We start from the raw sequence: 55785 nt of genomic DNA, 5'->3' as shown, positions 1-55785 counted from the left end.
AACATAGCTGGTGGCCAGAAAAGGAATGGAGTCAACGCCATAGGCAGCCGCCTCGTTGGCTGCGCCCGACAGGATGAATTCGCCCAAAGCGACCTGGCCCGACTGCACGGTGCGCTTGATTTCATTGGCCTTGAACAGCGATGCGTTGGGGTGCACCGTGATCTTGAGCTTGCCGCCCGTGGCCTTGTCCACGTCCTGCACGAACTGCTGCAGGTTCTGCACCTGGAAGGTGTTCAATGCATAGCCTGACGGGAGATCCCATTTGGTCTGGGCTTGCGAAAGTCCAGCGACAGCGAGGGCGCACATACCGAAAGCGATTTTCTTCATGGGGAACTCCTTGGGCCTTAAAAGCTGGCCAGTTGATGGTTGAAAAGGTCGGTCACCAGCATGCAGCCCGGCGCGTGGGTGATGCAGAACGCCGGTTGGGCATTGAGGATGGCGGACTGCGGCGTAACGCCACAGGCCCAGAACACGGGAATCTCATCGGGCAGCAGCGCCACGGCGTCGCCGTAGTCGGGCTTGGCAATGTCGGCAATGCCGATGAGCGCGGGGTCGCCGATGTGCACCGGCGCGCCGTGCACGTTGGGAAAGCGCGAGGTGACCTGCACGGCACGAATCACATCCGCCGCAGGCATGGGCCGCATGGACACCACCATCGCGCCGCCAAAGGGCCCGGCGGGTTCGGTGGCGATGTTGGTGCGGTACATGGCCACGTTCTTGCCTTCGTTGATGTGGCGCAGGCTGATACCGGCTTCTTGCAGCGCCGACTCGAACGAGAACGAACAGCCAAGCACAAAGGTCACAAGGTCGGGGCGCCAGAGGTCGGTGATGTCGGTCACTTCTTGCGCCAGCTCACCATGGCGCCAGACGCGGTACTGCGGCACGTCGCTGCGGATGTCGATGCCCTCGCCCAGCGATGGCAGCATGACCTGGCCGGGCTCGCTCACGGCCAGCACCGGGCAGGGCTTGGGGTTGCGCTGGCAAAAGCGCAGAAAATCACCCGCCTGCACCTCCGGCAGGATCACCAGGTTGCCCTGCACCCGGCCATGCGCCAGGCCGCTGGTGTGCGATGCCCAGGCGCCTTGCCGGATGATGCTGCGCACATGGCCGGGGTGGTTGATGCCCTCGGCGCCAAACACTGCCAGCGCTTTTTCTTGAACTGAATCCACCGTGTTTCCTTGCATTGAGAAATGTCAATTGCATGACGTTGGGCGGATTGTGTTGGGCTGCGCTGCCTGCTGGCAAATTCAAAAATTTTCTCTTAGCTCATCGATTTTTTCGATGCACACCATTGGGGCAAGGAGAACCAAGTTGGTGCCAAGGGTTAACCCTTGCAGACGATTCAAGGGTTAACCCGGGCATGGTGGATGGCGCGCAAAAAACGCTGCGCAATGGCGTTTCTTGCCCTTGCGGGCAGTTCGACCCAGCTTTGATCAGCGCCCGCAGGATGAAGGGTGGAACGCTGAACGTGCGGCGTTGCATGCACTGCGCCGGTGCATGCATGCGCCAGGGATCGCTCAGGCTTGGGCTTTGCGCGCCTTGGATGGCGGCTGTTGGGTGTCGATAAAACTGAGCGCTGAACGCACGACGGCCTCCATCGCCGGTGACGAGGGGTCTTCGCGGTAGCTCACGTGGATGGGCAGAGGCTTCAGCGGGGTATCGCAGGCCAGCGCACGCAGGTCCGGGAACGCCAGCAGCCGCTGCACCGCCAGCCGGGGCAGCGTCGCCACGCCAAAGCCGCCCTGCACCAGCTGGACCATGGCCGAGATGGACGAGATGGTGTGCACGCAACGTGGCTCGACCTGGGCCTGGCGCAGCGTGTCGAGCAAAAACACATGGGGCTGAGAGCCGCGCTGAAAGGTCAGGATGTCGGCACCCGCGAAATCCTGGAGCGCATAGCGGCGTTTGCGGTGCGTCTTGCTATTGCCCACAAACACCATCTCCATCGGCGTGACGGCCTGGCTGCGAATGCCGTCGGCTGCGGCAGGCAACGCGGCAAACACGGCGTCCAGCGTGCCCCGGCGGATCTGGTCGAGCAACACGGGCGTGGTCTCCACCGTCAGTTCCAGCTCCAGCAGCGGGTTGTCCTTGCGCAGTTGCTCCACCCACGGAATGAGCCACGAGTGCAGCACCGATTCGATGGCGCCGAGACGGATCGACACCTCCAGCGGCCCGCCCGAGCCCATCTCGGCCTTGAGCTGGCGCTGCAGCTCCAGCATGCGCTTGGCGTAGACCAGAAAACGGGCCCCGGCCACCGTGAGCTTGAAGTGCTTGTCGCGCCGGTCGAGCAGCAGCACGCCCAGCTCTTCTTCGAGTGCCGCAATGCGACTTGACATGGCCGACTGCGTGAGGAACAGCTTCTCGGCCGCACGTGTCACGCTCTTGAGGGAGGCCACCCAGTAGAAGGCTTCGACAAATCGCAGGTTCATGGTGGAGGCTCCCAAGCGCATTCCAGCAAACGCAGAATGCTCCTATTTTGATAGCTTAAAACGCTTGACCATAGCGCGGAAGCGGCCATTTTTATTCAAATCGACCCCACAAAAAGCGGCAGATCGGCCTTCTTGAGCGTGCGCAGCACAAAGCTGGATCGGCTGTGGCGTATGCCCTTGATCTTGTAGAGCTTCTCGCGCAGCAGGCGTTCGTAGTCACGCGTGTCCTTGACCACGATGCGCAGCAGGTAGTTTGAAGTGCTTGTCGCGCCGGTCGAGCAGCAGCACGCCCAGCTCTTCTTCGAGTGCCGCAATGCGACTTGACATGGCCGACTGCGTGAGGAACAGCTTCTCGGCCGCACGTGTCACGCTCTTGAGGGAGGCTACCCAGTAGAAGGCTTCGACAAATCGCAGGTTCATGGTGGAGGCTCCCAAGCGCATTTCAGCAAACGCCGAATGCTCCTATTTTGATAGCACAAAGCGCTTGACCATAGCGCGGAAGCGGCCATTTTTATTCAAATCGACCCCACAAAAAGCGGCAGATCGGCCTTCTTGAGCGTGCGCAGCACAAAGCTGGATCGGCTGTGGCGTATGCCCTTGATCTTGTAGAGCTTCTCGCGCAGCAGGCGTTCGTAGTCACGCGTGTCCTTGACCACGATGCGCAGCAGGTAGTCGTAGTCGCCCGACACCAGGTGTGCCTCGATCACCTCAGGAATGCTGGCCAGGGTCTCGCCAAATTTTTCGAGCGTGTTGTCCGAATGGCTGTCGAGCGTGACCTGCACCAGCACCGTGTCGGCCAGGTCGAGCGACTGCGGGTTGATGCGCACCGTGTAGCCCTGGATGACACCCGCCTCTTCCATCTTCTTGATGCGCCCCCAGCAGGGCGACGGGCTCAGGCCCACGGTCTGGCCGATCTCTTGCAAGCTGGCGCGCGCGTTGCCCTGCAGCACGGCGAGAATTTTTCTATCGAGGCGATCCATCGGCCGGATTATTCACAAAATTCTTCCATTGCAGCAAATTTTTCTGCAAACAAGGCCAATCGAAGCGAATTCAGCAAATTCATCTCTGCCACGCGGCGCATACTTCTTTCATCAAGGCGCTCTTACCGGAGCGCACAAACTGACAAGGCCCCGGCTGGTTACCGCCAGCACGGGGCCCTTGGCATTCCGGGCCCCATCACGAGCACCCGGCGGCGGCCATACAGACCGCATGTACAGGTCTGCCAGCCCAGCACTCGGAGTGTCGCCAATGCAACTGCAAACGCCCTGCAGCCCAGTTAATAAGCACGCTTACCAGCACAAACCCGGATGCCTGCGGCCATGCTGCACCGCCATAATTTCAGCGAGGTCGGGGGCGGCTCCGCAAGGGCCCCAGCGCAACCCACCCCTGCCCCACCATCAACAGGAGACACCATGCAATTGACCAGACTCGTCGTCGGCCTGAGCCTCGCGCTCGGCTTTGTGGCCACCGCTGCCGCGCAGACCACCATGCGCATCAGCATCTCGACGGCCCAGAATTCTCACCAGGGGATTGCCATCGACACGTTTGCCAAGGAAGTCGAAAAGCGCACCAGTGGCCGCTACAAGGTGCAGACCTTCTACAACGGCGCCCTGGGTGGCGAGCGCGAGTCGATCGAAGCCGTGCAGCTGGGCACGCAGGAGCTGGCGTTCAGCTCCACAGGCCCCATCCCCAACTTTGTGCCAGAGACCAAGATCCTGGACGTGCCCTTCCTGTTCCGCGACAAGGCCCACGCCCGCGCCGTGCTGGACGGCCCCATCGGCCAGGAGATGCTGACCAAGTTCGACAGCAAGGGCTTCAAGGCCCTGGCCTGGGCCGAAAACGGCTTCCGCCATATGACCAACAGCAAGCGTTCGGTGAACACGCCCGATGACCTCAAGGGCCTGAAGATGCGCACGATGGAGAACCCCGTGCACATCGCCGCGTACAAGGGCTTTGGCATCATCACCACGCCCATGGCCTTCCCCGAAGTGTTCACGGCCCTGCAACAAGGTACTGTGGACGGCCAGGAGAACCCGCTGCCCGTGATCATCTCGGCCAAGTTCGACCAGGTGCAAAAGCACCTGACACTGACCGGCCACGTGTATTCGCCTGCCATCTTCGTGATGAACAAGGGCGCTTTCGAGAAACTGTCGGCCGCGGACAAACAGGCCTTCATCGACGCCGCCAAGGAAGGCACCAAGGCCAATCGGGCCCGCGTGGACGAAGACGATGCCAAGGGTGTGGCCGACCTGCGCGCCAAGGGCATGACGGTGGTGGACAACCCCGACAAGTCCAAGTTTGTGGCCGCACTGGCCCCCGTGAATGCCGAATTCGAAAAACAGTTCGGCAAGGCCACGCTCGACAAGATCCGCGATTTCAAGTGATGCCCACGCTACTATCGTTGTAGTAGCAACCAACGCCCGTAGCGCAAGCGCTATCGGGCGTTTTTATTCTCGCCCCGGGTTTATTGCCTGATTGCTTACCGTGTTGTTCCCCCTGTTGATTCAACAACTGCCCATGGCTGGAACCGCCCCATGAAAAATGCTTTTCTCACCTTTGAACGATGGACCACGTTCATCGCCATGCTGGGGGCCTGCGCCATGCTGGCCCTGTCTGCCTCGCTGGGCATGTTCCAGATCCTCATGCGCTTTGTGCTGGAGCAGCCCGCCGAATGGACGGAAGTGCTGATCCGCTTCAGCCTGATCTGGATGGTGTTCCTCGCCATCCCCGCCGCCTTCCGCCAGGGGGCGATGGTGAGCGTGGATGTGCTGTACCGCTGGAGCCCTCCCGCCCTGCGGCGGGTGCTGGACTGGGTGGTCGCGCTGGCAGCCCTGGCGCTGATCGGCATCGTCATCTGGTACGGCTGGGACTACGCCCAGCGCGGTGGTGTGCAGAGCATGGCAGGGCTGGAATCCGTATCGATGTTCTGGGCCTACCTGGCCATGCCCATCGGCGGCCTGTTCTGCACTGTCGGCATCATCGGCAATCTCATCGACCCCCTGCGCATGGAACTGGAGACCGCCCAATGAGCATGGTCATGATTTCAACGATGGTGATTTGCTTTGCACTCACCATTTCGGTGGCCGTGTCCATCGGCCTCGCTTCCATCCTGGGCATCCAGGCATCCAACGCCAACATGCTGATCTCGGTGAAGGAGATGTTCGCCTCGATCAACAAGTTTCCGCTGGCGGCCATCCCCTTCTTCATCCTCGCGGGCAACCTGATGGAGACCGGTGGCATCTCGCGCCGCCTGGTGGAGTTTGCCAAGAGCATCGTGGGCGGCGTGCAGGGCGGCCTGCCCATGACCTGCGTGCTCACCTGCATGATCTTCGCGGCCGTTTCGGGCTCGTCGGTAGCCACCACGTTTGCGATTGGTGCCATCCTGATCCCCGCGCTCATCAAGCATGGCTACCCCACCAGCTATGCGGCGGCGCTGCAGGCCACCAGTGCCGAGCTGGGCGTGATCATTCCGCCCTCGATTCCGATGATCCTGTACGGCGTGAGCGCCGAAGTGTCCATTGGCGAGCTGTTCATCGCGGGCTTTGGCCCGGGCCTGCTGATCAGCGCCGCGCTGATGCTCTTCGTATGGGCGTACTGCAAGTACAAGGGCTGGGGCAAGAACGACGGCGATGGCCGCATGCCCTTTGGCAAGGCCACGCTGCAGGCAGGCTGGGCGCTGCTCATGCCTGTGATCATCCTGGGCGGCATCTACGGCGGCGTTTTCACCCCCACCGAAGCATCGGCCGTGGCCGTGTTCTATGCGCTCATCGTCGGCATGGTGATCTACCGCGAGATCCGCATCAAGGACCTGTTCGCCATCCTGCGCAAGTCGGCCATCTCGTCGGCGGTGATCATGTTCATCATCGCCAACGCCGGGCTGTTTGCGTTCCTCATCACACGTGCCGGGGTGCCCGATGCCATCGGCCGCTGGCTCGAAGCCGTGCTGCAGTCCCCTGCCCTGTTCCTGCTGGGCGTGAATGCGGCGCTGTTCGTGATCGGCATGTTCATCGAGACCAGCGCCGCCATCATCGTGCTGGCGCCCATCCTGGCGCCCGTGGCCATGCACTTTGGCATCGACCCGGTGCATTTCGGGCTGATCATGGTGGTGAACCTGGCGCTGGGCATGATCACACCGCCCTTTGGTGTGAACCTGTTTGCGGCCTGCACGGTGGCCAAGATCTCGCTGGACCGGATCATCAAACACCTGCTGCCTTTTGTGTGCGTGATCCTGGTGTGCCTGCTGGTCATTACCTATGTGCCATCGATTTCTCTGGCCTTGCGTGACCTGGTCTATGCCAAGTAGGCGTTAGAATCCCGCCCGTCAGGAGAGAGTGCTCCGCCCGCCAAACAGGGCGTGCAGCACCGCCGAAGGCGCAGGCAGCAGCCGAACGCTCAGGCAAAAGGACTGACAACCGCCCGCAGTGATGCGGGCGTTCCCTTGCTGGAGAGAGATGGCCCACCGCACCGCGTGATGAGGCCATCCACCGAAGGAGCAAACCGCATGGCCAGCCAGGGCGCTGCGGTGAATCTCTCAGGTAAAGCGGACAGCAGGGCAAATCCCGTGGCCACCCGTGTGGCTGCGGCCCCCATTTGCCCCGGAGTTCCGCCATGTCAGCCCCTGCCACGTCTACCCTGCTCACCACGCCCCTGAACGCCCTGCACATCGAGCTGGGCGCCCGCATGGTGCCTTTTGCGGGCTATTCCATGCCCGTGCAGTACCCCGCAGGCCTGATGGCCGAGCATGTGCACACCCGCACCGCAGCGGGCTTGTTCGACGTATCGCACATGGGCCAGCTCAAACTCATCGGCGCCGATGCAGCTGCGGCGTTTGAAACCCTGATGCCCGTGGACGTGATCGACCTGCCCGTAGGCAAGCAGCGCTACGGGTTGCTGCTCACCGACGAGGGCACGGTCATTGACGACCTGATGTTCTTCAACCAGGGCGAGGTGAATGGAGAGTCCACGCTGTTCGTGATCGTGAATGGCGCCTGCAAGGTGGGCGACATTGCCCATATCCAGGCCCGCATCGGCCAGCGCTGCAAAGTGGTGCCCATGCCCGACCACGCCCTGCTCGCACTGCAGGGCCCGCAGGCCGTCACCGCCCTCGCCCGCCTCGCGCCCGGCGTGGGAAAACTGGTGTTCATGACCGGCGGCGCATTCAGCATTGCAGGCTGCGACTGCTTTGTGACCCGCAGCGGCTACACCGGTGAAGACGGTTTTGAAATCTCGGTGCCCGCTGCGCAGGCCGACACCCTGGCCCGCGCCCTGCTTGCCCAGCCCGAGGTCAAACCCATCGGCCTGGGTGCCCGCAACTCGCTGCGTCTCGAAGCGGGCCTGTGCCTGTACGGCAACGACATCGACACCACCACCACGCCGCCTGAAGCCGCACTGAACTGGGCCATCCAGAAGGTGCGCCGCACCGGTGGCGCCCGCGCGGGCGGCTTCCCGGGCGCCGACAAAGTCTTGGCGCAGATCGACAACCCCGCCACCCTGCTACGCAAGCGCGTAGGCCTGGTGGCGCTGGAACGTGTGCCCGTACGCGAGCACACCGAGCTGCAAAGCACGGACGGCCAGAAGATCGGCGAAGTCACCAGTGGCCTGCTGGGCCCCACGGTGAACGAGCCCGTGGCCATGGGCTATGTGGCGCCCGCATTTGCCGCCATCGGCACGCGTGTGAACGCTATCGTGCGCGGCAAGGCCGTGCCCATGGAAGTGCGCGCCATGCCTTTCACGCCCGCCAACTACTTTCGCGGCTGAAGAAATGACATACCCCCTGAGTCGCCTACGGCGCCTTCCCCCTGGAAGGGGGACGCCCCCAGCGCGGCGGGGCGGCCCTTGCGCGGGGGCGCTGGCATGCGCCACGCACGTCGCACACGCCAAGGCATAAACCACGGCCCTTTGCCGCTTACATTGCTGATTCCTTTATTTACCCGTTGCTTGAGGAGCTTCCCCATGACCGTCAAATTTTCCAAAGAACACGAATGGATCAACACCGCCGACACCGCTGCTGCCGTGGTGGGCATCACCGTGCACGCACAAGATGCGCTGGGCGACGTGGTGTTTGTGGACCTGCCCGAGGTGGGTGCGAGCTTCAGCCAGGGTGACGTGGCGGGCGTGGTCGAGTCCGTGAAGGCTGCTGCCGACGTGTACATGCCCGTGACCGGCGAGATCGTGGAAGTGAACGAAGCCCTGCGCGCCGACCCGTCGCTGGCCAACAGCGACCCGCTGGGCGCGGGCTGGTTCTTCAAGGTCAAGCTGGCCGATGTGGCCCAGCTCGACGCCCTGATGGACGAGACGGCCTACACGGCCTTTGCAGCCAACGCCTGATGGGCGCTTGGCCCATTCGTCTCCGGTTTCAAAACCATAGCTGCCTGCGTTTGATTCCATTGGATTTCAAAGAAAAATCCTTTGAAATGTCCGACTGACAAGCGCCAGCAGCTTCTTTTTTCATAGCACCCCGAACGCCCGCCATGACTGCCGCCCTGCCCACCTCCTTGCCGTTGTCCGCGCTGGAAAACGCCGCCGAATTCCTGCCCCGCCACATCGGCATCGACGCAGCGGATGAAGCCCACATGTTGTCCGTGATCGGCGAGGCCTCGCGCCGCGCGCTCATTGACTCCATCGTGCCGCGCTCCATCGCACGCAGCCGCGCCATGGATCTGCCAGCGGCCACCACCGAGGCCGCAGCGCTGGCCGAACTCAAGGCCATTGCGGGCAAAAACAAGGTGCTTAAGAGTTTCATTGGCCAGGGCTACTACGGCACGCACACGCCGGGCGTCATCCTGCGTAACATCCTCGAAAACCCCGCCTGGTACACCGCCTACACGCCTTACCAAGCTGAAATTTCGCAGGGCCGCATGGAGGCTCTGGTCAACTTCCAGACCATGGTGTGCGACCTGACCGGCATGCCGATTGCCAACGCGTCGATGCTCGATGAAGCCACGGCAGCCGCCGAGGCGATGACCCTGGCCAAGCGCTCGGTCAAGAGCAAGAGTAACGTGATTGTGGTGGCCGGCGACGCGCACCCCCAGACCATTGAAGTGATCCAGACCCGCGCCAAGCCCCTGGGCCTGGAAGTGCGCCTGGCCAACTCGGCCGAGGAATGGGACAGCCTGCTGGCGGGCGACTACTTTGCCGTGCTGGCCCAGTACCCTGCCACCAGCGGCCGCATTGACGACCTGCGTGCCGATGTGGAAAAAGCCCATGCCAAGCAGGCCGCCTTCATCGTGGCCGCCGACCTGCTGGCCCTGACCCTGATCACACCGCCCGGCGAACAAGGCGCCGACATCGTGGTGGGCACCACCCAGCGTTTTGGCATGCCCATGGGTGCTGGCGGCCCCCACGCCGCATTCATGGCCTGCCGCGACGAGTTCAAGCGCAACCTGCCCGGCCGCCTGGTGGGCGTGAGCGTGGACGTGCACGGCAAGCCAGCCTATCGCCTCGCACTGCAAACCCGCGAACAGCACATCCGCCGCGAAAAAGCCACCTCCAACATCTGCACGGCCCAGGTGCTGCCCGCCGTGATCGCCAGCATGTACGCCGTGTACCACGGCCCCGAGGGCCTGCAGCGCATTGCCCAGCGCGTGGCCAGCTACACCGCCATTCTGGCCCGGGGCCTCGTGCAACTGGGCGCGCCGGTGCGTGAACAAGCCACGTTCGACACGTTGGTGCTGAAAACCGATGGCGCTACAAAATCAATAGCTGCAAAGGCAATACAGTCAGGCGCAAACCTGCGAATTTGCTTTGAAAACTACCTGTGTATCTCGCTGGACGAGACCACCACGCGCGCCGACATCGAGTTGCTGTGGAAGATCTTTGCGAAGGACGGCCAGGCTTTGCCCACCTTCGACGCTTTCGAGAACGGCATCGAACCGCTGATCCCCGCCGCGCTGCGCCGCACCAGCCGCTACCTCACGCACCCGGTGTTCAACACCCACCACTCTGAGACCGGCATGCTGCGCTACATCCGCCAGCTGTCGGACAAGGACCTGGCGCTCGACCGCAGCATGATCCCGCTGGGCAGCTGCACCATGAAGCTCAACGCCACCAGCGAGATGATCCCCATCACCTGGCCCGAGTTTGCCAACATGCACCCGTTTGCCCCGGCTGACCAGCAGCAGGGCTACAAGGCGCTGGACGAACAGCTGCGCGCCTGGCTGTGCGAGGCCACGGGCTATGCCGGCATCAGCCTGCAACCCAACGCCGGCAGCCAGGGCGAATACGCAGGCCTGTTGGCCATCAAGGGCTACCACGAGTCGCGTGGCGAAGGCCACCGCAACATCTGCCTGATCCCTAGCAGCGCCCATGGCACCAATCCCGCCAGCGCCCAGATGGTGGGCATGCAGGTGGTGGTGACGGCCTGCGACGCCAACGGCAATGTGGACCTGGCCGACCTGCAGGCCAAGTGCGAGCAGCACAGCGGCAACATCGCCTGCGTGATGATCACCTACCCCAGCACGCACGGCGTGTTCGAGACCCAGGTGAAGGAGCTGTGCGCCCTGGTGCACAGCCACGGCGGCCGCGTATACGTGGACGGCGCCAACATGAACGCCCTGGTGGGCGTGGCCGCGCCTGGTGAATTTGGCGGCGACGTGAGCCACCTGAACCTGCACAAGACCTTCTGCATTCCCCACGGCGGTGGCGGCCCTGGCGTCGGTCCCGTGTGTGTTGTCGAAGACCTCGTGCCCTTCCTTCCTGGCCTGCCCGGTCAGGGCGATCAGCCGCGCAACCCTGCCACTGGCAAGGTCGGCCCGGTGAGCGCCGCCCCCCTGGGCAACGCCGCCGTTTTGCCCATCAGCTGGATGTACATCCGCATGATGGGCGCAGACGGCCTGCAGGCCGCCACCGAGACGGCCATCCTGAGCGCCAACTACATCAGCGCGCGCCTCAAGGACCACTACCCCACGCTGTACGCCAGCGCCAACGGCCATGTGGCGCACGAGTGCATCCTGGACCTGCGCGGCCTGAAGGACACCAGCGGCGTGATGGCCGAGGATGTCGCCAAGCGCCTCATCGACTACGGTTTCCACGCGCCCACACTGAGCTTCCCGGTCCCCAACACGCTGATGGTGGAGCCCACCGAGAGCGAAACGCTGTTCGAGATCGACCGATTCATCGACGCGATGATCGCCATCCGCGAAGAGATCCGCCAGATCGAAGCGGGCAAGCTGCCCCAGGACAACAACCCGCTCAAGAACGCACCGCACACGGCCGAGAACCTGCTGAGCGGCGAATGGGCCCGCCCCTACACCCGCGAAGCGGCCGCCTACCCCGTGGCGGCCCTGCGCCAGGCCAAGTACTGGTCGCCCGTGGGCCGTGTGGACAACGTGTGGGGCGACCGCAATCTGAGCTGCAGCTGCATCCCGGTGTCGGACTACGCCTGAGTGGGCGGAGCGCGCTGTGACCGCCTCGCCCAGCGCCTGCAACGTTTGCGAACCGCCCGCGCTGGAGGCGCTCGTCCAGACGGAGCCCGCTCTGGCTGCACTGTGGCAAGCGCTGCCCCGCCGCCAGTTCGGCGCTGGCGCGCTGCTGCAGCGTGCCGGTGAAACCAGCACACGCTGCTGGCATGTGCGCAGCGGCGTGGTGCGGCTGTTCTACCTGAACGAACAGGGTACCGAGCGCAACCGCTCGTTCCACGGCAAGGGCAAATGGGTGGCGGGCAGCCTGCCGCCGCTTGCGCTGCCCAGCCCCTACGCCATTGAGGCACTGGCGCCCGTGGAGGCGGTGGAGCTGGACTATTCCACCTTGCAAGACTGGATGGGAGTCTTTCCGCAGATTGGCCCCCCGCTGCAAGAAGCCCTGGGCTACGTTTTCCAGTCGCACGCCCGGCGCGAGGCCGAACTGCTCAGCCATCCGCCAGAGGCACGCTACCAGGCGTTCCTGGCCTCGCACGCAGAGTTGGCCAGCCAGCTGCCCCAGCACCATGTGGCCAGCTACCTGGGCATCTCGCCGGTGTCGCTCTCCCGCATCCGAGCCAGGCTGGGCATGGTAGACGCAGCGCGCGGCGGCTGAAACCGACGTTTACCGCACCAGCGGCCACGCACTGACCGTGCGGTCCCGCCCCGGCATCACCACCTGGGGCACGCTTTCCTTGTCCATTACCGCGTTGGCGGCCACCAGACCGTTCCAGTGCAGCAGATGCGCGGTTACGGCATATACCTCGTCATCGGTCAGGCTCTTGGGAGCATGCATCGGCATGCCCCGGCGGACGTAGTCGAACACCGTGGTGGCATACGGCCACATTGCCCCCACCGACAGCACCTGCAAGGGGTACTGGCGCACACGCAAAGGCCGCAACAGGTCGTTCCAGGCGATGAAGCCATCCGATCCCACAAGGCGGGAAGCCGGACCTTCCATGCCCTGCGCGCCGTGGCACGCCGCGCAGTGCCGCGCATACAGCTGCGCGCCTTGCGCTACGCTGCCTCGGCCCGGCGGCAAATTGCGGCCATCAGGAAAGATGGTGATGGCGTAGCGCTCAACCTCTTCGGAAGACAGTGGCTGCGCCAGGCCGATGACAGCTGGCGGCGCTGCAGGTGCCATGCCGGGCGCGGGCTGCGTCTGCGCCTGGCTGGCGACCTCGGCGTACAGCAGCAGTACGACCGCTGCGAACATCCATCCGCCCCGCCGCAAGGCTGCCATCCTCGCGAACGAGCGGTGGTGAAACAGGCGCTCACGCATACAGGTTCTCCACGCGCCCATCGGCCTGCACGCGCCAAGCCTGCACCGCGTTGTAGTGGTTGAAGGAATGCAAGGCGTAGCGCCGCTTCCACTCGCCGCGCAGCGGCTGCGTGCGGCCATGCTCATCGGTGGCCCGGCTCAACAGGTCCGCGCGGCGTCCATTCCACTTCCAGGGCAGCGTGAAGCGCGTGAACGCGCGGTCCAGCACCGGCCCATGCAACTGCGCAGCCGTCCAGCTGCGGCCGCCGTCCACCGACACATCCACCCGGGCAATGCGGCCGTAGCCAGACCAGGCCAGCCCTGCGATTTCATAGAAGCCCTGGGTTTCGGGCATCGTCTGCTGGCCCGAGGGGTGGGTGATGACGGATTTCACGTCCATGTGGAAGGCAAAGCGTTCGATGCGACCGTCGGCCAGCACCTGGGTGTACAGGCCCGATTCATCCTTGGTGTAGGCAGGCGCGTCGGTCACCTCCAGCCGGTGCAGCCATTTGATGTTGACGTTGCCTTCCCAGCCGGGCATGAACAGGCGCATGGGGTAGCCCTGCGAGGGCCGCAGCCGCTCGCCGTTCTGGTACAGCGCCACCATGCCATGCTCCAGAAGCGCTTTGAGCGGCAGGCTTCGGCTGTGCGACCCACCATCTGCCCCTTCGGCCACCACCCAGCGGGCGCTGTCCTTCAGCCCTGCCTCGTTCAGCAGGTACGCCAGCGGCACCCCCGTCCATTCCGAACACGACACTTCGCCTGCGAGTTCGCCCAGGGTCTGGTCCAACGCTGTGGGCGACAGCGCATTGGCTGCCGAGTTGCCCGCGCACTCCAGAAAATGCACGCGGCTGACCATCGGGTAGCGCAACAGCCGGGCCAGGTCAATGCGCAAAGGCTTGTCAACCAGACCATGCAGCCGCAGTTCGTGCCGGCCAGGATCGATGTCGGGCACCCCGTTGTGGTGCACGGCAAAGTGCAACCCGCTCGGGGTGATGATGCCGCGTTGGTGCTGCAGTGGCGTGCGCCACCCCGCAAAACCCGAGACGTGCGACACCGAGCGCTGCACGGCCGCCTCGTAGGCCGATGGCTGCCCATAAGGCACATCGGCGCCGCCAGGCCGCGCCATGCTCTGCGGCAGCCGCGCGGCCAGGGGTTCTTGCGCGGATGGCGCTGGCTGCGCTTGCGCCATGCCACCGCCAACTGCCAAAGCGCCCAAAAAAGCCCTGCGTGCCCACAGTCCGCCAGGGCCGTCATGTGATTGCATCCGTCTATCTCCGCGAGTGGAAACGGCACCCATCGGCCGCGGAGCCAGTGTGGTGACGTGTGGCGCCGCGCGCATTAACGCTTGTTAACGCGGCCTCCTGCGTCCGAACACCCTTACACTGGCGCGCCACTGGCCCCAGGTCCCTGGTGCCAGCCGCCCCCTTTGTTGAATTCCAAGGAACCCCGTGCGCATCTCCCCTGCCCTCCTCATCGTTGGCCTGCTGGCCGCTCCGTTTACCGCTGCCCATGCGCAGGCCTCGGGCCCCGTCACCACCGCCAGCGGCCTGGTCTATGAATCCCTCAAGGAAGGCACGGGCGACTCGCCCAAGGCCACCGACACCGTGAAAGTGCACTACAAGGGCATGTTCCTGGACGGCAAGGAGTTCGACAGCTCCTACAAGCGTGGCGAACCCACCTCGTTCCCACTCAATGGCGTGATCCCTTGCTGGACCGAGGGTGTGCAGCGCATGAAGCCGGGCGGCAAGGCCAAGCTGACCTGCCCGCCCGCCATTGCCTACGGATCACGGGGTGCGGGTGGCGTGATCCCGCCCAACGCCACGCTGAACTTCGAAGTCGAGCTGATTTCCGTCGGCCGCTGAGCCCATGCTGCTGAAGGTCGGTGACCTCGCACGGCGCACCGGCCTCACGGTGCGCACGCTGCACCACTACGACGAGATTGGCCTGCTCACCCCTTCGGGTCGCTCGGAGGCGGGTTACCGGCTCTACAGCCAGTCCGATGTGCAGCGGCTGCATGGCATCCAGACCATGCGCCAGATGGGCCTGGCGCTCAGCGACATCAGCAACCTGCTGGCGGGCGACGGCGTGGCGCCCGAACGCATCATCGGCCAGCAGATCCGCGCGCTGGACCAGCAGATTGCGCAGGCCAGCGAGCTGCGCGCCCGCCTGACCATGTTGCGCGACGGCCTCATGGCGGGCGCCGAGCCCAACATGGGCAACTGGCTGGAGGCGCTCGCGCTGATGACCACTTACGGCAAGTACTTCAGCTCGGCCGAACTCAAACAGATCTTCACGAACTGGAGCCTGATCGAGGCCGACTGGCTGGTGGTCAAAGACCTGGTGCGCGAAGCCATGGACCGGAAACTGCCACCCGACGCCCCCGAAGTCCAGGCACTGGCGTACCGCTGGATGGCGCTCATGCTGCACTGGATGGGCGGCGACATCGACCTGCTGGAGCGCTGGGGCCATATGTTCCGCACCGAGCCCAGCACCCAAGGCCGCAACCATGCGCCACCGGGCGAGATGATCGAGTACGTCGAAGTCGCCATCAAGCTGCGCATGGCATTGCTGGAGAAATACCTGACCCGTGACGACCTGCGGGCGCTGGGCCACGTGCCTCATACCCACTGGGCCGCGCTGGAGGCCGATGCACAGCAGCTCCTGGCCCGTGGGCTTCCTTCACGCCACCCGGACGCCATCGCCGCTGCGCTGCGCTGGAATGCGCTGTTTGACCAACTGACCGGCCAGCGCCCCGGGCTGCGCGAGAAACTGCTGACAGCCTCGGCCAACGAGCCGCTGCTTCAGGCGGGCGCGCCGCTGAGCGCCCCCGTGCGGGCCTATCTGCATGCGGCGCTGGCCCATGCAGCCTCCGCCTCTCAGCCCGTGTCACCGCAGCACTGAAAAAACTGCTTGACCCTCACGCTACGTGAGGGACCATAGTTGGTCTGCATGAACGGACCAACCCATGACTCTCCCTGAGCCCCCGGCAACTGCCTCCACGCGCCTGTACGCACTGGACAACCTGCGCGCCGCCATGATGTGGCTGGGCATCGTGCTGCATGTGGCAGTGATCCACATGAGCGGGCCGCCCTTGCTGCCCTGGCGCGACAACCAGACCACACCGGCGGCCGATCTGCTGGTGGCCTTCATCCACGCCTTTCGCATGCCGGTTTTCTTCATCCTGGCTGGCTTCTTTGTGGCGCTGCTGATGGAGCAACGCGGGCCCCGCGCCCTGGTGCGGCACCGGCTGCGCCGCCTGGCACTGCCGTTTGCCGTGTTCTGGCCCCCCCTGTATCTACTGTGCGCCGTGCTTGCGCTGGCGTTCCTGCACCGCATGGCCTACGGCACCTGGGGGCTGGACCCCACGCTCAGGCCCCGCATGCCGGGGGTGCCCGACGGGCCCACCACCCTGCACCTGTGGTTTCTGTGGATGCTGCTGTGGATGAGCCTGCTGACCCCGCTGGTGCAGACCCTGCTGAAGCGCACCGCCCCCAACGCCGGGGCAACGCTGGGGCAGTGGTTTGCCGCTCTCGGGCGCAAGCCCTGGGGCATCGCCCTGCTGGCTGCCGCCTTGGCCGCCGTGGGTGCGCAGTATGGCGATGGGCTGGTGCACCCCACAGGCTCTTTTCTGCCGCCCTGGACCGAATGGCTGCACAACGGCCTGTTTTTCGGCTTCGGGCTGGCGCTGCACCAGCACCGGCAGGCCCTGCTGACGCATTACATGCGGCGCTGGCAGTGGTACGCCGTCGCGGGATTGGTGCTTTTCCTGGCCTCGGGCATGGCACTGCGGCAGGCGCCCGTCGGCACCCACGAACTGCCCCTAGCGCTGCGCCTGGCCTTCGCCTTTGCCTACAACGCCACGGCCTGGTGCTGGAGTTTTGCGCTGATTGGCCTGTTTGCTGCGCACCTGCGCCACCCGAGCCCCGCACTCGGCTACCTGGCCGACAGCTCGTACTGGGTGTACCTGGTGCACATGCCCCTGACCATTGGCTTTGGCGCGCTGATGTTCGGACTGCACTGGCCAGCCGGGGTCAAGATCGCTCTCAACATCGCGGCCACCACCGTGCTCTGCCTGGCCAGCTACCACCTGCTGGTGCGCTTTGGCGCCCTCGGCACTCTTCTCAACGGCAAGCGCCACGCCCGCGTGCGCCAGCCACAAAGTCCCACTCCCCATGCCTCCTGAAACCGACGCCCGCGCAGCGCTGCTGCGCAACCCCAACTTCCGCTGGATGACCGGCGGCGCCCTGCTCTCCATGCTGGGCGATCAATTCACGCTGATCGCCCTGCCCTGGCTGGTGCTGCAGATGACTGGCGACACCCTGGTGCTGGGCACAGTGCTGGCCCTCGTCAGCGTGCCGCGTGCGCTGTTCATCCTCATCGGCGGCGCGCTGGTAGACCGGCATTCGCCCAAGCAGGTGCTGATGATCACCAAATACATCAACCTGGTGCTGCTGGCCGTGCTGGCGGGGCTGGTGTTTGCAGGCACGCTCACGCTGTGGATGGTGTATGCGCTGTCACTGGGCATTGGCCTGGCCACGGCCTTCAGCATCCCGGCGGGCACGGCCATGATGCCGCATGTGGTGGCGCGCCATCAGCTGCAGGCCGCCAACGGCATCAGCCTGAGCCTGCGGCAGCTGACCATGTTCCTCGGTCCCTTGCTGGCGGGGCTGTTGATCGCGCTGTTTGGCACGGGAGAGGCCACCGGTGGGGCAACCGAAACCCCTGCTGCCCGCGCCAACGCTTTTGGCATTGGCCTGGCCTTCGCGCTTGACGCGCTGAGTTTTGCGGTATCGGCCTGGACGCTGTCCAAAGTCCAAACCCACGCGGGCAGCGCAGCCCCCGCAGCAGCGCCCCAGGCGGTGCTGGCGTCGGTGGCCCAGGGCCTGGCACATTTCTGGCGCGACGGCGAGTTGCGCACCTGTTTTCTCTACTGGAGCGCAGTCGCACTGTTCATCATGGGGCCCATCCACATCGCGATCCCCGTGCTGGCCAGCAGCACGCCCGCGCTGGGCGCCGCCGCCTTCGGCATCATCGTGGGTGCCCATGGCGCGGGCACGCTGCTAGGCATGGTGGTGTCGGGCATGCTGCCCCGGCTGCGCATCGGCAGCCTGGGCATGACCATCCTGGCGTTCGACGCGGTCATCGGTGCACTGTTCGTGCCCATGGGCCTGATCACCGCCGTGTGGCAGGGCGCGCTGCTGATGCTGGTGATTGGCCTGCTGGGCGGTTTCATGCAGGTGAGCGTGTTCACCTGGATCCAGCAGCGCGTACCCCCGGCCCTGCTGGGCCGGGCGATGAGCCTGTTCATGTTCATCTTCATGGGCCTGGCGCCCATCTCTGCGGCGGTGACGGGCTGGGTGATGAAAAGCATCACGCTGCCCCAGCTGTTTGCGGCCAGCGGCGGCACGCTGGTGGTGCTGGCTGCGCTGGCCTGGGTGCTGACACCCATGCGCCGCGTCACAGATACGGCCCCCGCCACGCGCTGAAACCCTGCGCGCAAGAAAAAGGCCGGGCAACTGCCCGGCCTTTGCACAGGGTCTGACGGCCTCAGACTTCCGTGACGAACTGCTCGCGGGGGCGGCGCACCTTCTTCAGGCTCACCAGCCAGTCGCCTTCGTCGGCGCGGTAGCCCAGGGGCAGAATCGCCACGCTGCGCAGGCCACGGGCGCGCAGGTCCAGGATTTCGTCCAGCGCATTGGGATCAAAACCCTCCATGGGGGTGGAATCCACTTCTTCAAACGCCGCAGCGATCAACGCGGCGCTCATGCCGATGTAGGCCTGGCGTGCGGCGTGCTGGAAGTTCACCTCGGCATCGCGCTGGGGGTAGCTGGACAGCAGCATCTGGCGGTAGTTCTCCCAGCCTTCGTTCTTGAAGCCACGCTGGTCGTTGGTCAGGTCGAACATCATGTTGATGCGGTCGGCTGTGTAGTTGTCCCACGCAGCAAACACCAGCAGGTGCGAGCCGTCAGTGATCTGGGCCTGGTTCCAGGCGATGGGCTGGATCTTGGCGCGCACGGCGGGGTCGGTCACCACAATGATCTCGAACGGCTGCAGGCCGCTGGACGTGGGGGCCAGGCGGGCGGCCTCCAGGATGCGCTCGACCTTCTCCTGCGGCACGGCCTTGGCGGGGTTCATCTTCTTGGCGGCGTAGCGCCATTGCAGTTTGTTCAGCAGGGGTTGGGCAGCGGTGGTGTCAACGGGATTCATGGCAAGGATTCCTGATATCGGCAAAAGGGTTGGGCAAAGAAAAAGCGGATGGTTGAACTGTAGAGACCCGGCTTTCTTTGAGTAAGCCCCGCTGCGGAAAAGGATTGTTCGCAATCGGTCAACAATCGCGCCCCAAATCAATCGCATTCGTACCAGCACCCAGAGCCCGCAGCCTGCGGGCGTACACTCGCAGCCATGCGTTCTGGCCCACAGCATGGCGCGGTGTGCACCCACCCTCCCCGCCCCACTTCCTGCCTAATTCCCCGTCCCATTCCCTGGCCGCGCCCGCCCCATGACTGAACCCGATCTGTCCTTTCTGGACCCCGCAGGTCGGCGGCCCGCCCCGGCCGAAAAGCACCCGCTCTCGCCCGCCGCCCCGGCCGAGGGCCTGGTGGCCGAACTGCGCGCCTACCAGGCCGAGCTGGAGAACCAGAACAAGGTCCTGCGCTACAGCCAGGCCGTGGCCGAGAGTGCCTACGAGCGCTTCGAGACCCTGTTTGCCAGCGTGCCCCTGGCCCTCATGGTGGTGGACGAACACGACATGGTGGTGCAGGCCAACTCGATGGCGCACCGCTCCTTCCAGCCCACGGAGCGCGACCGGCCGCTGACCGCGCTGATGCCTTTTGTGTGCCCGCAAGACGCCGCCCGCGTGCGCGAGGCTTTTGCCCAGGCGCAGGACCTGGGGCACAGCGAGGCCAAGGAGGTGGTGTTCCTCATCAACGACACCAGCCGCATCACGGGCGACCTGCACATCGCGCACATCGAGGCACCCCAGGCCAGCGGCGCACCGTTGTCCCAATTTTTGTGCGCGGTGATCGACCAGGGCCCGCTGCTGGCCGAGCGCCGGGCGCTTCAGCACAGCGCGCTCACACTGCAGCAGCGCAACGAACAACTGCACGCCAGCGAGAAGCGGCTCGAAGCCGTCATCAATTCGGCGCTGGACGCCATCATCTGCGTGGACCAGCACCAACGCATCACCGTGTTCAACCCCACAGCGGCCGCGCTGTTCCAGTGCAGTGCCAGCGACGCGCTGGGCAGCACGCTCGACCGCTTCTTGCCCGACGCAGCGCAGGCCCTGGCGTTTGCGCAGCTCACCACGCAGGCGCTTCTGGGCGAGATGACGGCCCTCACCGCCAGCGGCAAGGAACTGGCCGTGGAAGTGAGCGTGTCGTTCGAGCGCCATGCAGAAAGCGTGGGCGGGGGCGAGACCACCACCGTGTTCGCGCGCGACCTCACCGGCCGCAAGAAGGCCGAGGCGCACCGCAACGAGCTGGAGGCCCAGTTGCGTGAGTCGCACAAGATGCAGGCCGTGGGCACCATGGCCGGGGGCATTGCGCACGACTTCAACAACATCCTGGGCGCGATCCTGGGCAATGTGGAGCTGGCCAAGGCCGACTGCACAGCCGGTTCGCCGGTGCTGGAAAGCCTGCTGGAGATCGACAAGGCAGGCCGCCGCGCACGCGACCTGGTGCGCCAGATCCTGACCTTCAGCCGCAACGAGCCCCCGCAACGCTCGGCTGTTTCGTTGGCCGAAGTGGTGCACGACACCGAGCGCCTGCTGCGCGTGACCATGCCCCCCGCCATCGAGCTGCACATGCAGCTGCAGGCAGGGCTGCCCCCCGTGCTGGCCGACGCCACCCAAGTTGAGCAGGCCCTGCTGAACCTTTGCACCAACGCCGTCCACGCGATCCAGGGCCAGGGGGGAGAGCGCGGCAGCATCCATGTGGAGGCCGCCACGGTGCAGCCCGACCAACGCCTCTCCGAGCGGCTGGGCCTGGCGCCCATCGACTACGTGGCCCTGACGGTGCGCGACAGCGGCCCCGGCATGGATGCGGCCACGTTGGAGCGCATCTTCGAGCCCTTCTTCACCACCAAGCCTGTGGGCCAGGGCACGGGCCTGGGCCTGGCCGTGGTGCATGGCGTGATGCGCACACACGAAGGTGGTGTGGACGTGCAAAGCACGCCCGGCCAGGGCAGCCGGTTCACACTGTACTTTCCAGTCGCCACCGGCCAGGCAGCGCCCCCTCCGGCGCCAGCCCCCGCAGCACCGGCTGCGCCCGCCACGCCGTCGGCCGCCGAGGCCGCTGCCCCTACACCGCGCCAGAAGCCCCATGTGATGTACGTGGACGACGACCAGGCCCTGGTCTTTCTGGTGCAGCGCCTGCTGCGTCGGCGGGGCTACGAGGTGAGTGGCTTCACCGACCCCCACGAGGCCACGGCAGCGCTGCGCGCTGCGCCCCAGCGCTACGACCTGCTGGTGACCGACTACAACATGCCCGGCTTCTGCGGCGTGGATCTGGTGCGCGAGGCGCGCCTCATCCGCCCTGGCCTGCCCGTGGCCCTGGCCTCCGGCTATGTCACGGCCGAGATCGAACAGGCCGCGCTGGCCGAAGGCGCACAGGCACTAATCCACAAGCCCAATGATGTGGAAGAGCTTTGCGCCACCGTTGAGCGCCTGGTGGGGGGCGACAACCATGCCGCAAGCTGAAGCCCTTGCGCGGGCTGCATTCTTGGCGCCCACGGTATCGGTAGAGGCCAACCACGTCGAGCGCGTTGCAAACCCTCAAGACCTATGCGCCCCGGTGGCACTGCATGAGGACGCCGATGTGCTGGTGCTGTACAAGCCGCCTGGCCTGCTGTGCGTGCCGGGGCGCGGCATCGACAAACAGGACTGCCTGAGCGCACGCGCCCAGTCGCACTGGCCGGGCGCACTCATCGTGCACCGACTGGACCAGGCCACTTCGGGTCTGGTGCTGATGGCTCGGCATGCCGATGCACAACGGCGCTTGAGCCTGGCATTTGAGCAGCGGCAGGTTCACAAACGCTACGTCGCGATAGTTCAAGGCCTGGTGGACGCCCCGGCTGGCGCCTGGGCAGACATCCACCTGCCCATCGCCGCCGACTGGGAGCGGCGCCCCTTGCGCGTGATCGATGCATTGCACGGCAAGCCCAGCCATACCCGCTGGCGCACGCTGTCACATGACTTGACCGCCGGAACCACCCGTGTCGAGCTTGAACCCGTGACGGGTCGCACGCACCAGCTGCGCGTACACATGGCCGCCATGGGCCACCCGATCCTGGGAGACGCGTTGTATGCGGATGCCGTCACCCAGGCCCAGGCGCCACGCCTGTTGTTGCATGCCGCAGAACTGGCTTTGGCGCACCCCGCTACCGGGCAGCCCATGCGGTGGGAGCTGGTGGCTGACTTTTGAAGCTTTTTTGCCGCCCACCGCCTGATGGGGCCCACATTTAGCTATGTTTTTGATAGCAAACCAACTCGGTGAACAGGCAGCAGCGCCGCGACCGATTGGCTCAACTGCTCCTGCCAGGGCAACGCGTCCACCACCGTTGACAGCAGCTCAAGGTTCTTGTGCCACCCGGTGTCATTGCCCGCGGAGTACACCAGCATCACGTTGCTGCGGGGCTGGCCCAGCCGTGCCCAGACAAACGGCCGCGGTGCTGTCCAAAGGCGAAAATGCCAATCCCAGCCGATGGAAACCACAGGGCACGAAGCACTCACCCATTCCGTGTAGCCACTAATGGTTGTCTCGCACCCACACACCGCCGTGCGCGGCACCACCAAGTCCAGGTCCACCGCCGACATCAAGTGATGGATTGGCAGCGAAAGTAACTCGTCAATCGACAGTCGCAGCAGGCCATCCGGCGAAACCTGCACGGCGTTCACAATAGCCCTCCACAGATCGCCTCAATTGCGGCGCATCCAAAGCTGGCGCAGTTGCAAGGGCCTGCAGCACCCCAGCGGATCAGCATCAGCCCAGCAACCCCAGCATGGCGGCGCGCACGGTTGCGGCCGTCTTGTTGGTGGTTTGCAGTTTGATCACGGCATTCTTGACGTGGAAGTTCACGGTGTTTTCCGAAACGTCCAACAACGCAGAGATGTCGGCAGAGGTCTTGCCGTCGGCAGTCCATTTGAGCACCTCGATTTCTCTGGCCGTCAGATGCGGATGCATCTCTTCGGCCTGGCGTGTTGTGAAAATACGCGACAGGATAAGGTGCGTAATGTGCGCGAGCCAGCGCATCTTCATCTCGTTGAGCGCAATCTCATCGGACCCCAGAACCTCGGAAGAGCGCGCCAACGTCAGCATACCGCGCACCCCCCCCCCGTCAATGCACGATTGCGCCCATCCAAAACGCAGACCAACCGAGCGCGCTTCGTCCCAGAAATCCTGCGCCGATGCAAATACTTCGTCCGACCAGACCAACGGAGTCTGCTTGCGGCACCCATGTTGCACCGTAGGGTCCACCTGCACATAGCTTTGTCGCACATATCGCTCCTGCCACGACTGCGGATAGTTGTTCAGAAAAATGGTCTTGGGATTGGATAAAGGCATGGGCACCCGCAAGCCATAGGCGCAGTACTCAAACCCCAGGGCGTGCGCAGCAAGCTCGATTTTGCAAAAAACCTCTTGCTCAGACTGCGCGCGGTCCATCACCCCCAAAAGATCTTCTTGCCAGCTTGTCATAGGACTCCAATATCGAGCACCACCCCACAGAGACTGACCATCTGCAACCGAACTACGTGCCACTAACCGCAGCTACGTTTTTGCACATTCTGGCGACATTGAAATCCTTTGGCGAGTTGATTTTGACAAGGGACCCACCCGGCAACACCTACCAGAGTTGGTAGTTACAAAGAATTTCAGGTGACCTTCTAATTAATAAAACTCCTGAGGAATATCAGATGCGCATCACCTCTGGCTGCTCCGCCGACCTGCATCCACCACTAATGACCCGCATGGCCCGGTACCGGCACCGTGTTTTTGTGGAAAAACTGGGCTGGCAACTGGACTGCCGCGACGCCATGGAATTGGATCAGTTCGACCGAGACGACACCGTCTATGTCATAGCCCAGAACGAAGGCGGCGAAGTCGTTGGTACTGCCCGCCTGCTGCCCACTACCCGCCCCTACCTTCTTGCCGAGGTTTTCCCGCAACTACTCAACGGCGCCCCGGCCCCCGAAGCGCCGGAGGTATGGGAACTGTCGCGGTTTGCATCCATGGATCTATCGGGCCCCACGGGTTCCGCCCTCGACCAGTTCTCCTCGCCCATCACCACCGGTCTGCTGCAGGCAGCCAGTCGGTGCGCCATGGCGCGCGGGGCTCAGCGCATGGTCACAGTGTCGCCTTTGGGGGTGGAACGCCTTCTTCGCCGCACGGGTTTCGAGTCCCATCGCCTAGGCCCTCCAACCGTTGTCCAGGGTTATCCGCTTTTTGCGTGCTCCATCCGGTGCAAGTGACAGCGCCGACACGCTCGCTCCCCTCAGCCCTTACTTGAACCGACCATGCAGCTCCCCACTTCGCTCCAGCCGTCCCGGGCCCCTGCGACTGCAGCACCAAGCCTGACGCCCCATGGCCTGCGGATGGTCATCCCGCACACTGGCCGGGTGACCGGCCCCTTGCGCGAGCAACTACTGCAACAGCGCCCCGTCACCGTCTGGCTCACAGGCCTGAGCGGCGCCGGTAAATCCACCCTGGCCTACGCGCTCGAGGAGCAACTACACGAGCTCGGATTCGCCAGCTTCGTTCTGGATGGAGACAACCTGAGGCATCGGCTCAACCGCGACCTGGGCTTCAGCGCTGCCGAGCGAACTGAAAACATCCGACGCGTGGCCGAAGTTGCAGCCCTCATGAACGACGCCGGGCTGATGGTGTTTACCGCCCTCATCTCACCCCAGCGCAGCGACCGCGCCATGGCCCGTGCGCTCATTGGGGAACACCGCTTTCTGGAGGTGCATGTGAGCACGCCTCTGGACGTGTGCGAAGGACGCGACCCCAAGGGCTTGTACACCATGGCGCGCGCGGGGCGCATACCGCATTTCACAGGGGTTTCCGCCCCTTACGAGCCCCCCGAATCGCCCGACTACTGCATCGACACCGCCCTTCTGGACTTACCCGACGCCTGTGCACAAATGCTCGCGCTTCTTCGCCAACGCGGGTACATCCGCTAGGGCAGCCCTTACACGGTTATCTCCATGTCTACCGATCACGCCTCAGCCTCCGCCTTGGCGCCTGCCCCCACGAGCCGTGGACTAAACAGCTATGACCTCTTCAATGGCGACGCCGACGGTCTGTGCGCACTGCACCAACTGCGCCTGATTGAGCCCCATGACAGCTTCCTCATTAGTGGCGCAAAGCGAGACATTGCGCTGTTCGATCAGCTGCCCACCGGTCGACCTCTACAGGTGACAGCGCTCGACATCTCATGGGACCGCAATGCCAAGGGCGTGCGCCAAGTACTCAATGACGGCGGCCAAGTGACCTATTTCGACCACCACAGCGCACAAACCCTTTTTCGCCACCCGCAGCTCAACGCCCACATTGACACTGGCCGGGACGTTTGTACCAGCATCCTGGTAGACCGCCACCTGGGCAGTGTTTTGCTCCAGTGGGCCATCGTGGCGGCCTACGGCGACAATCTGGACGCCGTGGCCGATCACATGGCACGCGAGCATGGCTGCACTGCCGCCACACGCGGGGCGCTGGCACAGCTAGGCTATCTGCTCAACTACAACGCCTATGGCGAAAGCCGCGAAGACCTGCATTTTTGCCCTGTGCAACTGTACCGGTCGATGCACCGCTTCGAAAGCCCGCTCGACTTCATGGCAAAGGCCTACGAATTCCGCCGCCTGCAGGAAGGCCACGCGAGCGACCAGCAGGCGGTGAAAAACCTGACACCTTACACCGCCAATGACAGGGCGACGGTCTACGTACTGCCGGATCGCGCATGGGCCCGGCGCCTTTGCGGCACCCTGGCCAACCAGCTGGTAGCGCGCAACAACGGTCGCTCGGTCGCTGTGCTAACACCCCGTTCAGACGGCGACTACCTCGTCAGCCTGCGCATCGGCAGCGCCAGCGCCAGCCGCGCCGACATCTTCTGTAGTCGCTACCCGGCCGGTGGGGGGCGCCATGGTGCGGGTGGCATCGACCGCCTGCCCGACCAGGACATAGATCGCTTCATCAATGAGTTCTTCGCACACCTGGAGGCAGACACACCATGAACCAATCACACCGCACCACACGCCCGCTTCCGCTGCTGATGATTCCGCTGCGACGCTGCGGTAGCCATGCGCTGCGCCTGCGACTAAACGCCAGCCCGCAGTTTCACTCCCCCTATCCGCTGCACATCGTGGACTTCATGCCTTTAGTGCCCCTGTATGGCGATTTGCGCAACGACAGCGCTTACCAGCAGATGGTCAAAGACGTTGTGGGGCTGCAGCAGGCCAGCATGGTGCCATGGCCGGGGATCCACTTCGACGCCGAGGATATCTTCCAATCTCTGCGGGACGAACCCCGCAGCGTGCACCGCATCGTGTGGGAAATGCTGCTGCGTAGCGCGGAGAAGCACGGGGCCAGCGTAGCCATGGACAAGGCGCTCGACAGCGTTCACTACGCCAACGAGCTAATGGCCCTGTTCCCACATATGCGCTTTCTGAACGTTGTGCGCGACCCCAGGGCGCAGGTGGCCTCAATGAATCGGGCGATTATTCACGACTTCGACACCACACTCAACGCCTTGGCCTGGGTCAAGGCTCACACCACAGGCCGCGCGCTGGCACTGCGCCACCCAGACCGCGTGCTCACCATCCGCTATGAAAACTTCCTGAGCGAGCAGGAAACCACGCTGCGGCGCATCTGTCACTTCATCGGCATCGAGTTCATGCCGGAGATGCTGGACATCGAGGCATCGCAGGAGGCGCAAGAGCTGTCTCGGATGTCCGCACTGTGGGAATCCAACTGCTTCGCCCCGTTGCCAGCGAACAAAGACAAGTTCAAGACCCAGCTACAGCTCCACGAAATTGAGACCATCGAAAGCCTGGCGCTGGAACTCATGCACTACTACGGCTATGAATGCATGACCGAGGCCCAAGCCCCCCAACCAACACCCGCAGTGCTGGCGCAATGTCACCAGAATTCGGAAAAACTACGCAGCGAGGCCTGGGAGCAGCTGCTGCGCAGCGCGCCGCGCGACTACGCGGCCCGCCGCGTGCGGGCCGACTACCTGGCCGGTGTGCGCCAACGCCTACAAAGCACTAGTACCCCAGAAACCAGTGCTGCAGCACTGTCCTGAACGGCGCGGAAAACCTACCTAGTCTTAGAGTTTCCAGCCCTCAACACGTCTTTAAACACCTTCCCCACTGCACCCTTCAAGGAGCCGTCATGCGCATCAAGGACCTGAAATTGGGTATTCGACTCGGAGTGGCGTTCGGGCTGCTGCTTTTCATCACCATTGTCATTGCTACGCTCGGCGTCATGAGCGTTGTCGAACTGGAACGCAGCAACGAGCACATCGCTACTTCGGAGCTCAAACGCCAGGGCATCATGCATCAGTGGCAGACCGATATTCAGATGAATTGGTTGCGCACCGAGGCCTTCCTTAAGTCCAGCGACGCCCAGTACGCGGGGAAGCTGAAGAAAGACATGGCTGCCGTGGTCGAGCTGCAAAGCAAGCGCATGCAAGAGGTGCAAGGCTACCTGCTACCCGGCAAGGAAATACAGCTTTACGACCGGGCCATCGCAGCGCGCGATGCCTACCGTGTCAAGCGCACCGAACTAGTCAAGGCCAAAGAGGCCGGACAGGACGTAGCCGAGCAGGCCAATACAGTATTGGAACCCGTCTTTCAGGACTATTCTGCCGTACTGAAGGAGCTGACCCTCACTCTGGACGAAGGTGTGGCCAGAACCCTGAAGGAAACAATGCAGAAGGCCGATGCCAACATCGCATGGGTCGGCGGAAGCACCGCGCTGGCCATACTTCTAGGAATCTTTTTGGCATGGTCGACCACCCGCTCCATTACCGCTCCCGTGCAGCAGGCAGTCCGGGCTACCTCCGCCATCGCGGCAGGTGACCTGGCGACCCCTATCCCCGAGGGTGCCAAGGACGAGCCTGGCCAGTTGCTCACCGAGTTGGCGCACATGCGCTCCAAGCTCGCCGACATTGTGGCCAACGTACGGCAAAGCGCTGAAAATGTTTCTACCGCCAGTGCGGAAATATCGCAAGGCAATCACGACCTTTCTGCTCGAACTGAGCGCCAAGCCAGTGCTCTGCAACAGACCGCAGCCTCCATGGAAGAACTCGGCTCGACCGTGAAGCAGAACTCCGACAGTGCCCAACAAGCCAACAAACTCGCCCGCAATGCCAATGACGTCGCAGTGCAGGGGGGCGAAGTGGTGGCTCGGGTGGTGGAGACCATGAAGGGCATTAACGACAGCAGCAAAAAAATCGCCGATATCATCAGCGTGATCGATGGCATTGCCTTCCAGACGAATATTCTCGCGCTTAACGCGGCGGTAGAAGCCGCGCGCGCAGGCGAACAGGGACGAGGCTTTGCAGTAGTGGCCAGCGAAGTGCGGGGGCTTGCAGGCCGTTCGGCGGAGGCCGCCAAGGAGATCAAGGAACTCATTTCTGCCAGCGTGAGCCGCGTGGACCAAGGAACGGCCCTGGTCGACAAGGCGGGGCAAACAATGACAGATATCGTTCAGTCCATCCGGAACGTCACAGACATCATGAGCAAGATCAGCGCGGCCAGCTCAGAGCAGAGTGATGGTGTGGGCCAGGTAGGTGAAGCGGTCATGCAGATGGACCAGGCCACGCAACAGAATGCAGCCCTAGTGGAAGAAATGGCCGCTGCCGCTAGCAGCATGAAAAGCCAAGCCCTGGATCTTGTCCAACTGGTTTCAGTGTTTCAGTTGGACGCTGCTGGCAATTTAGTCACCACCGCCAGCCAGGGAGCAGCGCCAGTAGCCAACGCCCCTGTTGCGCGGGTCGGTGGGCTTCGGGCTATCGCCGCAGCCTGAGGTGCGAGGCGCTGCAGGATAGCCGAGATCACTTGAGATCCCAGCCCCTGACCAGTATTTTTTTCATACCGAAGATACCGTATGCAAAAAATTTGATGGGGGATGGAAAAGCACGAATCTAGGTCGGTCTCGCCATCGCCCACTGCACTGCCAGCACGCAGCCCAGCACCGTGGCCATGCCCAGTAGCGACACCCCTCGCATGGACTGCCCCAGCAGCGCCCAGCCCAGCACCACGGCCGTGAGCGGGCTCAGCAGCCCCAGCGATGCTACGGCCACCGTGGGCAGGCGCTCGATGCCCCGGAACCACAGCACATAGGCCACAAGCGCCCCCGCCAGGCACAGGTACACATACCCACCGGCCTGCGTGGCCGTGAGCGCGGGCAAAGGCGGGTCGGCCCACCAGGCAACCGGCGCCAGCATGAGCCCGCCCAGCAGCAGCTGCCAGCCGGTAAAGGCCAGCACCGGCAGGCCAGACTGCCAGCGGCGCGAGAGAAACGTGCCCATCGCCATGCACACCGTGCCCGCCAGCGCCGCCGCTACGCCCCACGCGTCCCAGACGGTTCCGGGGGCCAGCAGCAGCAGGGCCATGCCAGCCACCGCCAGCACGCCCGCCCCCAACGCCACGACCGGCGGACGGCGCTGGTCCACCGACCAGGCCAGGCCCATCACCACCAGCGGGCCAATGGCCCCGACCACGGCCGCCAGCCCGCCCGGCAAGCGGTAGGCCGCCACAAACAGCAGCGCCTGGAAGACGCCAATGTTGAGCGCAGCCAGCAGCGCCATGCGCCCCCAGCCGCCGGGCACCGGCCAGCGCCGCGCCCACAGCACCAGCAGCAGCCCGGCGGGCAGCGCCCGCAGCAGTGCAGCGGTGAAAGGCCGCCCGGGCGGCAACAGCTCGGTGGTGACGATGTAGGTGGAGCCCCAGATGGCAGGCGCGAGCGCGGTGATGCACACATCCAGCCAGCGGGAGGAGGGCGACGAGGTCGAGGTTGAATTCATGCTTTTTATCTTCAATTCAAGATAAACCACTGTAGCATAAAATCTCGATATCAAGATAAATAACACCCATGCCTGACCTTCGCCCCGCAGACGCCGTGGATGCCATCCTGGCCCAATGGCTCACCGAACGCCCCGATCTGGATGTGTCCCCCATGGGCCCGATTGGCCGCCTCAAACGCTGCGCCGCGTTGGTGGACCGGCGGCTCGAAGCCGCCTTCGCGCCCTTCGGCCTGTCGTTCTGGGAGTTCGACATGCTGGCCACGCTGCGCCGCTCGGGTGCCCCCTACTGCCTGGCGCCCACCACGCTGTTCTCCACGCTCATGGTCACCTCGGGCACCATGACGCACCGCATGAACCGGCTTGAAGCCAGTGGCTGGATCACCCGCCTGGCCAACCCTGCCGATGCCCGCAGCCTGCTGGTGCAGCTCACCCCGGCGGGCCTGGCGCTGATCGACCGCGCCGTGGAGGCCCATGTGACCAACGAACACGCGCTGCTGGCCCCGCTGCGCGCGGCCGACCTCGCCGCCCTGGACCGCAAGCTGGCCCAGTTGCTCGCGGTGCTGGAGTCGCCCGAGGGTCAATGAGCGCCTGAATGCGGCCCTGCGCTGCGTACTGCGCAGTAACATGGCGGGATGCCTCATACCCACCTCACCATCCTCACCGGCGCCTCGCGCGGCATGGGCCTGGCCATGGCCCAGCAGTTGCTCAAAAGCGGCAACACCCTGATCTGTATTGCCCGCAGCACCAACCCCGACCTGGCCGCCGAGGCCAAGGCCACAGGCGCCACGCTTGAGCAGTGGCAGCAAGACCTGTCGCAAGGCGAGCAGGCTGCGCACCAGTTGCAGGCCTGGCTGCAAGCCCAGGGCCCGCAGGCGTTTGCCAGCGCCACGCTCATCAACAACGCGGGCGTGATCCCGCGCATTGCGCCGCTGTCCGCCAGCGCCAACCCGCATGATCTGGCCGACTTGGCCCATGCGCTGCGTGTGGGGCTAGAGGCCCCCATGCAGCTCACCGCCGCCTTCCTGGGCGCAACGGACGGCTGGACGGTGCCGCGCAAGGTGCTCAACATCTCCTCGGGCCTGGGCCGCCGGGCCATGGCGTCACAAGCCGCCTACTGCGCGGCCAAGGCGGGCATGGACCATTTCACACGCTGCGTGGCACTGGATGAGGCCCTCAAGCCGCATGGCGCCAAGGTATGCTCGCTGGCGCCCGGTGTGATCGACACCGACATGCAGGTCCAGCTGCGCGGCGCCGACCCGGCCGCCTTCCCGGATCGCCAGAATTTCGCCAACCTCAAGACGGGTGGCCAGCTCACATCGCCTGCCGACGCCGCCACCCGCGTGCTCGCCTGGCTGGAGCGCGCAGACTTCGGCACCAACCCGGTGGCCGATGTGCGCGAGGCGTGAGCCCATTACTCCTGTTTTCATAGCTGAAAAAGCATGATGGACGCGCGCAAGCGGCCATTTTTATTCATATTCTTCTCTACAAGGACCTCCCCATGACCCGTGAAGTCGTCGTCGTCAGCGCTGTGCGCACCGCCATTGGCACCTTTGGTGGCAGCCTCAAGGACATCGCCCCCACCGACCTGGGCGCGCTGGTCGTCAAGGAATCGCTGGCGCGCGCCAGCGTGGAAGGCAAGGATGTGGGCCATGTGGTGTTCGGCCACGTGGTGAACACCGAGCCCAAGGACATGTACCTGTCGCGCGTGGCAGCCATCAACGGCGGCTGCGGCGAGGGCACGCCCGCATTCAACGTGAACCGCCTGTGCGGCTCGGGCCTGCAGGCCATCGTGTCGGCGGCGCAGGCCATCCAGCTGGGCGACACCGACGTGACCATTGGCGCGGGCGCCGAGGTGATGAGCCGCGCGCCCTTTGCCAGCCTGAACATGCGCTGGGGCGCCCGCATGGGCGACACCAAGATGGTGGACATGATGATCGGCGCGCTGCACGACCCCTTCCACACCATCCACATGGGTGTGACGGCCGAGAACATCGCCGCCAAGTGGGGCATCACGCGCGAAGACCAGGACAAGCTGGCCGTCGAGAGCCACAACCGCGCCGAACGCGCCACGCAGGCAGGCCTGTTCAAGGACCAGATCGTGCCCGTCACCCTCAAGAGCAAAAAGGGCGATGTGCAATACGCCACCGATGAGCACTTCCGCCCCGGCGCCACACTGGAGGACATGGCCAAGCTCAAGCCCGTGTTCGTGAAGGAAAACGGCACGGTCACGGCCGGCAATGCCTCGGGCATCAACGACGCGGCCGCCGCCGTGGTGCTGATGGAAGCCGGTGCCGCCAAGGCCCGTGGTGCCAAGCCCCTGGCCCGCCTGGTGGCCTACGCCCACGCGGGTGTGGACCCCAAGTACATGGGCATCGGCCCCGTGCCCGCCACGCAGCTGGCGCTGAAGAAGGCGGGCCTCACCGTGGCCGACCTGGACGTGATCGAAGCCAACGAGGCCTTCGCCGCCCAGGCCTGTGCAGTGACCAAGGACCTGGGCCTGGACCCGGCCAAGGTCAACCCCAACGGCTCGGGCATCTCGCTGGGCCACCCCATCGGCGCCACGGGTGCGCTGATCACCGTGAAGGCCATCCACGAACTGCAGCGCGTGCAAGGCCGCTACGCACTGGTGACCATGTGCATCGGCGGCGGCCAGGGCATTGCGGCGATTTTTGAGCGCATGTAACCGCATGAACTGCCAGCGGGTGCGCAGGCCGCCATCGCCAGCGGCGATGCTGCCACCCGCTATTGGCAAGGCGGGTGCCGCAGATGATCAGCGATCATTGGCGCCCGCTGACCCAGATCAGCCGGGTTCCCCCGTCCCCAAGGGGCGACCCGCACACCCCTGAACCGACGGAGACATTGCTCACCATGATTCGCACCCTGCTTTCCTTCACCGCCCTCGCCTTTGCCCTGGGCACCACGGCCCACGCCCAGACGCCCGCACCGGCTGCGGCCTACCCCACCAAACCCATCCGCCTGATCGTGCCCTTCCCGCCCGGCGGCGGCACCGACATCCTCTCGCGCATGGTGGCCACCAAGCTCACCGACAGCGCCAAGTGGACCGTGGTGGCTGACAACAAGGCGGGCGCGGGCGGCACCATCGGCATCGGCGAAGCCGTGAAGGCCGCACCCACCGGCTACGACATCGTGATGGGCCAGAAGGACAACCTAGTGATCGGCCCCTGGCTGTACAAGAACCTGCCCTGGGACCCGACCAAAGACCTGACGCCCGTGGCCCATGTGGCCTGGACGCCCGTGGTCATCGCCACCAGCGTCAACTCCAAGTACAAGACCCTGGCCGATGTGGTGGCCGCCGCCAAGGCTGCGCCTGGCACCATCACCTATGGCTCGCCCGGCAACGGCACCTCCATCCACCTGGCAGGCCACCTGTTCGAGCAGGCGGCGGGCGCCAAGCTCAGCCACATTCCCTACAAGGGCTCCAACCCCGCGCTGATGGACGCACTGGCGGGCAATGTGGACCTGCTGGTGTCGTCGCTGCCTTCGGCGATGGGCCAGATCAAGGCGGGCAAGCTGCGCCCGCTGGCCGTGACCTCGGCCAAGCGCAGCTCCTCGCTGCCCGATGTGCCCACGGTGGCCGAGTCCGGCTTCAAGGACTTTGACGTGAGCACCTGGTACGGCGTGTTCGCCCCCGCAGGCACGCCTGCCCCTGTGGTGGCCACGCTGAACGCCGAGATCAACAAGCTGCTGGCCACGGCCGACATGAAGGCCGCCATCCAGGCCCAGGGTGCCGAACCCGAGGCCATGACATCGGCCCAGCTGGGTGCCCTCCTGAAGAAGGAATACACGCAGTGGAAGGGCATCGTGGAAGCCTCTGGAGCGAAGATAGAGTGACCCCCTGAGGCGCTTCGCGCCTTCCCCCTGAAGGGGGACGCACCCAGTGGCCTGGCAAAGCCAGTTCCACGGGTGCACTGGCCTGGAGGCGTGCCAGTTTTCATCGCTGCGGCGATGCCTGGCGCCATCAAGAACCGCAGCAAAAACGGCTCCCTTGGGAGCCGTTTTTCATGGGCGATGCTGCTGTGCAGCGATCAGTCGCGCACGACCAGCACGGGGATGTGCACCACACCCAGCACGCGCTGCGTGACGCTGCCCAGCACCAGCTTTTCGAGGCCGCGGCGGCCGTGCGAGCCCATCACGATGAGGTCGGCGCCCGAAGCTTCGAGTGCGCGCAGGATGCCGTCATGCACGGCATGGCCCTCGCCCACCAGGGCGTTGGCCTGCACGCCTGCTTCGGCCATGGCCTTTTTGGTCGCATCGAGCGCGGCATTGGCTTCGGCCGTGGCCGCGTTGATGTACTGCGCCTGGCCGTAGGCAAAGTCGGCACCCACGCCTGTAAAGGGATAGGGATCGACGACATATACCGCCGTCACGGCGCTGCCAAAGGTCTTGGCCAGGGCTGCGGCCTTGGACACGGCCAGCATCGAGGTCTTGGAGCCATCGACGGGAACCAGAATGTGCTTGAACATGGTGCTACTCCTTGAATGAAGGGGGGGACCAGGCTTGTGGCCTGACCATGGACGACAGTGTGAACCGCCACCATACCCTGCATCTTGATTCGCATCAAATCGGGCGCACTCGCCCCCATTTTCAGGCGGCCGGGCCTTGCCCCACCACATCGGCCCCCTGGAAGTTGCCGCGCCGGCAGGTCACCACCAGCGTGTCGCGGTGGCCACCCGCAGCCAGGGGTTGAATGGGGGTGGATTCGTGGATCATGCGCGCATCATCCAACAGCAGCAGCGACCAGGGCTCGGTGAGCGTGAAGCGCTGGCCGCTGGGGCCCGTGGCCTCGAACACGCGGGTCTCGCCGCCTTTCACGCCTTCGCGGCCTACCAGGAACACTGCCACCAGGTCCACGCCGTCGCGGTGCGCGCCCTCGGGCGTGGGGCGGCCAATGCCGTCGGTGGTGTCGATGCGGAACTGGTGCGCTTCCACGAACCAGGGTGCGGGGGCGTCCGGCCCGGCAAACACGGCGTCCGACACGCCCGCCAGCGCTGCCAGCAATTGCTGCCACACGGGACGTGCCACGGTGGCGGGCTCCATGGGTGCAAACCAGCGCTCCATGCCGCCATGCAGCGCGTTGTATTCCACCGGCTGCCAGTGCGCGCGGTGGGGCGCCTGCTGCACCTGCCCGCCCTGCACCACAAAACAGGCATGGCGGCGGCGGCGGTAGCGGCCACCGTCTTTCAGAAACTCATCGGGTGGCAGCGCGGCCCAGTCGCTGTTGAGGGCCATCAGCGCGGGCAGATCGCAACCGATCCACTCGGCCACGGCTGCCGGGGACAACACGGCAAAACCGCCCTGGCGCAGTTGGCTGGCGACTTCGGAAGGGGGGGCGAACGGAGGGGAAAAGGTGACTTGGGCCATAGGAGCCCGAGCTTAACCGCTGGCGCAAGCCCGCGATCTGCGGTGGCGCAAGGAGAGGACGGGAGCGGGCGGAGCACCCGCCGCGCGCAACCGCTCCGGCCCATCCATCCGGCTGCTCAGGCCGCTCAGTCCCGGTGGCCGTGGCCCTTGCCACGGCCTTCGCCCCGCTCACCCCGGTCATCGCCCCGCCCATGGCCTCGACCGTGGTCACGGTCATGTTTGCCGCCGCCGTGGCGGTGGTCGTCGTCCCAGCGGCGGTCATCGCGCCCCGGGTGATGGTGGTGCTTGGGGCCCTTGCGCGGCGGGGGCTCCTGCACAAAGTACACGGGCTGGTTGCAGGCGTTGTAGCGGGCGCAGTGTTTGCCCCAGTTCTTGGCGTGGCCCGGGGGCACATACAGGTAGATCGGTGCGCGGGGCACCACCACGGCCGGGCGGTGGATGATGACGGGCTCGGCATAGATCAGGGGCGGTGGCGGCGCGTTGCCGATGTTGATGCGGCCATACACGCCCGGTGCCAGCTCGCCGCCCACAGTGGCGTTGATGTAGGTCTGGGCCTGCGCCCCGCCTGCGGCCGCCAGCAGCAGCGCGGCAGCAGCGCCACCAACCAGGCGGCGAAGGGTGGTGAAACTCGTGGAGATAGTTGTATTGGTCATGGGGAACTCCGTAAAGCAGGCCCTGCCGGGTGCACGCACTGCGCGCAAACCACCCAGTGTGCGGGGGCAGGGTGGCCGCGCTGATCGCGCAGCCTGCCATACCTTACCTCTTGGAGGGCCGCCGGAATGTCAGCCAATGGCGACAAATCCAGTCGAGCAGCAGTTTCTTAAGAAAACAGGCCTTTACCGCCCGTCCAGCAAGCGCAAATAGCTATCAAATAGATAGCTACACCACCACATCAAACGCCGACAGGTGGTTGGCCAGGTGCATGGCATGCGCCTGTTCGTACTGGGCCTTGTCGAGGGCGCCATAAGCGAAGTGGGGCAGCAAGGGGCCAGTGTGGGTAGCAAAGTCCTGCGCTGCCTTGCGCAGCCGTGCCAGGGCGGCCTGGGCCTCGGCCGCTGCGTCCAGCGCGGGGGCGCCGGGGATGGGTTCGGCCAGGTTGTGGCTCATGCGCCCGCGATGGGCAAACAGCGTGAAGGCCGCAGCGCCCAGCGTGTTCTGAAACAGGGCCGACTTGGGTGCCGGAAAGCCCTGCAGCGAATACTCGATGCTCTGCGCGCAGTGCACCAGCGTCTGCGACCAGTTCCAGGCCGTGGCGGGGGCCAGCGGGCCCACGGCAGCGCTGGCCAGGCGTTCCACCTCCTGCATGGCATCGGCCACGGTGGCAAAAACCAGTTGCCGGTCGTTCGCAGGCCGGTACAGCAGGTAGCCGCCCCCCGCCACCGCCCCCACGGTGGCCAGGCCTGCCCCCACACGCAGGAAGGCCCTGCAGGGCGGGGCCATCGGGCCGGTGGGAACGCGGCTACTTCGGGAGGGAATGGCTGCCATGGCGTGTGCTTGTCAATGACGTGGGGTGACCTCAGGGCCTGCAATTTCGCGGCAGGCCTATGGCGGGCACCTACAACGTACGCACCCCTGAAGGTCGGACAGCCGACATTGGGCTGCTGGACGACGCGCAAGCGTTTCTGTGCGCTGGCAGCTCAAGCTTGCGACAGATCCTGCAGCCGCTCCACTCAGGCCGCTGTCGCCACCACTGCAGGCGCGGTGGTGGCCGCTGCAGGGCCCGACAACTCCACCCGGTTGCAGCCGCGTTGTTTGGTCAGGTACATGGCCTCGTCGGCCCGCTGCAGCGCGGCGCCCGCCGAATCGCCTGGGCCACACAGGGCAATGCCGATGCTCACCGTGAGAGGGATGGACTACACACCCGCTGTGGCGGGGTGGGATTCGACCAGCAGCCGCAGGCGTTCGGCGACGGCGCGTGCGCCCTCTGCCCCGGCATTGGGCAAAAGATGGCGAACTCTTCGCCGCCCAGCCGGCCCATCACGTCCTCCTTGCGCAGGCAGCGCAGGGCCAGGGCCACAAATGGCGCAGCACATCGTCGCCCGCACGGTGGTCCCAGGTGTCGTTGATGGTCTTGAAGTGGTCCAGGTCCAGGTCCAGCACCAGCACGGGCACCGGCATGTGGGTGCGCTGGGCACTGCTCACGGCTTTGTCCAGCAGCGTAAGAAACGCGCGGCGGTTGAAGACGCTGGTGAGCGGGTCTACCTCGGCCAGGTGCCGCAGCTCGCTGGTGATGAATTCGTTGGCCAGCATCAGCGCGCCAAACCCCAGCAGCACAGCGGCCATGGTGGCCTCCAGCACCACAAACTGCGACACCTGCACCAGCACAAAAGTGCCTGATAACCCGGCTTGCGGCGCAGCTTCCAGCATGAACAAGGCGGGCCGCAGCAGCAGGAACAGGCCATGCAGGCCCAACACGCACGCCAGCAGGTAGCAGGCCGGCACGCGGTGCATGCCACCCGCGGCCAGCGTGCGCGCCGTGAGCAAATAGCAGACGCCCGCGCCCAACCCCACCAGCACAAAACGCATGCCCAGGTGCGGGTACACCACCGTGAACACCACCGACAAGGCCACCAGCGCCCCGATACCCAACACCGCATACAGGTGCGAAAACGGCCGCCGCCCCATGTAAGTGCGCCCGGCCAGCAGGCACAGATAGGCCCCCAGCGCCACAAACCCCTGCGAGATGACAACCCCCAGCACCTCGGGCAGCCAGCTGCGCGCCAGCAGGCTGACGGTAAAAATCGAGCTGCACAAAAAGGACAACATCCACAGGCGCAGGCCCGGGATGTTCTTGTTGAAATGCCACACGGCGTAGAGCACGGCGGTGACAAGCGCGGTCAAAAGCGCCGCAAGGATGGTGAGTGTGGGGCTGTGCACGGGAGGATGGGCGGGCGGGTGTCCCAAATGTTAACCGCGCCACCGTCGCGCCCTGCCCTGGGCCGATGCACCAGGCAAGGTTGCTTGACCTGGGTTAAGGCCCAGGTCAAGACCCTCGATCAAGAACCTTGGGGGCTGGCTACCCCACCACATTGCACTCGCGGCGCAGCAGCGCCAGCGCGTCGTGCATCTGGTAGTCCATGTCGCTGAGCAAGGTTTTCTCGGCGTCCTGCACAAAGCTGGCCCACAGCGCCAGGTAGTCCTGCTGGTGCACCCCGGGCGCATGGGCGCGGATGAAGTCGGCCGCCAGCGCAGGCTGCAGGCCGGACTTGCGCGCCTTGCGCACCAGGCTGGCGGCGGTTTTCTCGGTCAGCAAGGTTTTCTTGGGCACACCGGCCGCCAGGCACAGGAACAGCGTGAGCAGCGAATGTTCGTCGTCGTTGCCGTCGGTGGTCTTGAGCCAGGTCTTGCTGGCGGGCTGTGGGGGTTCGGCGTCGTCTTCCAGCGCGTCCAGGCTGTGGTGCAGGGCCTCCACCTCGGCCAGCGGGTCGTCCAGCAGGAAGTAGCGCGCACGAAATGCCGCCATGGGCCGCAGCAGGGTGCGCAGCGGCGTGGTGGACTGCAGCAGCTTGGGCAAGTCGGCCAGCACGGCGCTGCAGTGCGCCGCCACGGCATCGTGCAGCGGCTGGGGCAGCCCGGGCGGCAGGCGCAGTGCCGTGGGCACGGGCAGCTTTTTCTTGCGCAGGCCCGTCACCAGCTTTTCAAACGCCGGTGCACTGGGCCATTCACCCGCCGCCATGGCCTGTGGGGCCAGGGCCTGCATCAGCAGGCCTGTGCGGATGACGGCCTCGGCGTCGGCCCCGGCGGACTCCAGCTCGTCGGTGTCCAGGTCGTACTGCGCCGCCAGCCACTCGGCGGCGGCGATGGCCTGGGCAATCTGGCTGCGCCGGGCCAGCTCGGCACGGTAGTCGGCATGGCTGCGCAGCGACCAGGCAGCCAGCAGCGGCGTTTCGGCATCGGCATACCCGGCCATGCCGAAGTTGCTGCTCTCGGGCATGGCGATCAGGCGCTTGAGCATGTCCGAGCCGCCCTTGGAGCGCGACAAGAAGGAGTTGTCGCGCAACGAGACAGCCGCCTTGGCCAGGTCGCCGTCCGTGCTCTCCAGCAGGTACAGGCTGATGAGGTTGACCATGCGGTCGCGCGCTTTTTCCAGCTCGGGTCGCAAGAACTCGCTGCCAAAGTAGCGCGCAATCTGCACCATGCCCTTGGGCGCATCGGTGTTGATGGCCGCGAGCCGGTCCGCACCGAGGATGCCATGCTGCACGCCGTACACCAGCGCCTTTTCAAAGAAAGGGCGCGCATCGTGCAGTTGCAGTGCCGAGCTTTGGGACATCATCAGATCGCGGATTCTTCGTCAGACGCGCGCGCCGCCGGCGTGGCCTTGCCCCGGTCGGTCTCGCTGGTCTCGAACTTGCCGTCGTCTTCCTCGGCGGGGGCGTCGTCGCCCTCTTCCAGGCCCAGGTCAAAGGCGCGGGCCTTGGCGCGCAGCACCAGCAGCATCTCGATGAACAGGTCGCGACACTCATAGCGCAGCAGCCAGGCCATCTGCATCCAGTCGCGGTCGGCCACTTCGTCCTGGTCCACACGCGGCTGCACGTAGCCCGATGCCAGCAGCTCGTCGTCGCTCAGCGTGAGGCCGTAATCTTCGGTCGCGTCAAAAGTGCCGGTGCGGGCAAAGGCCTCCACGCGGCTCCACTTCTCGGCAAAGTAGTTGGCCAGGGCCTCGGCGCCACCTTCCAGGTCACCAATGGCGGTGAGGAACTCCACCGGGTCGGCATCGTCGCGGAAGACCACGGCGTTGACCATGTTGCGCAAATGCGTGTGGGTGAGGTCCTTGTACTGCTTCTCCAGCACCATGGCGCGCGCAAACTGCTCGGGCGTGACCAGCATGTTGACCACGGACGCCTTGGAGTCGTCGTACTCGCGCATCACGGCCAGGATGTCCTTGGGCGCGAGCTGGTCCAGCACCACCATCAGCGCGCCGTCGCCGTCGGTGTCGGCCAGCTCGGCCAGGGCCGATTCGGCACCCACGATGTCACCGGCCGCAATCAGGCTGGTGGTCTTGGTGATCAGGGCCAGGTGGTTGTGGTCACTCATGCATATTCCTTCTTGATTTTCCACATCGCCAGGCAACACGCGCAGTCCGATGAAACTGGCGTGGCCCAAGCCAGTGCACCCGTGGAGCTGGCTTTGCCAGGCCACCGGGTGCGTCCCCCTCCCGAAGGAGAGGGGGAAGGCGCTGAAGGCGACTCAGGGGGTGGTTCATTCTTTCCGCTCAAAGCCCACATCGGCCAGCCAGTTGGCACTGGACTCTTCGCGCGTGCGGCTGTTTTGCGGGTCCATCGCGTCGTCGGCGCTCAACGCGTTGTAGTCGTCATCGTGCTCGGCGGCGTCTTCACCGTCGTCCTCGGCATCGCTGTCGCCGTGCACCGCCGATGCAGGCGCCATGCGTGCGTGCTGCTGCAGGTATTCGAGCCCGGCGGCCACCGCCAGAAAACGCGCGCCCTGGGGTTCACGCAGCACGGTCTGCGCCAGGCTTTGCGCCCAGGGCTCCAGCGCCACGGCGTGGGTCAGGCTGTGCCAGTCGGGCAAGGCATCCACGGGTGAGCCCAGCAGTTGCTCGACAGCGGCAGGTTTGGTGAAGCGAAAGCCCCGGTGAAACACCACGGCCACCATCTCGGGGGCCAGCTCCATCATCTGCACCAGAAAGGCAATTTCGTTGCGCTTCTCTGCCAGGCGCTTGCGCAGCACATCGTTGCCTTCGGAGTCGGAGACCAGGTCATCCAGCTCGGCCTGGTAGGCGGAGCGCAGGTCATGAAAGTAGGGAGAAAGTTTCACAGAGGCGATCAGGAAGAAGAAAGAATGCGCGCCGAATAGGCCTGCCAGATCTCTTGCGCGGTCTGCAGCGGGTCGTCCAGCAGGTTGCGGCGGCGGTTGTCGTCGTAGGCCTGGCGTGCTTCGTCGTCGGAAAGCACCTCGTAGGCCTTTTGCACCTGGGCAAAACGCTGGGCGGCGTCGGGCGCGTCGTTGCGGTCGGGGTGGTAGAACGAAGCCTTCTGCCGAAAGGCCTTCTTGATGTCGGCCAGCGACGCATTGGCCGCCAGCCCGAGGGCGGCGTAGTGGTCTGCAGTCATTGAGAAGTGGGTGGTGTGAAAGCCGGTGGCGCAGGCCGCAGGGGCCTGCGGCCGGGCATCAACCGTGTATCAGCCGCCCAGGCTCACAAACACGTTCTGCACGTCATCGTTGCCGTCGATGGCCGCCAGGAAGGCTTCGACCTCTTCCAGCTGCTCGGCCGTGAGGTTGGCAGGGTTGACGGGGTTCTTAGGCTTGTAGCCAAGCTTGACCGACAGCACGTTGAAGCCATGGGCAGGCAACGCACGACTCACCAGGTCCAGTTCAGCCGGGTCGGTCCAAAAGGTGGTGGTGCCCTCTTCATCGCCTGGCTCGCAGTCTTGCGCGCCCGCTTCAATGGCGGCCTCTTCAGGGTCAGCGCCTGCCACGGCAGGCTCGGCTTCGATCATGCCGACGTGGTCGAAATCCCATGCCACCGAGCCCGAGGTGCCCAACTGGCCCTTGCGGAACAGCACGCGCATCTCAGGCGCCGTGCGTTTCACGTTGTCGGTCAGGCATTCGACCATCACGGCCACTTGGTGCGGTGCATAACCTTCGTAGATCACGCGCTCGTAGTTCACGGCATCGGCCCCGGTGCCCGAGCCCTTCTTGATGGCGCGCTCCAGCGTGTCCTTGGGCATCGAGGCCTTGCGGGCCTGCTCGACGACCAGGCGTAGGCGCGAGTTGCTGGCCGGGTCGGCACCGCCGCGTGCGGCCACGGTGATTTCCTTGACCAGCTTGCCAAACAGCTTGCCCTTGGCATCGGCAACCAGTGCCTTGCCCTTTGCTTTCCACTGCGCGCCCATGGGGGTTACCTTTGTGTGTGGGTTGGGGGGTGTTTGCCGTGGGTCGTCCCGCGCGGCAAAACCCTATAGTTTACCCGCTGCCCTGCCATCACCCCGTGCGGACAACCCTGGCGCTGTCGTGGCGGCGCAAAACGGGTTGCAACCCGCCCATCCCCCGCCGACCAGCGTGTAACCTCGGCAGCATCCCGCCCCAGCACCTCCATTCATCCCATGCTCAACACCCTGTGGCTCGGCTTCTTCCTGACGGCGGCGGTGGCCGCGCTGGCCCAGTGGCTGGTGGGAGGCAACGCCGAGATTTTTTCGGCCATGGTGCAGGCCCTGTTCCAGATGGCCAAGCTGTCGGTCGAGGTGATGGTGCTGCTGTTTGGCACGCTCACGCTGTGGCTGGGGTTCTTGCGCATCGCCGAGAAGGCGGGCCTTGTGGACGCCCTGGCGCGCTGGCTGGCGCCGCTGTTTGCCAAGCTCATGCCCGAGGTGCCGCGCGGCCACCCCTCGCTGGGGCTGATCACACTGAACTTTGCCGCCAACGCCCTGGGGCTGGACAACGCGGCCACGCCCATGGGGCTGAAGGCCATGAAGTCGCTGCAGGAGCTGAACCCGCAGCCTGACACTGCCACCAACGCGCAGATCCTGTTTCTGGTGCTCAACGCGTCCTCGCTCACGCTGCTGCCGGTCACCATCTTCATGTACCGCATGCAGCAGGGCGCGCCCGACCCGACGCTGGTCTTCCTCCCCATCCTGCTCGCCACCTCGGCATCCACCCTGGTGGGGCTGCTGAGCGTGGCCGTGGTGCAGCGCCTGCCACTGTGGAGCCCCGTGGTGCTGGCCTATCTGCTGCCCGTGGCGCTGGTGCTGGGCGGCTTCATGGCGCTGCTCACCACGCTCAGCGCCGCTGCCCTGGCCTCGCTGTCGTCGCTGCTGGGCAACCTCACGCTGTTTGCGCTGGTGGTGCTGTTTGTGGCCCTGGGCGCGTGGCGCAAGGTGCCGGTGTACGAAGCCTTCATCGACGGCGCGCGCGAAGGCTTTGACGTGGCCAAGGGCCTGCTGCCCTACCTGGTGGCCATGCTCTGCGCAGTGGGCGTGTTCCGCGCCTCGGGGGCGCTGGGCTATGTGCTGGATGGCATCCGCTGGTGCGTGACCGCGCTGGGCGCCGACGCCCGGTTTGTGGACGCGCTGCCCACCGCCCTGGTCAAACCGTTTTCAGGCAGCGCTGCACGCGCCATGCTGATCGAGACCATGCAGACCCAGGGCGTGGACAGCTTTGCCGCCCTGGCCGCCGCTGTCATCCAGGGCAGCACCGAAACCACCTTTTATGTGCTGGCCGTGTACTTCGGGGCCGTGGGCATTCAGCGTGCGCGGCACGCCGTGGGCTGCGCACTGCTGGCCGAGCTGGCGGGCGTGGTGGCCGCCATTGCCGTGTGCTACCAGTTCTTCGGATAAAAAATGGATTAAATCAGGCCCTTCCGCCCGTCCATCAAGCCAAAGTAGCTATAAATTTCGAAGCAAAATCCTGCCTTGGCTTGTTTGCGGGGGCGCACCAGCCACTCCTCAGGCTTGCCCCCACTGCCCGGCAACGACGCCCGAAGAGTTTTGTGAGCCGCTCTCAGTGGTTTCCACCATGCGGACCACCGAGGCGCTATCTATGCTCTGCCCACGGGCCTGCAAGCGGCGCCACGACAGCGATCCAGCACATCGTCCCTTGCGTCAGGACTCCCGGAAAGCGCCTTTCCAACACATTCCATGACCTTGCCGAACCACCCCACAGCGCCCCAAGAAGCCGAAGAGCGCCGACACGCCGAGGCCCTGCTCCAGCTGTGCAAACGCCTGGAGCGCGCCTGGACCTTGCCCGACGTACTGGAAGCCGTCAAACCCATGGGCGAAAGCGTTTTCGACTATCGCCATATCTGGCTGACCCTGGTCGACGATGCCTCGGGAATGCTGGATTTCCTCACCCACACCACCAGCGGCGTAGAGAGCGCCCTGAGCCGCCAGATACTGACCATGAAAATCCCCGTGAAGGGGGATGCACTGCTCGAAGAAATCATGCGAGCCACCCACGTTGTGGTGGTGGAAGACGCGCGAACCGACCCCCGCACCAACAAGGCCGTGGTGGCGAAACTACACAACCGCACCATCGTCAACGTTCCGCTGATCATGGCCGACCAGCGCCTGGGCGCACTGGGCATGGGCACCTATGGCGACGAAGAAGGCGTGCGGCCGCCCAAACCCTGGCAGATCGCATTGATGCAGGCCACCGCCGGGCACCTGGCCGTGGCACTGGACCGGGTGCGCTTCATGACCGCGCGGCGCGAGGCCGAAGAAGCGCTGGTGCACCAGAAAGAGCGCCTGCAGGTGACCCTGCAATCGATCAGTGATGCCGTGGTCACCACCGATCCTGCGGGGTTGGTGCTATACCTCAACCCCGCCGCCCAGGCGCTGACAGGCTGGCCACTGGCCGCCGCTTGCGGGCGCAGACACCAGGATGTGCTGGGCCTGGGCGCCGAGCCCGGCAACGACGCAGCCCCCGACCTGGTGGGCCTGGCGCTGGCACAGGGCAGCACCCAGTTTCATTCCAAGCTGCGGTCCACGCCGCAGGCGGGCACCCCGTTGCTCATGGACCTGTCGGCCTCTCCCCTGCTGCGCCCCGGCGGAGATGCCGACGGCGTAGTGCTGGTGTTTCGTGACGTGACCGAAGCCAGCCGGCTGAGCCGCGAAATGGAGTTCCAGGCCCTGCACGACACGCTCACCAGCCTGGGCAACCGCCGTGCATTCGAGAACCTGCTCACCCAGGCCTTTGCTGCCACGCGCAACGCCACAACCGCCCGCCACTGCGTGTGCTACCTCGACCTCGACAACTTCAAGGTGATCAACGACACCTGCGGCCATGCCGCAGGCGACGAGCTGCTGCGGCAGGTGGCGCGCCTGTTTCTGGCCCACCTGCAGCCCCAGGACCTGCTGTGCCGCCTGGGCGGCGACGAGTTCGGCATCCTGCTGTGGCAGCAGGATCTGCAGCAGGCCTTGCAGGTGGCAGAGCGCATGCAGCAGGAACTGGCCGCGTTCCGCTTTGTGTGGCGCGACCATGTGTTCAGCGTGAGCGTCAGCATCGGGGCGGTGATGCTCGACGCCTCTACGGAAAGTGTGGGGGCCCTGCTGCAGGCGGCCGACAGCGCCTGCTACGTGGCCAAGGACGGAGGCCGCAACCGCATCCATGTCTATGCCGAGAACGACCCGGCACTGGCACAACGCTATGGCGTGATGGAATGGGTCAGCCGCATCGAGGACGCACTGCAGCACGACCGGTTCGAGCTGTTCGGCCAGCCCATCATCCGCCTGGGCGCGGCCCCTGACAGCCAGCGCCGTGGCCTGCATTGCGAGATCCTGCTGCGCATGCGCACGGCCGATGGCCGCCTGGTTTCGCCCGGAGAGTTCATGCCCGCCGTGGAGCGCTACCAGCTGGCCGCCCGCGTGGACCGCTGGGTCATCAAAAAGGCCCTGGCATGGATGGCCGAACACCAGGAGGGGGTGGAGCTGTGCAGCATCAACCTCTCGGGCCAGTCGGTGGGCGACGCCGCCTTCCTGGGCCAGGTGCTGCAGGCCATGGACCAGACCCCGGTGCGCTGCGACCGCCTGTGTTTCGAGATCACCGAAACCGCCGCCATGGGCGACCTGGCAGCGGCCAACCGCTTCTTCCAGGCCCTGCGTGCGCGGGGCTGCCAGTTCGCGCTCGACGACTTTGGCAGCGGACTGTCGTCGTACGCCTACCTGCGCGAGCTGGCGGTGGACACGCTCAAGATCGACGGCCAGTTTGTGAAGAACATGGCCGACGACCCCGTGAGCTTTGCCATGGTGAAGTCCATCCACGAGATCGGCTGCCTGATGGGCAAGAAAACCGTGGCGGAGTTTGCCGAAAGCCAGGCCATCGTGGACCTGCTGACCGGCCTGGGTGTGCACTTTGCCCAGGGATACGCCCTGGGCCGCCCCGCCCCCATCGACGAATTGCTGCTGGAAACCGTGGCGCACTGAGCGCCTGCCATCGGACTCCTTCCACCGGCTTCCTTGCACCACCTCCCTGCCACCGGCCTCCTGGTGCCGGGCACGGCGCAGCAGCACCCATGCGCTCAGGGGCTGAAAATATCAAGCCAAAACAGGCCCTTGCGCGCGACCATCATGCCCTGAAAGCTATCAAATACATAGCAATTAACTCAACCCAGCGCTGTATCCAGCAGCATCATCACCACAAACCCCACCATCAGCCCGCCGGTGGCCCAGGCCTCGTGGCCCTTGCGGTGCGACTCGGGGATGATCTCGTGGCTGATCACAAACAGCATGGCCCCGGCCGCAAAACCCAGCCCCCAGGGCAACAGGCTGGCCGAGGCGCTGACAACAGCCGCCCCCAGCACGGCGCCCAGGGGCTCGACCAGGCCCGAGGCCATGCCCAGCCCCACCGCCAACGCGCGCCGGTAGCCCGCCGCCAGCAGCGCCATGGCCACCACCAGGCCCTCGGGCACGTCCTGGATGGCGATGCCGGTGGCCAGCGCGTTGGCCCGCAAAGGGTCGCCGCCCGCATGCGCCACACCAATGGCCAGCCCCTCGGGCAGGTTGTGCAGCGCAATCGCAAACACAAACAGCCAGGTGCGCTGCAGCGTGCGCGACGCCGGGGCGCCCTCCACGCCCTTGATGAAATGCTCGTGCGGCAGCAGGCGCTCCATCCATAGCAGCACCAGCGCCCCCAGCAAAATGGCCCCGCCCACCGTGGCGCCCGCACCCCAGGCGCCCGCCCCCGCCCCGCGCGCCGCGTGGAGGCCCGGGATGATCAGCGAGAACGCGCAGGCCGCCAGCATCACGCCCGCGCCAAAGCCAAACAGCGTGTCCTGCGCGCGCTCGGACAGCCGCTGGGACAACAGCACCGGCAGCGTGCCCAAAGCGGTGGCCAGCGCGGCCACCAAGCCGCCCCACCAAGCCGCCTCCACCGTGGGCTGGCTGGCAATCCACTGCCACGCCTGGGCAGCGGCGGCCACCATGCCCAGCAACACAATGCCCAGGCCCAGCCACTGCCGCCAGCGCAGTGCCACGGCGCGCCCTGCGGGCGGGGTCACACCTTCAGCGGTGAGCGCAGGGGATTCCAAGGCGGTGTCGGGCGAAGTGGGCGGCATCTGCATGGCGGCGGCTCCGGTGTGGGCAACAGGTGGGTCTAGGAACAGGAATCACTGTGCAAGGCGGTCACGCCCGCGCGAGCGCAAAGCGGCGGGCCACCTCAGCCCAGTCGATCACGTTGTAGAACGCCGCGATGTACTCGGGGCGGCGGTTCTGGTACTGCAGGTAATAGGCGTGTTCCCACACATCCAGCCCCAGGATGGGCGTGTTGCCCGACATCGCCCCCGCCATCAGCGGGCTGTCCTGGTTGCCCGTGCTCTCCACCACCAGCTGGCCCGCCGCGCCCACGCACAGCCAGGCCCATCCACTGCCAAACCGCGTGAGCGCCGCCTTGGTGAACGCATCCTTGAATGCGGCAAACCCGCCCAGGTCGGTGTCGATGGCACGCGCCAGCGCGCCCTCGGGTTGCCCGCCGCCCTGGGGCGACATCACGCGCCAGAACAGGCTGTGGTTGGCATGCCCGCCGCCGTTGTTGCGCACGGGGCCTTGCAGGTTCTCGGGCAACAGCACCAGCCGTGCCACCAGTTCGTCAATGGGCAGATCGGCATGGGGCGTGCCCTCCAGCGCGGCGTTCAGGTTGTTGATGTAGGCCTGGTGGTGTTTGGCGTGGTGGATCTCCATCGTGCGTGCGTCGATGTGCGGCTCCAGCGCGTCGTAGGCATAGGGCAAAGCAGGCAGCGTGTAAGGCATGGTTTTTTCGATCGGGTTGAGATGAGGAAGAAAGGAAAACATCCGGCGCGGGCGGCGCAGGCCGGTGCGGGGAGAAAGAGCAACAACGCCAGCCGGGCCACAACGGCGAGGTGGTCGCGTTGCTGTCAGGACGACCGCCCAACCAGCCCGCCCCCGGCAAGCGCCTGGGCAATGGCGGGATGGGGGCCATGGCTGCGCACATGGGCCAGCAAGGCAGCATGCGTTTCGCGCCCATGCTGCCACGCCGCCTGGCGCAGCGCGGCGCCACACCGGCCATCTGCCACCAGGCTCTGCAGCAGCCCGTGGGCCCGGCCCAGCAAGCGCGCCGCCGCATCGGGCTCGGCCGCCTGCACCTGCAGGTCAGCCACATTCAGGTGCGACACCACCAGAGCCGCAATGCAATCGTCCTCGCGCCCCGCCGGGGGCGTTTGCTGCACTAGGCGCAACGCCAGTGCCAGCGCCTGCTGCTCAAACGCCAGCGCCATGGCCATCTGGCCCATCTGCCCGGCGGCGCGAGCGCGCTGCATGGCGCGCTCCCACTGGGGCAAGGTGGCGGGGACTGGCGGCAAACCTGCAGAGGTGGCGGCGCAGTCAGGGGTGTGGGGGTGGGTGGGGGTGCCCATCAGGTCCATCGCAAAACTCCTGGAGGAGCCTTTTGCGGTGGACGGGGTGTGGCGTACTCAGGCGATTAAATGATAACGATTTGCATTTACAATGTCTACCAGGGATGGGAGATGCATACATGGGGCTTGTCGGATGAGCGCGCGAATTGGAGGACTGCAGAAGATCAAATTGACTCGCAATCCGGCTTACTCGCGCCTAAAAACTACCCGTGGAGAGGGCCCAGGCTCCGCCCGTTCGCAAGCTATAGTTTGCGCAGTTCAAGTTTGCCGGGTTTCACGGATTTTCTATATCTGGATGTTCAAGCGACTCTACGCTTGCGAACCCAGGCTACAAGCCGCCCTCAGGAGAAATCGATGTCCAGAGCATCCCCCACGATCCAGCTTGTCCCCAAAATTTTGCAGAGGACATCACGTTGGGCCACAGTAGTAAGCAGCATCCTGTTCGCCGTTGTCTTGGCACTTACAGCGGAGCTAGCCTTCTCGCAGGACGTTGGTCCGAGTGAACTGTCCGTCCGCCGCTACCTTCACGCGGTGCGCTATGCAGAAGGCTTTCGGGGTGGCGTCCGAATTGAGAAGGAGCGTGCGGGTAGAAGCACTCGATCCATGGAATTCATTCTGAACGCCAGTGACGCCACGCTTGAGGCGATAGTTGCCCGCGCGTACGTTAAGCGCCTGACCGAGTCGGAAGCACAAACGCTGGCCGAATTCTATGAATCGCCAACGGGCCGCTTTGTCACAGACTTCCAAAAGCGCCTCCCGCATTTGCCACGTACAACCATGTATCTCCCCCCCGAGCACGAAGGCCCATACAGGCGATTTCGAGATAGTCGTCTCGAATCGAAGATCGAAGCCATCTCAACGGATCGGGCGCTGTGGGATGACATCAGTCTTGAGATTCAAAGGGCTGTAAACAAATGAGTCCGTCCAACAGGTTGCTCGTCAAGAACGCGCAACGCTTACGTTGACTATCCGGGCTCGCAGCTGCCTCACCGCCTCCTGATTAAAGCCACTCAATCCTCACCCTCCTGCATCCCCCCCACCCGGCGCAGCCACCAGCTCCCACTCGGCCAGCTGCTCATTGGTCGCAATCAATCGCCCCACCAGCAGCTTGATAAAGGCCTTGTCAAAGCGAGACTGCAAATCCTCCGACGCCTCGCGCAGCGCGGGGTTGCGCACCTTGAGCACCAGCACCTCGGTTTCGGCCACGGCGGTGGCGGTGCGCATTTTGTTGTCGGGGCGCAGGTAGGTCATCTCGCCCAGGGTGACGCCGGGGCCCAGGGTGCTGAGGTTCCAGCCCTGGCGGCTGATGGCGATCTGGCCTTCGATGAGGATGCAGAACGAGTCGCCCGGCGTGTTCTCGCGCATGAGCACGGTGCCCTGCTCCAGGCGGCGCCAGCTCCCCAGGCGCATCAGCTCCCACAGGGCCACGTCGTGAAAGTCTGCAAAAAACGGCAGTGCGCGCAGGCGGGCAAAGCGTTCGGCCTCGGTGTCTTGCGAGCGCTGGCGGGGCAGGCCCCGGTGGGCGGCGAGCAGGGCCTGGGCAAAGTCGGGCCAGGTGGCAAAGCGGTCTGCGGGGTCTTTGGCCAGGGCGCGCAGCAGCACCTCGTCCACATGCGGCGGCAGCGCGGCGCGCAGCAGGCTGGGGGGCGTGGGGGCTTCGTGGCTGATCTTGTAGAGGGTGGCGAAGTCGGTGTCGCCGTCAAACGGGCGGCGGCCGGTGAGCAGCTCGTACACCACCACGGCCAGCGAGAACATGTCGCTGTGGTGCGTGAGGTCGTGTTCGCGCACCTGTTCGGGCGACATGTACGAGGGCGAGCCGACCAGGCCCGACAGCTGCGTGGCATCGCTGCGCAGCGACAGGGCGGCGCCAAAGTCGGTCAGCTTCACATCCCCGTCGCGCGCCAACATCAGGTTGGCGGGCTTGATGTCGCGGTGCACCAGGCCTTCGCGGCAGGCGTAGTCCAGCGCGTTGCAGCATTTGAAGGCGATGTCGAGCACCTGGGGCATGGGCAGCAGCACATCGGGCGTGGCAAAGGCCGACAGGGGCTGGCCGTCCACGTATTCGAGCACCAGGTACGGCGGCAGAGCCTCTTCGTCGGCGTCGAGCAGGCGCACGATGTTGGGGTGGCGCAGGCGGCCCGACAGCGCGGCCTCGTTGCGCAGCAGCTTGCGGTAGCGCTCGGCCTGCTCGGGCACTTTGAGCAGGTGGGCGTGGGTTTGCTTGATGGCGACCTTGCGGCCCCGGAAGCCGTCGAGCCCCAGGTAAACAATGCCACTGGCGCCCCGCCCCAGTTCGCGCTCGATGCGGTACTTGCCGATGTTGGCGGGCGGTGCAGAGGTGGCAGTGGCCATAGCGGGGCTCCCGGTGAGGGTGGGCGGTGAAGGCGGCGGGTCAGGCTCCGGCGAGCGCCTGCTCAAAATCGGCCAGCAGGTCTTCCACCTCTTCCAGGCCCACCGACAGGCGGATCATGCTGTCGGCAATGCCCATGGTGGCGCGCACGGCGGGGCCGGCCTCCCAGAAGATGGTGTGGGCCACCGGGATGATGAGCGTGCGCGTGTCGGCCAGGCCCGTGGCCTTGATGGGCAGCTGCAGGCGGTTGCACACGGGCAGGCACTGGTCGGGGTTGCGCAGCTCGAAGGACAGCAGCCACGAGCCCGCCTTGAGGTGCTTTTTTGCAAAGGCGTGCTGGGGGTGCGATGGCAACATGGGGTAGTGCACGCGCGCGATGGCCGGGTGGGCCTCCAGCCACTGCGCCAGCGCCAGGGCCGTGGCGCTGGTGCGGTCCATGCGCAGGGCCAGGGTTTCGGCGCCCAGGGCCAGTTGGTGGGCGGCGTGGGACGACAGCGTGCCACCCATGTCGCGCAGGCCCTTTTTGCGCAGCTGCTGCAGGCCCCAGCCCTTGGCGTCGCCCTTGCGGTAGGCAGCAAAGATGTTGGGGTAGCGCGACCAGTCGTACAGCCCCGTGTCGGTGATGGCGCCGCCCAGCGCATCGCCCAGGCCGCCGATGCTTTTGGTGAGCGAGTTGACCACCAGCCCCGCGCCCACAGTGGCGGCGCGGAACAGGTAGGGCGAGGCCACGGTGTTGTCCACCACGTAGAGCGCGCCATGCGCTTTGCACAGCGCGCCAATGCCTTCCAGGTCGGGGATCTGGGTGCCGGGGTTGGCAATGGTTTCGACAAACACCATGCGGGTGTTGGGGCGCAGCGCGGCGGCCACGTTGGCGGCGTCCGTCACATCCACCGTGGTGACTTCAATGCCCAGGTCGGCCAACGTACCCAGCACGCTGTTGGTGTTGCCAAACACGAACTGGCTGGCCACCAGATGGTCGCCCGCCTTCAGCAGCGTGAGGAACACGGCGCAGATGCCCGCCATGCCGGTGGAGAAAACGATGGTGCCGTGGCCGCGCTCCATCTTGGTGATCTTGGCCTCCAGCGCCGCCGTGGTGGGCGTGCCCTGGCGCGCGTAGTTGAAGCCGCCCTTGGCGGTGCCCTGGAAGACGGCGATCAGGTCTTCGACCTTCTCGTAGCCGTACTGCACCGAGGTGTGGATGGGCTGGTGGATGGCGCCCTGCTCGGCGCCGCCCAGGCGGTCGGCATGCACGATCTGGGTGGTGAAGCTTTGGTTCTGCGGTGTCGTCATAAAAATCAACGCTGTTTCTGCGGTCTACGTGCGCGGCGGTGCGACCGGTACCGGCACGCCTTGATGCCAGCGCCCCCGTGGAACTGGCTCTGCCAGGCCACCGGGGTGCGTCCCCCTCTGGGGGAAGGCGCGCCAGCGCCTCAGGGGGGCTACCTTTCCGGTGCGATGTGTTCGGCGTAATCGTACAAGGCACCCAGGATGTCCTGCGTGCGGTCGTCGTCGGCGGTCTCTGACAGGGTATCGATTTCGGTGAACAGCTGCTCCACCGTGCGCGCCCCGCCCTGCCCGTCAAACAGGCAGGCGGCGCGGTGCGCCTCCCAGCGCTGCTGTTCTTCGGGGGTGAGGGTTTGCGGAAAGTTTCGCGCTCGATAGCGCCAGACCAGCTCGGTCAGGCGCGGGTCGTCAAAGCCCGTGCGGGCGGTGGCCAGCTTGGCGCCCGACATGCTGCGCAGGTCGTTCAGATAGCGCCGGTCGTTGTTGCCCACAAAGCCGCCATACAGGTCCTGGTCCACATCGGGCGCGGGCTCTTGCGGCCGGGCAAACACGGCGGGCCAGATGCCGCTCATGTCGGGCAGGCTACGCGCCACCTCGGCGTGCTGCGCGGCCTGGGCCAGGTCAATGCCCCAGCGCTGCGCCAGCGCGGGCGTGAGGGTGTTCACATTGCCCACCACCATGGGCGACTTGTTGAGGTGGATGGTCTTGATGGGCAGGCGCGCCACGCCCTCGGGCAGGTCGGCCGTGCGGGTGAACATGCGCAGGCGGATGTCCTCCACATTCAGCGTGGCCAGCTCGCGCGGGTCGTGGGCCAGGTCCCACGCGATCAGCTCGTTCTTGTTGGTGGGGTGGCTGGCCAGCGGCCACATCACGCCCAGGCAGCCGCGCTCCACCGGGAACATGCCCGACACATGCAAAAACGGCCGCGCAGTGATGGCGGTGGCAGGCAGGCGCAGCTCGGCAGCCACGCGGTCTTTTTTGTGAAGGGAGAGCGCAAAGTCAAACAGCTTGGTGTTGTGCTGGCGGATGAGGCGCGCGAGGGCAATGGTGGCGCGCACGTCCGACAGCGCATCGTGCGCGGCTTCGTGCAGCAGGCCGTTGGCTTTGGAGAGGTGTTCGAGCTTGAAGCTGGGCGTGCCGTCTTCCTTCTTGGGCCACTGGATGCCGTCGGGCCGCAGCGCGTAGGTCATGCGCACCACGTCCAGCAAATCCCACCGGCCACACTGGTTTTGCCACTCGCGCGCATAGGGGTCGATGAGGTTGCGCCAGAACATGAAGCGCGTGATCTCGTCGTCAAACCGGATGGTGTTGTAGCCCACGCCAATGGTGCCGGGCTGGGCGAACTCGGCCTCGATGCGGTTGGCAAACTCGCGCTCGGGCAGGCCTTTTTCCAAGCAGAGCTGGGGGGTGATGCCGGTGATGAGGCAGGCCTCTGGATCGGGCAGGTAGTCGTTGGCCGGCTGGCAGTAGATCATCAGCGGCTCGCCGATCTCGTTGAGGTCGGCATCGGTGCGGATGGCGGCGAACTGCGCCGGGCGGTCGCGGCGCGTGTTGGCCCCGAAGGTTTCGTAGTCGTGCCAGAGGAAGGTGTGGGCAGCCATGGTTGGTGGGCAAACAGGGGGCGAGGCAGGATGCAGGCGGGGTGGAGGCGCAACTGTAACCGGATTTACAGGCCTTTTAGGCCCTCACCGCCTGTCCATCATGCCTTTATTGCTATATAAATTATAGCAATACATGCCCGACGGCTGCAGGGCAGCCCACCGCATGCTCACAGGCATTCACGCCGTGATACACCTGCGCCCGGGCAATGGCATGGCTGCACGGGACAATGGCGCATGCATTGCCCTCACCCTGAATTCTTCACCACCACCACCGCCCCCCTGCCCCATCGCTCGCCCTCTCCTTCTGTGCGGCCCGCGCCACTCGCGGTCTGGTTCACGGCCGGGCTTGTGGGCCTGGCGCTGGCGGGCTGCGCAGCGGTTCCGGCCCCAACCCCCGCGCCATCCAAGCCCGCCAACCCCAGCACCCCATCGGCACCTGCAGCCGCAAGCACCACAGGCGCTGCAACCACCGTGGCAGCCGAGGCCGACGACCACGCCGCCGGTTTTGCCGTCTGGCGCACTGCCTTTGCGGCACAGGCCCTGGCGGCGGGCATTGCGCCGCACACGGTGCGCGATGTGTTGGGCCAGGCGCAGTGGCAGCCGCGTGTGGTGGAGCTGGACCGGGCCCAGCCCGAGTTCTCGCGCACGCCCTGGGCCTACCTCGACAGCGCGGTATCGGCCCAGCGTGTGGCCCAGGGCCAGGCCAAGCGGGCCGAACATGGCCCCACGCTGGAGGCCGCCGCCGCGCGCTACGGCGTACCTGCCACCGTGGTCACCGCCATCTGGGGCATGGAGAGCAACTACGGCAGCAACTTTGGCAGCTTCCGCACCGTGGACGCGCTGGCCACCCTGGCCTACGAAGGCCGCCGCCGCGCCTGGGCCCAGGCTGAGCTGCTGGCGGCGCTGCGCATTGTGGACCGGGGCGACATTGCAGCCGAGCGCATGCTGGGCTCGTGGGCGGGCGCCATGGGGCACACGCAGTTTCTGCCCTCGGTGTTTCTGGCTTACGCCGTGGATGCCGATGGCGATGGGCGGCGCGACATCTGGGGCAGCATCCCCGATGTTCTGACCTCCACCGCGCACTTCCTCGCGCGCTCTGGCTGGCTGGCCAGCGAGACCTGGGGCGCCGAAGTGGTGCTGCCCGCCAACTTCGACCATGCCCGGGCCGACCCGGCCGTGCGGCAGACCACGGCGCAGTGGGAAGCCGAGGGTGTGCGGTCTGCCGACGGCCAGCCGCTGCCTGCACTGGGTGCTGCTTCCATCACCGCCCCGGCGGGCGCACGCGGCCCGGCATTTGTGGTGGGGACGAACTTCCGGGCCATCCTGCGCTACAACAATTCGGTGAACTACGCGCTGGCGGTGGCGCTGCTGTCGCGCCAGATTGGCGGCGGCGCCCCGGTCACCGGCGCCTGGCCGCGCGAGCTGGAGCCGCTGTCCCGCGCGCAGATGCAGGTGCTGCAGGAGGCGCTGAACCGCAAGGGCTTTGCGGCGGGCACGCCCGACGGCGTGATGGGCCCCGCCACCCGCGCCGGGCTGCGCGGCTATCAGCGCAGCCTGGGCCTGGCGGCCGATGGGTATCCGACGATGGAGCTGTTGCAGCGGCTGCAAATGCCCTGACACCCTGACGCGAAGGACTGAAGCAGGGCCGGGTGCTGTGGTCCGAAGTGTCTCACCCAGCGAACCGCAGGATTGGGAGGCCGAAGGACCGCCCACCTCCACAGACCGGAAAACAAAAAA

53 protein-coding genes, 2 pseudogenes and 2 riboswitches (1 of these 57 running past the window's edge) are annotated in these 55785 nt (G+C 65.4%); of the genes and pseudogenes, 26 read left to right on the top strand and 29 right to left on the bottom strand.

Annotated features, from left to right (window positions below; all coding sequences use genetic code 11):
- From ACYZGB_RS02950 to ACYZGB_RS02925, 6 genes and pseudogenes are all read right to left on the bottom strand, one after another.
- Positions 1-327, bottom strand: the start of a protein-coding gene (locus ACYZGB_RS02950; protein ID WP_462386712.1) for a TRAP transporter substrate-binding protein. It extends 639 nt beyond the left edge of the window; the window shows 327 of its 966 coding nt (coding positions 1-327); the start codon lies at positions 325-327; the stop codon falls past the left edge of the window.
- A gap of 17 nt (positions 328-344) precedes the next feature.
- Positions 345-1121: a putative hydro-lyase gene (locus ACYZGB_RS02945; protein WP_462386848.1), complete on the bottom strand. Its 777-nt coding sequence runs from the start codon at positions 1119-1121 to the stop codon at positions 345-347.
- A 396-nt stretch (positions 1122-1517) separates the two neighbouring features.
- On the bottom strand, positions 1518-2429 hold the full coding sequence (locus ACYZGB_RS02940; protein ID WP_462386711.1) for a LysR family transcriptional regulator: 912 nt from the start codon (positions 2427-2429) through the stop codon (positions 1518-1520).
- A 95-nt stretch (positions 2430-2524) separates the two neighbouring features.
- Positions 2525-2683, bottom strand: a pseudogene (locus ACYZGB_RS02935) (Lrp/AsnC ligand binding domain-containing protein); the annotation flags it as partial.
- Positions 2670-2849 (bottom strand): annotated as a pseudogene (locus ACYZGB_RS02930) (LysR family transcriptional regulator); the annotation flags it as partial. The pseudogenes ACYZGB_RS02935 and ACYZGB_RS02930, both read right to left, overlap by 14 nt.
- 95 nt (positions 2850-2944) lie before the next feature.
- A complete protein-coding gene (locus ACYZGB_RS02925) occupies positions 2945-3409 on the bottom strand; it encodes an Lrp/AsnC family transcriptional regulator (protein ID WP_462386710.1) in 465 nt (154 codons plus the stop codon).
- 432 nt (positions 3410-3841) lie between these two features.
- Here ACYZGB_RS02925 and ACYZGB_RS02920 point away from each other — a divergent pair, with 432 nt between their 5' ends.
- From ACYZGB_RS02920 to ACYZGB_RS02890, 7 genes are all read left to right on the top strand, one after another.
- Complete coding sequence (locus ACYZGB_RS02920) at positions 3842-4813, top strand: TRAP transporter substrate-binding protein (protein ID WP_462386709.1); 972 nt, start codon at positions 3842-3844, stop codon at positions 4811-4813.
- Positions 4814-4963: 150 nt separating this feature from the next.
- Entirely contained in the window at positions 4964-5458 is a 495-nt protein-coding gene (locus ACYZGB_RS02915; RefSeq protein ID WP_462386708.1) for a TRAP transporter small permease, read from the top strand.
- A complete protein-coding gene (locus ACYZGB_RS02910) occupies positions 5455-6732 on the top strand; it encodes a TRAP transporter large permease (RefSeq protein WP_462386707.1) in 1278 nt (425 codons plus the stop codon). The genes ACYZGB_RS02915 and ACYZGB_RS02910 overlap by 4 nt, the downstream gene beginning before the upstream one ends.
- A gap of 17 nt (positions 6733-6749) precedes the next feature.
- A riboswitch (glycine riboswitch) is annotated at positions 6750-6839 on the top strand.
- A gap of 21 nt (positions 6840-6860) precedes the next feature.
- Positions 6861-6987: riboswitch (glycine riboswitch) on the top strand.
- 50 nt (positions 6988-7037) lie between these two features.
- Positions 7038-8186, top strand: a complete 1149-nt coding sequence (gene gcvT / locus ACYZGB_RS02905; protein WP_462386706.1) for a glycine cleavage system aminomethyltransferase GcvT — start codon at positions 7038-7040, stop codon at positions 8184-8186.
- Positions 8187-8381: 195 nt separating this feature from the next.
- Complete coding sequence (gene gcvH, locus ACYZGB_RS02900) at positions 8382-8756, top strand: glycine cleavage system protein GcvH (RefSeq protein ID WP_462386705.1); 375 nt, start codon at positions 8382-8384, stop codon at positions 8754-8756.
- Positions 8757-8899: 143 nt separating this feature from the next.
- Entirely contained in the window at positions 8900-11812 is a 2913-nt protein-coding gene (gene gcvP, locus ACYZGB_RS02895) for an aminomethyl-transferring glycine dehydrogenase (protein ID WP_462386704.1), read from the top strand.
- Between the two features lie 16 nt (positions 11813-11828).
- Positions 11829-12440, top strand: coding sequence for a Crp/Fnr family transcriptional regulator (locus ACYZGB_RS02890; RefSeq protein WP_462386703.1), 612 nt, complete (start codon positions 11829-11831; stop codon positions 12438-12440).
- A 9-nt stretch (positions 12441-12449) separates the two neighbouring features.
- On the opposite strand, the gene ACYZGB_RS02885 is transcribed toward ACYZGB_RS02890, so the two are convergent.
- Together ACYZGB_RS02885 and soxC are read right to left on the bottom strand one after the other, a co-directional pair.
- Complete coding sequence (locus ACYZGB_RS02885; RefSeq protein WP_462386702.1) at positions 12450-13106, bottom strand: c-type cytochrome; 657 nt, start codon at positions 13104-13106, stop codon at positions 12450-12452.
- Positions 13099-14352, bottom strand: a complete 1254-nt coding sequence (gene soxC, locus ACYZGB_RS02880) for a sulfite dehydrogenase (RefSeq protein ID WP_462386701.1) — start codon at positions 14350-14352, stop codon at positions 13099-13101. The genes ACYZGB_RS02885 and soxC overlap by 8 nt, the downstream gene beginning before the upstream one ends.
- Before the next feature lie 190 nt (positions 14353-14542).
- Between soxC and ACYZGB_RS02875 the strand changes: the two genes are divergently transcribed.
- The 4 genes from ACYZGB_RS02875 to ACYZGB_RS02860 all read left to right on the top strand — a co-directional run bounded on the left by ACYZGB_RS02875 (position 14543) and on the right by ACYZGB_RS02860 (position 18574).
- Positions 14543-14950 (top strand): FKBP-type peptidyl-prolyl cis-trans isomerase, encoded by a 408-nt coding sequence (locus tag ACYZGB_RS02875; protein ID WP_462386847.1) that lies wholly within the window; start codon positions 14543-14545, stop codon positions 14948-14950.
- 4 nt (positions 14951-14954) lie between these two features.
- Positions 14955-15989, top strand: a complete 1035-nt coding sequence (locus ACYZGB_RS02870) for a MerR family transcriptional regulator (RefSeq protein ID WP_462386700.1) — start codon at positions 14955-14957, stop codon at positions 15987-15989.
- A 64-nt stretch (positions 15990-16053) separates the two neighbouring features.
- Positions 16054-17271: an acyltransferase family protein gene (locus ACYZGB_RS02865; protein WP_462386699.1), complete on the top strand. Its 1218-nt coding sequence runs from the start codon at positions 16054-16056 to the stop codon at positions 17269-17271.
- On the top strand, positions 17261-18574 hold the full coding sequence (locus ACYZGB_RS02860) for an MFS transporter (RefSeq protein WP_462386698.1): 1314 nt from the start codon (positions 17261-17263) through the stop codon (positions 18572-18574). The genes ACYZGB_RS02865 and ACYZGB_RS02860 overlap by 11 nt, the downstream gene beginning before the upstream one ends.
- Positions 18575-18635: 61 nt before the next feature.
- On the opposite strand, the gene ACYZGB_RS02855 is transcribed toward ACYZGB_RS02860, so the two are convergent.
- Positions 18636-19295 (bottom strand): NAD(P)H-dependent oxidoreductase, encoded by a 660-nt coding sequence (locus ACYZGB_RS02855; protein WP_462386697.1) that lies wholly within the window; start codon positions 19293-19295, stop codon positions 18636-18638.
- Positions 19296-19587: 292 nt separating this feature from the next.
- On the opposite strand from ACYZGB_RS02855, the gene ACYZGB_RS02850 reads away from it, so the two are divergent.
- Together ACYZGB_RS02850 and ACYZGB_RS02845 are read left to right on the top strand one after the other, a co-directional pair.
- Positions 19588-21783 (top strand): PAS domain-containing hybrid sensor histidine kinase/response regulator, encoded by a 2196-nt coding sequence (locus tag ACYZGB_RS02850; RefSeq protein ID WP_462386696.1) that lies wholly within the window; start codon positions 19588-19590, stop codon positions 21781-21783.
- A 94-nt stretch (positions 21784-21877) separates the two neighbouring features.
- Complete coding sequence (locus tag ACYZGB_RS02845) at positions 21878-22507, top strand: RluA family pseudouridine synthase (protein WP_462386695.1); 630 nt, start codon at positions 21878-21880, stop codon at positions 22505-22507.
- A 41-nt stretch (positions 22508-22548) separates the two neighbouring features.
- Here the strand turns inward: ACYZGB_RS02845 and ACYZGB_RS02840 are convergent, their stop codons facing one another.
- Both ACYZGB_RS02840 and ACYZGB_RS02835 read right to left on the bottom strand, forming a co-directional pair.
- Positions 22549-22980 carry a DUF4902 domain-containing protein gene (locus tag ACYZGB_RS02840; protein WP_462386694.1) on the bottom strand — a complete coding sequence of 144 codons (432 nt, stop codon included), beginning with the start codon at positions 22978-22980 and terminating at the stop codon, positions 22549-22551.
- 85 nt (positions 22981-23065) lie between these two features.
- The gene (locus ACYZGB_RS02835; RefSeq protein WP_462386693.1) at positions 23066-23779 is read right to left on the bottom strand and encodes an autoinducer binding domain-containing protein; all 714 of its coding nucleotides are present in this window, start codon (positions 23777-23779) and stop codon (positions 23066-23068) included.
- A 218-nt stretch (positions 23780-23997) separates the two neighbouring features.
- On the opposite strand from ACYZGB_RS02835, the gene ACYZGB_RS02830 reads away from it, so the two are divergent.
- The 5 genes from ACYZGB_RS02830 (at position 23998) to ACYZGB_RS02810 (ending at position 29110) form a co-directional block, all read left to right on the top strand.
- Positions 23998-24552 (top strand): acyl-homoserine-lactone synthase, encoded by a 555-nt coding sequence (locus ACYZGB_RS02830; RefSeq protein ID WP_462386692.1) that lies wholly within the window; start codon positions 23998-24000, stop codon positions 24550-24552.
- Between the two features lie 45 nt (positions 24553-24597).
- A complete protein-coding gene (gene cysC, locus ACYZGB_RS02825; protein WP_462386691.1) occupies positions 24598-25263 on the top strand; it encodes an adenylyl-sulfate kinase in 666 nt (221 codons plus the stop codon).
- Positions 25264-25287: 24 nt separating this feature from the next.
- The gene (locus ACYZGB_RS02820; protein ID WP_462386690.1) at positions 25288-26313 is read left to right on the top strand and encodes a hypothetical protein; all 1026 of its coding nucleotides are present in this window, start codon (positions 25288-25290) and stop codon (positions 26311-26313) included.
- Entirely contained in the window at positions 26310-27383 is a 1074-nt protein-coding gene (locus tag ACYZGB_RS02815; RefSeq protein WP_462386689.1) for a sulfotransferase family protein, read from the top strand. Before ACYZGB_RS02820 ends, ACYZGB_RS02815 begins: the two co-directional genes overlap by 4 nt.
- Positions 27384-27472: 89 nt before the next feature.
- Positions 27473-29110, top strand: a complete 1638-nt coding sequence (locus tag ACYZGB_RS02810) for a methyl-accepting chemotaxis protein (RefSeq protein ID WP_462386688.1) — start codon at positions 27473-27475, stop codon at positions 29108-29110.
- A 118-nt stretch (positions 29111-29228) separates the two neighbouring features.
- Here the strand turns inward: ACYZGB_RS02810 and ACYZGB_RS02805 are convergent, their stop codons facing one another.
- The gene (locus ACYZGB_RS02805; RefSeq protein ID WP_462386687.1) at positions 29229-30110 is read right to left on the bottom strand and encodes an EamA family transporter; all 882 of its coding nucleotides are present in this window, start codon (positions 30108-30110) and stop codon (positions 29229-29231) included.
- A gap of 68 nt (positions 30111-30178) precedes the next feature.
- On the opposite strand from ACYZGB_RS02805, the gene ACYZGB_RS02800 reads away from it, so the two are divergent.
- The 4 genes from ACYZGB_RS02800 (at position 30179) to ACYZGB_RS02785 (ending at position 33962) form a co-directional block, all read left to right on the top strand.
- Positions 30179-30694: a MarR family winged helix-turn-helix transcriptional regulator gene (locus tag ACYZGB_RS02800; RefSeq protein ID WP_462386686.1), complete on the top strand. Its 516-nt coding sequence runs from the start codon at positions 30179-30181 to the stop codon at positions 30692-30694.
- Between the two features lie 48 nt (positions 30695-30742).
- Positions 30743-31516 carry an SDR family NAD(P)-dependent oxidoreductase gene (locus tag ACYZGB_RS02795; protein WP_462386685.1) on the top strand — a complete coding sequence of 258 codons (774 nt, stop codon included), beginning with the start codon at positions 30743-30745 and terminating at the stop codon, positions 31514-31516.
- A gap of 92 nt (positions 31517-31608) precedes the next feature.
- Positions 31609-32793: a beta-ketothiolase BktB gene (gene bktB, locus ACYZGB_RS02790; protein ID WP_462386684.1), complete on the top strand. Its 1185-nt coding sequence runs from the start codon at positions 31609-31611 to the stop codon at positions 32791-32793.
- A gap of 185 nt (positions 32794-32978) precedes the next feature.
- Positions 32979-33962: a Bug family tripartite tricarboxylate transporter substrate binding protein gene (locus tag ACYZGB_RS02785; RefSeq protein ID WP_462386683.1), complete on the top strand. Its 984-nt coding sequence runs from the start codon at positions 32979-32981 to the stop codon at positions 33960-33962.
- A 194-nt stretch (positions 33963-34156) separates the two neighbouring features.
- Here ACYZGB_RS02785 and ACYZGB_RS02780 read toward each other — a convergent pair whose 3' ends face one another.
- From ACYZGB_RS02780 to ACYZGB_RS02730, 11 genes are all read right to left on the bottom strand, one after another.
- Positions 34157-34594, bottom strand: a complete 438-nt coding sequence (locus tag ACYZGB_RS02780; protein WP_462386682.1) for a universal stress protein — start codon at positions 34592-34594, stop codon at positions 34157-34159.
- Between the two features lie 121 nt (positions 34595-34715).
- Positions 34716-35492, bottom strand: a complete 777-nt coding sequence (locus tag ACYZGB_RS02775) for a 2OG-Fe dioxygenase family protein (protein ID WP_462386681.1) — start codon at positions 35490-35492, stop codon at positions 34716-34718.
- Positions 35493-35617: 125 nt separating this feature from the next.
- Complete coding sequence (locus ACYZGB_RS02770; protein WP_462386680.1) at positions 35618-36145, bottom strand: hypothetical protein; 528 nt, start codon at positions 36143-36145, stop codon at positions 35618-35620.
- 226 nt (positions 36146-36371) lie between these two features.
- Positions 36372-36977 (bottom strand): DUF1569 domain-containing protein, encoded by a 606-nt coding sequence (locus ACYZGB_RS02765; RefSeq protein ID WP_462386679.1) that lies wholly within the window; start codon positions 36975-36977, stop codon positions 36372-36374.
- 185 nt (positions 36978-37162) lie between these two features.
- On the bottom strand, positions 37163-37330 hold the full coding sequence (locus ACYZGB_RS02760; RefSeq protein ID WP_462386678.1) for a hypothetical protein: 168 nt from the start codon (positions 37328-37330) through the stop codon (positions 37163-37165).
- 139 nt (positions 37331-37469) lie between these two features.
- Positions 37470-38369, bottom strand: a complete 900-nt coding sequence (locus ACYZGB_RS02755; RefSeq protein ID WP_462386677.1) for a GGDEF domain-containing protein — start codon at positions 38367-38369, stop codon at positions 37470-37472.
- Positions 38370-38508: 139 nt separating this feature from the next.
- The gene (locus ACYZGB_RS02750) at positions 38509-39765 is read right to left on the bottom strand and encodes a hypothetical protein (RefSeq protein ID WP_462386676.1); all 1257 of its coding nucleotides are present in this window, start codon (positions 39763-39765) and stop codon (positions 38509-38511) included.
- Positions 39765-40526 carry a hypothetical protein gene (locus tag ACYZGB_RS02745; RefSeq protein WP_462386675.1) on the bottom strand — a complete coding sequence of 254 codons (762 nt, stop codon included), beginning with the start codon at positions 40524-40526 and terminating at the stop codon, positions 39765-39767. The genes ACYZGB_RS02750 and ACYZGB_RS02745 overlap by 1 nt, the downstream gene beginning before the upstream one ends.
- A 165-nt stretch (positions 40527-40691) precedes the next feature.
- Positions 40692-41267: a hypothetical protein gene (locus tag ACYZGB_RS02740; protein ID WP_462386674.1), complete on the bottom strand. Its 576-nt coding sequence runs from the start codon at positions 41265-41267 to the stop codon at positions 40692-40694.
- An 8-nt stretch (positions 41268-41275) separates the two neighbouring features.
- Positions 41276-41563, bottom strand: coding sequence for a DnaJ domain-containing protein (locus ACYZGB_RS02735; protein ID WP_063460432.1), 288 nt, complete (start codon positions 41561-41563; stop codon positions 41276-41278).
- A 69-nt stretch (positions 41564-41632) separates the two neighbouring features.
- Positions 41633-42346, bottom strand: a complete 714-nt coding sequence (locus ACYZGB_RS02730; protein ID WP_462386673.1) for a YebC/PmpR family DNA-binding transcriptional regulator — start codon at positions 42344-42346, stop codon at positions 41633-41635.
- A 210-nt stretch (positions 42347-42556) separates the two neighbouring features.
- Here ACYZGB_RS02730 and ACYZGB_RS02725 point away from each other — a divergent pair, with 210 nt between their 5' ends.
- Together ACYZGB_RS02725 and ACYZGB_RS02720 are read left to right on the top strand one after the other, a co-directional pair.
- Positions 42557-43786, top strand: a complete 1230-nt coding sequence (locus ACYZGB_RS02725; RefSeq protein WP_462386672.1) for a nucleoside recognition domain-containing protein — start codon at positions 42557-42559, stop codon at positions 43784-43786.
- A gap of 300 nt (positions 43787-44086) precedes the next feature.
- Positions 44087-46369, top strand: coding sequence for an EAL domain-containing protein (locus ACYZGB_RS02720; RefSeq protein ID WP_462386671.1), 2283 nt, complete (start codon positions 44087-44089; stop codon positions 46367-46369).
- A gap of 179 nt (positions 46370-46548) precedes the next feature.
- Here the strand turns inward: ACYZGB_RS02720 and ACYZGB_RS02715 are convergent, their stop codons facing one another.
- The 3 genes from ACYZGB_RS02715 to ACYZGB_RS02705 form a co-directional block, all read right to left on the bottom strand.
- Entirely contained in the window at positions 46549-47367 is an 819-nt protein-coding gene (locus tag ACYZGB_RS02715) for a ZIP family metal transporter (RefSeq protein ID WP_462386846.1), read from the bottom strand.
- Between the two features lie 199 nt (positions 47368-47566).
- Positions 47567-48190 carry a superoxide dismutase gene (locus tag ACYZGB_RS02710; RefSeq protein ID WP_462386670.1) on the bottom strand — a complete coding sequence of 208 codons (624 nt, stop codon included), beginning with the start codon at positions 48188-48190 and terminating at the stop codon, positions 47567-47569.
- A gap of 125 nt (positions 48191-48315) precedes the next feature.
- Positions 48316-48822, bottom strand: coding sequence for a hypothetical protein (locus ACYZGB_RS02705; protein ID WP_462386669.1), 507 nt, complete (start codon positions 48820-48822; stop codon positions 48316-48318).
- A gap of 594 nt (positions 48823-49416) precedes the next feature.
- On the opposite strand from ACYZGB_RS02705, the gene ACYZGB_RS02700 reads away from it, so the two are divergent.
- Complete coding sequence (locus tag ACYZGB_RS02700) at positions 49417-49731, top strand: DUF2059 domain-containing protein (RefSeq protein WP_462386668.1); 315 nt, start codon at positions 49417-49419, stop codon at positions 49729-49731.
- A 99-nt stretch (positions 49732-49830) separates the two neighbouring features.
- Here ACYZGB_RS02700 and ACYZGB_RS02695 read toward each other — a convergent pair whose 3' ends face one another.
- The 3 genes from ACYZGB_RS02695 to sbcB all read right to left on the bottom strand — a co-directional run bounded on the left by ACYZGB_RS02695 (position 49831) and on the right by sbcB (position 54048).
- Positions 49831-51165, bottom strand: a complete 1335-nt coding sequence (locus tag ACYZGB_RS02695) for a protein kinase domain-containing protein (RefSeq protein ID WP_462386667.1) — start codon at positions 51163-51165, stop codon at positions 49831-49833.
- Between the two features lie 40 nt (positions 51166-51205).
- Positions 51206-52453: a cystathionine gamma-synthase family protein gene (locus ACYZGB_RS02690; protein ID WP_462386666.1), complete on the bottom strand. Its 1248-nt coding sequence runs from the start codon at positions 52451-52453 to the stop codon at positions 51206-51208.
- A 149-nt stretch (positions 52454-52602) separates the two neighbouring features.
- Complete coding sequence (sbcB, locus tag ACYZGB_RS02685) at positions 52603-54048, bottom strand: exodeoxyribonuclease I (protein WP_462386665.1); 1446 nt, start codon at positions 54046-54048, stop codon at positions 52603-52605.
- A gap of 234 nt (positions 54049-54282) precedes the next feature.
- Here sbcB and ACYZGB_RS02680 point away from each other — a divergent pair, with 234 nt between their 5' ends.
- A complete protein-coding gene (locus ACYZGB_RS02680) occupies positions 54283-55665 on the top strand; it encodes a lytic murein transglycosylase (RefSeq protein WP_462386664.1) in 1383 nt (460 codons plus the stop codon).
- Positions 55666-55785: the final 120 nt, after the last annotated feature.

Source organism: Acidovorax sp. Q11 (genome assembly GCF_054950075.1).
Note: the sequence above shows the minus strand (reverse complement) of the source record. Positions and strands in the feature narration are given on the sequence as shown.

What these genes read in the sequence shown, in the direction of transcription:
- ACYZGB_RS02940 (WP_462386711.1), bottom strand. Translation starts at nt 2,429, where the DNA reads ATGAACCTGCGATTTGTCGAAGCCTTCTACTGGGTGGCCTCCCTCAAG.
- ACYZGB_RS02925 (WP_462386710.1), bottom strand. Translation starts at nt 3,409, where the DNA reads ATGGATCGCCTCGATAGAAAAATTCTCGCCGTGCTGCAGGGCAACGCG.
- ACYZGB_RS02920 (WP_462386709.1), top strand. Translation starts at nt 3,842, where the DNA reads ATGCAATTGACCAGACTCGTCGTCGGCCTGAGCCTCGCGCTCGGCTTT.
- ACYZGB_RS02915 (WP_462386708.1), top strand. Translation starts at nt 4,964, where the DNA reads ATGAAAAATGCTTTTCTCACCTTTGAACGATGGACCACGTTCATCGCC.
- ACYZGB_RS02910 (WP_462386707.1), top strand. Translation starts at nt 5,455, where the DNA reads ATGAGCATGGTCATGATTTCAACGATGGTGATTTGCTTTGCACTCACC.
- gcvT (WP_462386706.1), top strand. Translation starts at nt 7,038, where the DNA reads ATGTCAGCCCCTGCCACGTCTACCCTGCTCACCACGCCCCTGAACGCC.
- gcvH (WP_462386705.1), top strand. Translation starts at nt 8,382, where the DNA reads ATGACCGTCAAATTTTCCAAAGAACACGAATGGATCAACACCGCCGAC.
- gcvP (WP_462386704.1), top strand. Translation starts at nt 8,900, where the DNA reads ATGACTGCCGCCCTGCCCACCTCCTTGCCGTTGTCCGCGCTGGAAAAC.
- ACYZGB_RS02885 (WP_462386702.1), bottom strand. Translation starts at nt 13,106, where the DNA reads ATGCGTGAGCGCCTGTTTCACCACCGCTCGTTCGCGAGGATGGCAGCC.
- soxC (WP_462386701.1), bottom strand. Translation starts at nt 14,352, where the DNA reads ATGCAATCACATGACGGCCCTGGCGGACTGTGGGCACGCAGGGCTTTT.
- ACYZGB_RS02870 (WP_462386700.1), top strand. Translation starts at nt 14,955, where the DNA reads ATGCTGCTGAAGGTCGGTGACCTCGCACGGCGCACCGGCCTCACGGTG.
- ACYZGB_RS02865 (WP_462386699.1), top strand. Translation starts at nt 16,054, where the DNA reads ATGACTCTCCCTGAGCCCCCGGCAACTGCCTCCACGCGCCTGTACGCA.
- ACYZGB_RS02860 (WP_462386698.1), top strand. Translation starts at nt 17,261, where the DNA reads ATGCCTCCTGAAACCGACGCCCGCGCAGCGCTGCTGCGCAACCCCAAC.
- ACYZGB_RS02855 (WP_462386697.1), bottom strand. Translation starts at nt 19,295, where the DNA reads ATGAATCCCGTTGACACCACCGCTGCCCAACCCCTGCTGAACAAACTG.
- ACYZGB_RS02850 (WP_462386696.1), top strand. Translation starts at nt 19,588, where the DNA reads ATGACTGAACCCGATCTGTCCTTTCTGGACCCCGCAGGTCGGCGGCCC.
- ACYZGB_RS02835 (WP_462386693.1), bottom strand. Translation starts at nt 23,779, where the DNA reads ATGACAAGCTGGCAAGAAGATCTTTTGGGGGTGATGGACCGCGCGCAG.
- ACYZGB_RS02830 (WP_462386692.1), top strand. Translation starts at nt 23,998, where the DNA reads ATGCGCATCACCTCTGGCTGCTCCGCCGACCTGCATCCACCACTAATG.
- cysC (WP_462386691.1), top strand. Translation starts at nt 24,598, where the DNA reads ATGCAGCTCCCCACTTCGCTCCAGCCGTCCCGGGCCCCTGCGACTGCA.
- ACYZGB_RS02820 (WP_462386690.1), top strand. Translation starts at nt 25,288, where the DNA reads ATGTCTACCGATCACGCCTCAGCCTCCGCCTTGGCGCCTGCCCCCACG.
- ACYZGB_RS02815 (WP_462386689.1), top strand. Translation starts at nt 26,310, where the DNA reads ATGAACCAATCACACCGCACCACACGCCCGCTTCCGCTGCTGATGATT.
- ACYZGB_RS02810 (WP_462386688.1), top strand. Translation starts at nt 27,473, where the DNA reads ATGCGCATCAAGGACCTGAAATTGGGTATTCGACTCGGAGTGGCGTTC.
- ACYZGB_RS02805 (WP_462386687.1), bottom strand. Translation starts at nt 30,110, where the DNA reads ATGAATTCAACCTCGACCTCGTCGCCCTCCTCCCGCTGGCTGGATGTG.
- ACYZGB_RS02800 (WP_462386686.1), top strand. Translation starts at nt 30,179, where the DNA reads ATGCCTGACCTTCGCCCCGCAGACGCCGTGGATGCCATCCTGGCCCAA.
- ACYZGB_RS02795 (WP_462386685.1), top strand. Translation starts at nt 30,743, where the DNA reads ATGCCTCATACCCACCTCACCATCCTCACCGGCGCCTCGCGCGGCATG.
- bktB (WP_462386684.1), top strand. Translation starts at nt 31,609, where the DNA reads ATGACCCGTGAAGTCGTCGTCGTCAGCGCTGTGCGCACCGCCATTGGC.
- ACYZGB_RS02785 (WP_462386683.1), top strand. Translation starts at nt 32,979, where the DNA reads ATGATTCGCACCCTGCTTTCCTTCACCGCCCTCGCCTTTGCCCTGGGC.
- ACYZGB_RS02780 (WP_462386682.1), bottom strand. Translation starts at nt 34,594, where the DNA reads ATGTTCAAGCACATTCTGGTTCCCGTCGATGGCTCCAAGACCTCGATG.
- ACYZGB_RS02775 (WP_462386681.1), bottom strand. Translation starts at nt 35,492, where the DNA reads ATGGCCCAAGTCACCTTTTCCCCTCCGTTCGCCCCCCCTTCCGAAGTC.
- ACYZGB_RS02770 (WP_462386680.1), bottom strand. Translation starts at nt 36,145, where the DNA reads ATGACCAATACAACTATCTCCACGAGTTTCACCACCCTTCGCCGCCTG.
- ACYZGB_RS02765 (WP_462386679.1), bottom strand. Translation starts at nt 36,977, where the DNA reads ATGGCAGCCATTCCCTCCCGAAGTAGCCGCGTTCCCACCGGCCCGATG.
- ACYZGB_RS02750 (WP_462386676.1), bottom strand. Translation starts at nt 39,765, where the DNA reads ATGATGTCCCAAAGCTCGGCACTGCAACTGCACGATGCGCGCCCTTTC.
- ACYZGB_RS02745 (WP_462386675.1), bottom strand. Translation starts at nt 40,526, where the DNA reads ATGAGTGACCACAACCACCTGGCCCTGATCACCAAGACCACCAGCCTG.
- ACYZGB_RS02735 (WP_063460432.1), bottom strand. Translation starts at nt 41,563, where the DNA reads ATGACTGCAGACCACTACGCCGCCCTCGGGCTGGCGGCCAATGCGTCG.
- ACYZGB_RS02730 (WP_462386673.1), bottom strand. Translation starts at nt 42,346, where the DNA reads ATGGGCGCGCAGTGGAAAGCAAAGGGCAAGGCACTGGTTGCCGATGCC.
- ACYZGB_RS02725 (WP_462386672.1), top strand. Translation starts at nt 42,557, where the DNA reads ATGCTCAACACCCTGTGGCTCGGCTTCTTCCTGACGGCGGCGGTGGCC.
- ACYZGB_RS02720 (WP_462386671.1), top strand. Translation starts at nt 44,087, where the DNA reads ATGACCTTGCCGAACCACCCCACAGCGCCCCAAGAAGCCGAAGAGCGC.
- ACYZGB_RS02715 (WP_462386846.1), bottom strand. Translation starts at nt 47,367, where the DNA reads ATGGTGGCCGCCGCTGCCCAGGCGTGGCAGTGGATTGCCAGCCAGCCC.
- ACYZGB_RS02710 (WP_462386670.1), bottom strand. Translation starts at nt 48,190, where the DNA reads ATGCCTTACACGCTGCCTGCTTTGCCCTATGCCTACGACGCGCTGGAG.
- ACYZGB_RS02705 (WP_462386669.1), bottom strand. Translation starts at nt 48,822, where the DNA reads ATGGACCTGATGGGCACCCCCACCCACCCCCACACCCCTGACTGCGCC.
- ACYZGB_RS02700 (WP_462386668.1), top strand. Translation starts at nt 49,417, where the DNA reads ATGGAATTCATTCTGAACGCCAGTGACGCCACGCTTGAGGCGATAGTT.
- ACYZGB_RS02695 (WP_462386667.1), bottom strand. Translation starts at nt 51,165, where the DNA reads ATGGCCACTGCCACCTCTGCACCGCCCGCCAACATCGGCAAGTACCGC.
- ACYZGB_RS02690 (WP_462386666.1), bottom strand. Translation starts at nt 52,453, where the DNA reads ATGACGACACCGCAGAACCAAAGCTTCACCACCCAGATCGTGCATGCC.
- sbcB (WP_462386665.1), bottom strand. Translation starts at nt 54,048, where the DNA reads ATGGCTGCCCACACCTTCCTCTGGCACGACTACGAAACCTTCGGGGCC.
- ACYZGB_RS02680 (WP_462386664.1), top strand. Translation starts at nt 54,283, where the DNA reads ATGCATTGCCCTCACCCTGAATTCTTCACCACCACCACCGCCCCCCTG.